The organism is Pararhizobium sp. PWRC1-1 (assembly GCF_049897905.1).
GTDB lineage: Bacteria > Pseudomonadota > Alphaproteobacteria > Rhizobiales > Rhizobiaceae > Pararhizobium.
This window is the reverse complement of record NZ_JAFCXE010000009.1, coordinates 113,933-171,603: the sequence shown is the minus strand read 5'-3', so window position 1 is coordinate 171,603 and position 57,671 is coordinate 113,933. Positions and strand designations below refer to the sequence as shown.

Below are 57,671 nucleotides of genomic sequence, written 5' to 3'. Positions count from 1 at the left end.
GGTTCATGGGCTACCAGCGAGCCGAGACCGAAGGCAACGTTACCCGCTTCGTCATGCCCGGCGGCAACGGCGCCGACACGATTGACCTTGAGGCTCTGCCCCAGACGCCCTATGCAAGACAGGGCGCCGGCTCGGTTCACCACATCGCCTTTGCAGTCGAAAACCGCGCAAAACAACTCGAAGTCCGCAAGTTTTTGATGGATACTGGATACCAGGTTACGCCGGTCATCGACCGTGATTACTTCTGGGCGATCTATTTCCGCACCCCCGGCGGCGTGCTATTCGAGATCGCCACCAACGAGCCAGGTTTCGACCGCGACGAAGACACCGCGCACCTCGGCGAGGTTCTGAAGCTGCCAGCTCGGTACGAACCTTACCGTGATCAGATCGAAGCCGGACTGACGCCGCTTGCAGCCTAAAATTCCAGCCACATCGCTTTCCGACAATTCAGCGTCCGAACCTTCAAGACGAAACGTCGCCCCTGCCCCATGCCTTTACTCAATCCAATGAAAGGGAAACACCAGATGTCCAATAAACTCCAGGTCCTCACCCCGCAGAACAGCCAGATCATCTTCATCGACCAGCAGCCGCAGATGGCCTTTGGTGTCCAGTCGATCGACCGCCAGGTCTTGAAGAACAACGTTGTCGGTCTCGCCAAGGCGGCCAAGATCTTCAATATTCCAACGACAATCACCACAGTCGAGACGGACTCTTTCTCCGGCAACACTTTCCCGGAACTGCTTGCCGTCGTTCCCGGCAATGATATCCTTGAGCGCACTTCGATGAACTCCTGGGACGACCAGAACGTCCGCGACGCGCTTGCTAAGCATGCCGTAGACGGTCGCAAGAAGGTCGTCGTCGCCGGACTTTGGACCGAGGTTTGCAACACCACCTTCGCACTTTCCTGCATGAACGACACCGACTATGAGATCTACATGGTTGCTGATGCTTCCGGTGGCACCTCGGTTGATGCGCACAAATATGCAATGGACCGCATGGTTCAGGCAGGTGTCGTTCCGGTGACCTGGCAGCAGGTTCTGCTCGAATGGCAGCGCGACTGGGCACGCAAGGAGACCTACGACGCGGTTACCTCCCTGGTGAAAGAGCATTCCGGTGCCTACGGCATGGGCATCGACTATGCCGTCACCCACGTCCATGGCGGCTCCGAGCGGGTGAGCCATGGCAAGCGAATCGGACCAAACCCCGCGAAGTAATGCCGGCATCGCTCCGGCAGGACGTTACCTGCCGGAGCGAATTGCTTCCTCCAAGCGAAGGTCCCAGCCATGAAAATCTATCTCTTGTCACTTGGTGCCGGCCTGCTGGTGGGCGTGGTCTACAGCCTGCTCAATGTCCGCTCGCCTGCCCCACCTGTCGTCGCTCTTATCGGTCTACTTGGTATCCTTGTTGGCGAGCAGCTCGTGCCGCTGGCAAAAAGCATTTGGGCTCGTGAGCCTGCTGCCGTTTCCTGGCTTCATCAGGTCAAGCCGCACATGTTCGGTCACCTCCCGAAGGGCGGGTCGAATGTGGTTGAGGCGACCTCCCCCGGCAAAGATCCGACATCGGGGAAAAGCTGATGACGACGCGCCGCACATTCCTGGGCGCAGCATCGAGCCTCGCCTTTTCAAACCTGTTTTCACCGGCCAATGCCGCCGATCCCATCAAGACCGGAGCCGCTTCCATGCACGCAGACATCGTTTTCCACAACGGATTGATCACGACGCTGGATCGCGCAAATCCGAACGCCACCGCGGTCGCCGTCAAGGACGGTCTGTTCCTGGATGTGGGTACAGACAGCGACGTCATGGCGCTTGCCGGGCCGGACACGAAGATCGTTGACCTCAAAGGCACGCGCGTGCTGCCGGGCCTGATCGACAACCACACCCACGTCGTGCGCGGTGGTCTCAATTTCAACATGGAACTCCGCTGGGACGGTGTGCGCTCGCTCGCCGATGCGATGGACATGCTGAAGCGACAGGTCGCCATCACGCCTGCCCCCCAATGGGTGCGTGTCGTCGGCGGATTCACCGAACACCAGTTTGCCGAAAAACGACTTCCGACGATCGACGAGATCAATGCCATCGCGCCCGATACGCCTGTCTTTCTGTTGCACCTGTATGACCGCGCGCTGCTCAACGGTGCTGCTCTTCGCGCTGTCGGCTACACCAAGGACACACCGAACCCGCCAGGCGGCGAGATTACCCGCGACGCCAACGGCAACCCGACCGGGCTGCTGCTCGCCAAGCCGAACGCCGGCATTCTTTATTCGACGCTCTCCAAGGGGCCGAAACTTCCCTTTGAATACCAAGTCAATTCCACCCGCCATTTCATGCGGGAACTGAACCGTCTCGGGATCACGGGGGTCATCGATGCGGGCGGCGGCTTCCAGAACTACCCGGACGACTACGCGGTCATTCAGAAGCTGTCGGACGAAGGACAGCTCACAGTGCGTCTTGCCTACAATCTCTTCACGCAGAAGCCGAAGGAAGAAAAGCAGGACTTTCTCAACTGGACGCAGTCGGTCAAATACAAGCAGGGCAATGATTATTTCCGCCATAACGGTGCTGGCGAAATGCTCGTCTTTTCCGCTGCGGACTTTGAAGACTTCCGTCAACCGCGGCCCGAGATGGCGCCGGAGATGGAAGGCGAGCTTGAAGAGGTGGTTCGTGTGCTTGCCGAAAACCGCTGGCCCTGGCGCATGCATGCCACCTACGATGAAACCATCAGTCGATCCCTCGACGTCTTCGAGAAGGTCAACAAGGACATCCCGCTGGAAGGGTTGAACTGGTTCTTTGACCATGCCGAGACGATTTCGGATCGCTCGATTGACCGGATTGCTGCCCTTGGCGGCGGGATCGCCACACAGCACCGCATGGCCTATCAGGGCGAATATTTTGTCGAGCGTTACGGTCATGGCGTGGCCGAGGCCACGCCACCGATCAAGCGCATGCTTGAAAAGGGTATCAATGTTTCTGCTGGAACGGATGCTACCCGTGTCGCATCGTATAATCCCTGGGTCTCGTTGTCTTGGATGGTGACGGGGAAAACAGTCGGTGGAATGCAGCTCTATCCGCGCGCCAACTGCCTCGACCGCGAGACGGCGCTTCGCATGTGGACGGAGAAAGTCACCTGGTTTTCCAATGAGGAAGGCAAGAAGGGCCGCATCGAAAAGGGCCAGTTTGCCGACCTCGTCGTGCCGGACAAGGACTTCTTCACCTGCTCCGAAGACGAGATCTCGTTTCTGTCCTCGCAACTGACCATGGTCGGCGGCAAGATCGTCTATGGTGCCGGCGACTTCAAGGCGCTCGACGAAAATGACGTGCCTCCGGCCATGCCGGACTGGTCGCCCGTGCGCGCTTTTGGTGGCTATGCGGCATGGGGCGAACCGCAAGGCGCAGGCATGAACTCACTGCGACGTACCGCGATCTGGAGCTGCGGCTGCACCAGTTCTTGCAACGTCCATGGCCATGATCATGCCGGAGCCTGGACATCGAAGCTGCCGATTGCCGATCTGAAGGGCTTCTTCGGGGCGCTCGGTTGCGCCTGCTGGGCCGTGTGAGGAAAAGATGATGATCGTCAATACCCGTCGCCAAAGTGGCCTCGCTCTACTTATCACATCGCCTGTGGTCCGCTTCGTGGCGTTCCTCGCTCTTTGTGCGGCCTATATTCAGGGGCCACTCACCAAGCTGTTCGATTTCCAGGGCGCGGTTGCCGAGATGGAGCATTTCGGCCTCTACCCGGCGGCCTTTTTTGCCGTCGTCGTGATTGTGTTCGAACTCACGGCTTCGGCAATGGTCCTGTCCGGCTTCCTGCGTTGGCTTGGCGCCCTCGCCCTCGCCGTCTTCACGCTTCTTGCGACCTTCGTTGCGCTGCGGTTCTGGGAGATGCCCTCCGGCATGGAGCGTATGATGGCGACCAACGCTTTTTTTGAACATCTTGGTCTTGCCGGCGCCTTCGTCATTGTCGCTATGATCGACTTCACCAAAGGGGGCGGCAAATGAGCGCTGCAAAATCGCCAGGCGGCAGTTTCGCGCCGCTGCGCCAGCCTGTCTTTGCTGTCCTTTGGGCAGCAACCGTCCTGGGCAACACCGGCAGTTTCATGCGCGATGTGGCCAGTTCCTGGCTGATGACCGATCTCTCGGCAGCACCCGCAGCCGTTGCCATGGTTCAGGCAGCCGGCACCCTCCCAATTTTCCTGTTGGCTATCCCCGCGGGCGTACTCTCGGACATCCTCGATCGGCGCAGGTTCCTGATCGCCATCCAGCTCATGCTCGCCAGCGTCAGTATTTCGCTGATGACCCTCTCCTACATGGGTATGCTGTCAGTCAGCGCACTGATTGGATTGACGTTTCTGGGCGGTATTGGAGCTGCCCTGATGGGGCCGACATGGCAGGCGATCGTGCCGGAACTGGTACCGCGTGAAGATGTGAAGGGTGCCGTGGCGCTCAACTCGCTCGGCATCAATATCGCACGCTCCATTGGTCCAGCCGTAGGCGGTCTGCTTCTGGCTGCTTTCGGAGCCGCCGTCACCTACGGCGCCGATGTAGCGAGCTACATCGTTGTCATCGCCGCCCTGGTGTGGTGGCCGCGCGCCAAGAATGCCGATGACGCTTTGTCCGAGAATTTCTTCGGCGCGTTTCGCGCCGGACTGCGCTACACCCGAGCCAGCAAGCCATTGCACGTCGTACTATTGCGGGCGGCAATCTTTTTCGCCTTTGCAAGTGCGGTCTGGGCACTTCTTCCGCTGGTTGCGCGCCAGCTCCTTGGAGGGGATGCCGGTTTCTACGGGCTGCTGCTCGGTTCGGTCGGCGCAGGTGCTATCGGCGGGGCGCTGGTGATGCCGCGTTTGCGTCAGCGCTTCAATTCCGACGGTCTACTCCTGGGTTCGGCTGTCGTAACGGCTTTGGTCATGGCGGCACTCTCACTCGCTCCGCCGCAATGGCTGGCAGTCGTCGTCCTTCTTTTCTTGGGTGCGGCATGGATTACCGCCCTCACCACCCTTAACGGTGCAGCACAGGCCGTCCTGCCAAACTGGGTACGCGGTCGTGGCCTCGCCGTCTATCTGACTGTGTTCAACGGCGCGATGACCGCTGGCAGCCTTGGATGGGGTGCCGTGGGGGAAGCGGTCGGCGTCCCCGGCACGCTTCTGATCGGCGCCGCCGGACTGCTCGTCGCAGGCTTCATCATGCACCGGATCAAGCTTCCGTCCGGCGAGGCCGACCTCGTATCGTCCAACCATTGGCCGGAGCCTCTCGTTGCCGAGCCGGTCGCAAACGACCGCGGTCCCGTGCTCATCCTGATCGACTACCACGTCGAAAAGCCCAACCGCACCAAGTTCCTGCACGCGCTCAAAGACATGTCGTCGGAGCGTCGCCGGGACGGAGCCTATGGCTGGGGCGTGACAGAAGACTCCGCCGATCCGGAAAAGATCACCGAATGGTTCATGGTTGAATCCTGGGCGGAACATTTGCGACAGCATAAACGCGTCTCGAATGCAGATGCCGACTTGCAGAGCAAGGTTCTGGCTTTTCACAGCGGCCCGGAAAAACCGCTCGTTCGGCATCTGCTGACGATCAACAACCCTGGAAGACCGGCGTGAAGCGAGGCAACACCCAACATCCGGAATTGTAATATCCGCAATTAAGTCGAAAGTTTTATTGCAATTGCAGGAGACGATGTGCTGGTTCATTCTCCCCATGAACCAGCACCGGACGACAACAACCGCATCCAACCTGGCAGGAGCCGCCATGACTGAACGTCTTTTTCCGCTCACCCGCCGTGACGCACTTCGTGCCGGCGCTGTCCTTGCCGCCGGCATCGCGCTGCCGAACCGGTCCACCTTCGCTGCAACCGCCACACAGGCACAAACAGGAGACAACACCATGGGCTTTGTTACAACCACGGACGGCACGGAGATTTTTTATAAGGATTGGGGTCCGAAGGATGCGCAGCCAATCGTTTTTCATCATGGATGGCCACTCTCTTCCGACGACTGGGATGCGCAAATGCTATTTTTCCTAGCAAAGGGATATCGCGTCGTCGCCCATGACCGCCGAGGTCACGGACGTTCGGCGCAGGTTTCCGGCGGTCACGACATGGACCATTACGCCGCCGACGCCTCTGCTGTCTTTAAAGCACTCGACCTGAAGAACGCCGTCCATATCGGGCACTCAACGGGTGGCGGTGAAGTTGCCCGCTACGTTGCCAATCATGGCGAACCCGCAGGCCGTGTCGCCAAGGCCGTTCTCGTTTCTGCTGTGCCACCATTGATGCTGAAGACCACGGCTAATCCTGAAGGTCTGCCGATGGAAGTCTTCGACGGCTTCCGTTCCGCACTGGCCGCCAACCGGGCGCAGTTCTTCCGCGACGTGCCAGCTGGCCCGTTCTACGGCTTCAACCGCGAAGGTGCTGTAGTGCATGAAGGTGTCATTCAGAATTGGTGGCGTCAGGGCATGATGGGTGCTGCGAACGCGCACTATGATGGCATCAAGGCCTTTTCGGAAACAGACCAGACTGAAGACCTCAAGGCCATCACTGTGCCTACGCTGGTTCTACATGGTGAAGACGACCAGATCGTGCCGATCGCAGATGCTGCGCACAAAGCCATCAAGCTGTTGAAGAACGGCACGATAAAGACCTATCCCGGCTTTTCGCATGGCATGCTCACAGTCAATGCCGATGTGCTGAATGCCGATCTCCTCGCCTTCATCAAGGCGTGACGTCACAAGCGGAATGGCGCCGATGGCAATTTACCGTCGGCGTCAATTCAATTTCCCTGAACCGCAGCACAGTTTCGGGAGACATGTCTTATCGCTGGCATTAGTGCCGGTTGCGCAAGCGCCACTCATGCGGCGTAATACCTGCCGCTTTGCCGAAGACTTTGGCAAAGGCATCCTCGTCGGGAAAACCGCATGTTTCGGCCACTTTGGCGATGGTTTCACCGGTCTTGCTCAGAAAGGCCATGGCCGTGCTTACCCGGCGCTCCGAAATCCACTCGAGCACCGTCTGCCCCGTCGCCGCCAAGAAGCCTGAACACAGGTCGTCCGCCGCAAACCCGCTTGCACCGGCAATCTGATGGATCGTTATCGGCCTTGAAAGGTTGGCAGTTATGTACGCCTTGACCCGTTTTTCCTGGATGGAAGTGAGCCCGCCGGCGGCCGAAAGGCTCTGGGCGGGAGACCGCCCGTAACGATGCGCAAGATGAGCGTTGAATGCCAGCCCGACATGCGGAAGCAGCATGTCCCTCACCTCGTCCGGCATGTCGAACATGGGCATGAGAGCAGCCCCTATATTGCGGATGACTTGGTCGTCAATTCCGCGGCAGATCTCAAGATTATCGATCCGCGGCTCGCCCGCGTCCTCAGCGAGCTCGGCGAGATGCGCACTTGGGATATGAAAGGCGAGCGCTTCGAAACGTCCCCGAACTGAAATTGCGGAACCGTTTTTCAAATTGATCAGGCAGATCGAGCCTTTGGGATACCTTTTCAAAGGCGCTGGCGGCCGGTCCGGCCAGATGTCGAAATGGTCAACGTCGATGAGATAAAGCATCACCAGAAACGCATCATCAGGGGGAATCAAGACCGGATCGTCGCCGTCATTGTAGGAGCGATCAATATATACGACAGAGAGCAGTGCCTCGCGAAGCGGCCTGATCACAAGTGTTCTTGCTGTTTGGACGCCGAAACCTGCCGCAATTCTGTCGCTAGCCGTCAATGCTTCACTCACATTTGTCTCGATCATCTGACCGGCGAAACCAGGTCTGCAGCTCAGACGTCCGCCATTTGAACGTTTCTATCCTTCATTCCAACGTCTATCTTGTAGAAAAGCATCCCTGGAGAGAAAATACGGCAGGTTGATAAATACCGTGTAGAACCTCTGGGCAGATGCGGTGGCCCTGATTCAGATTAGGCATCTTAGAGAGAGAGATAATACGCCTTGGCTCAAATCCCCGACAATAATATCGGATCTCCCGCTGGAAAAGTGACCGATAGGTTCGGTTGCTCCTTGACGCAATTGTCGGTCAACCAATCGCTGACGACCTCCGACATCGCTATTTTTCGCAAGGCAACGAGCAGTGCCCGGCTCGATCAGGTTAAGACGTTGGCAAGCAACCGAGGCTTTGTCCTCGGGGTCTCCTTGGTCGCAGGCCATAGCCGCCGCATCTTTCACCAGCATCACGTGACGACGCACGACTTCGCTGAGAACGCAATCTACATCCGCGATCTCTCTGAAAACTACAAAGCAGATCTGAACACGCCTTTTGATTTCCTTTTGTTCGAGATTTCGCAAGCATCGCTCATCAAATTCGCCAATGAGGCCGAACTGACCGGGGTGACTTCGCTTTCAGCTGAAACCGCGTCCAAGGACATCGTGCTTGCAAATCTTGCTCGCGCATTGATGCCTGCACTTGAAAGGCCAGAGGAAGCAAGCGCGCTGTTCGTCGAACAGATGACGACGGCGATCGGGACCTATCTGGTTCAGCGTTATGGCGGACGACAAAACTCCGCCCCTGTTCGGATAAGAACCCTCTCGCGTTCACACGAAGACCTGGCAAAAAGCATCCTTCTCGACAGTCTGGAGGGCGACATCTCGATCGCGCAAGTTGCACACGCCTGCAACCTGTCACGTGGCTATTTTATCCGGGCTTTTCGGGAAACGACCGGGATGACACCGTATCAGTGGCTTCTCAGCGAACGGATAAACCGGGCCCGTGAGCTGCTGCGAACGTCCAACGCACCGCTCGCCGACGTTGCCATAGCTTGCGGTTTTGCGGATCAGAGCCATTTTACCCGGGTATTCTCAACTATTGTCGGCACGACACCGGGACACTGGCGGCGGAATTCTTGATCGGTGGGTGGTGTGCGGTGTGGCATCGCGCCGTCGATGCGAGGTCGCCATGTGGAACCTCCAGATGCTTTAGGCATCTCCCTACATGCCCTTCGGCGAGAACTCCGCCATCGCACCCGCATAGGTCTTGGCGAATGGCGTGACGTAGGAGCCGCGCTTGCTGGTGGTTAGGCGCTGGGCGACCAGCGCTTCCGCCTGCTTGACGGCTGCCGAAACACCATCGACGACGGGCACGCCGTATTCCTGTTGCAGCGCATGGGCGAGATCGGCCATGCCGGCGCAGCCGAGAATGATCGCCTCGGCACCATCCTCTGCAAGCGCGAGTTCTATTTGCCGCCGCAACTTGCCCAGCGCCCCGGAGACAAGACCCTCCAGTTCGAGAACGGGAATGTCGGCTGCCCGCACCCGCGCGCGCGCGCCGAAACCGTAATGCCGTGTCAGATTTTCGAGCAGGACGCGCGAGCGTTCAAGTGTCGTCACGACGGTGAAACGCTGCGCCAGGAATCCCGCCGTCATCAGCGCTGATTCGCACAGGCCCAGCACCGGAAATCCGGCGAGCGAACGGGCTGCATCCAGTCCCGTATCATCGAAGCAGGCTATGACGGCCGCATCAATTTCCTCCGCTGCGGCGATTTCGGAGAGCAAGCCTGGCAACGCCAGAGCACCGTCATAATGGCCTTCGATCGATGCCGGCCCCATGCTTGCAGTCGCCGTGATGATTTCGGTACCGCGTCCGGCCACGGCACGGGCCGCTTCTGCCGCCTTGTCCGTCATGGATTGGGTAGTGTTGGGATTGACGAGAAGGATGCGCATGCGGGATCAGACCACTTTCGCCTGGCGGCGGCGCAGAACCAGGATGATCGCGAGCGCCAAAAGGATGATGGAGAAGGAGAACAGCGTCGTGACGGTACCTAGCGCATAGAGGACCGGCGTCGTGACGTTGGTCGTCATGCCGTAGATCTCCAACGGCAGGGTATTGTAAGTGCCCGAGGTCATCAACGTGCGGGCGAATTCGTCGTACGAGAGCGTTAAGCCGAACAGTCCGACACCGATCAAGCTCGGCGCAATCATCGGTAGGACAACATGGGCGAAGGTCTGCCAGGCGTTGGCGCCGAGGTCGCGCGCCGCCTCCTCATAGGCTGGTGAAAACCGGTTGAAGACGGCAAACATGATCAGTACGCCGAACGGCAGTGTCCAGGTGAGATGCGCACCGAAGGCCGAGGAATACCAGGCCGGCTTCAGGCCGAACTGCTGGAAGACGACGCCAATGCCGAGCGAGATGATGATCGACGGTACGACAAGGCTGGCAACCGTCAGATAGAACAGCGCCGTCGATCCCCGGAACTTGCGCCGGAAGGCAAGACCGGCGAGCAACGACACCACCACATTGACGATCATCACCATCAGCCCGAGCGTGAACGAGCGTTTGAACGACGCCCCGAAATCGCCGACGGCCTGCTGTTCGAACAGGTTGAAGAACCAGTGCACCGAAACCCCGTTGAGCGGAAACGTCAGCCCTCCATCCGGACCCTGGAAGGACAGGATGAACACGGCCGATAGCGGGCCATAGAGGAACAGCACGAACAGCGTGAAGAAGGCGGCTAGTACGTAGAATTCGAGGGTGCGTTTCTCGTGGCTCATCTCAAAGCTCCTTGCGGATATCGACGACGCGCAGGATGGCGGCGACCATCGACAGCACAACGATCAAAAGCACGACCGCATTGGCGGCAGCCGCCGGATATTGCAGCAGCGACATCTGGTTCTTCATCATCAGCGCAACCGAGGCGCTCTGGCCGCCGGACATGACTTGCACCGTCGAAAAATCCGCCATGACCAGCGTCACCACGAAAATGGTACCGATGGCGATGCCGGGTTTGGCGAGCGGAATAATGACGTTCCAGAGGATCTGCCAGCCATTGGCACCGGCATCGCGGGCCGCTTCGATCAGCGAGCGGTCGATGCGCATCAAGGTGTTAAAGATCGGCGTCACCATGAACAGCGTGTTCAAATGCACCATGGCCAGTACCACGGCAAAATCGGAGTAGAGCAGCCACTCGACCGGGCTCGGGATGATGCCCATCTCGATCAAGGTGGTATTGACCAGGCCGTTGCGGCCGAGCACCGGAATCCAGGAGATCATCCGGATGATGTTCGATGTCAGGAACGGCACGGTGCAGACAAGGAACAGCACCATCTGCATGGTTGTCGTGCGGATATGGAAGGCGAGGAAATAGGCGACCCAGAAGCCGATCAGCAACGTCAGCCCCCAGACCATTGCCGTATATTTCAGCGTGTTCAGATAGGTCTTCCAGGTGACCCACGAACCCAGCGTGTCGGTATAATTCATGGTCAGGAAATCGGGATAGAGCCCGGCGAAGTCATAGTCCCAGAAACTGACGACAGCTATCATCAGGATCGGCAGCAGGAAGAAGAAACCGAGGATCAACGCTAAGGGCACTGCCTGGAGATAGGAGGCAAACTTGGTCGCGGTCCTGCCGATGCGCGCACTGAGCCCTGGCTTTCCGGCCGCCTCGATCTGCGTGTCGTCTTCCGTGATGACTGCTGTCACGTGTTGGGTCTCCGGGTTAGTCGGAATGAGTACTTGTGATGCGGGCAAAGCGCCTCATCCGCCCTGTCGGGCACCTTCTCCACGCAGGTGGGGAGAAGGACCTTGCCGCAAACAGTTCCCTCTCCCCGCGAGCGGGGAGAGGGCTAGGGTGAGTGAGGGGCAGCCATTCTTACGCAGCGATGAACTCGTTCCAGCGACGCACCATATAGCGGTCCTCGTCCATGACCGAGTTCCAGCAGGCGACCTTGCCCATGCGCTCCTCGAACGAGCCGCCGTCGCGCACCGCGCCGGCCTTTTCCATCACCTTGCCTTCCGGAGACATGATGTCGCCTGTCGCGGCCTTGCCTTCGATCCAGTACCCCCATTCGTCGGCCGACATGAATTCCTTCGCGGTATCCATGGCGGCGGAATAGTAGCCCTGGCGGTTGAGGTAACCGCCGACCCAGCCGGACGTGTACCAGTTGATATACTCATAGGCCGCATCGAGCTGTGCACCTTGAAGATGCGAGGCAAGGCCAAGACCGCCGCCCCATGAGCGATAGCCTTCCTTGAGCGGCTGGTATTTGCAGGCGATGCCCTTCGAGCGGACGGCGGCAACGGCCGGCGACCACATTGACTGGATGACCACCTCGCCAGAAGCCATCAGGTTGACGCTCTCGTCGAACGACTTCCAAAAGGCGCGGAATTGGCCATCCTGCTTGGCCTTGATCAGGAATTCGATCGTCGCGTCGATCTCTTCCTTGGTCATATTACCTTTGTCGGCATATTTGATGTTACCCATGGCTTCCATGATCATCGCGGCATCCATGATGCCGATCGACGGGATGTTGAGGATCGAGGTCTTGCCCTTGAAGGCCGGGTCCATGATATCGGCCCAGGAGGTGATGTCGCGGCCGACGAGGTCCGGCCGGATGCCGAGCGTATCGGCGTTGTAAATGGTCGGAACCATGGTGAAGAACTGGGTCTCGCCCTTGGCGAAGGTCTTGTCGCCGGGTGCTTCGACATAGCCGACCGTGTGCGGCGCGGTGCCCTGTGCAATAACGCTATCAGGCTTCAACTTGCCGGATTTGAACAGCGGCACGATCTTGTCATAATATTTCAGCTTCTTGATATCCATCGGCTGGATGACACCGGCCGGGAAGACCTTCTTGAGGATCCAGTATTCGATGTCGGCGATATCATAGCTATCCGGCTGGGTGACGGCGCGCTGGGCAGCAGCGTCGCTGTCCGTCGCTGTCATCTCAAGCGTGATGCCGAGATCGGCCTTGCACTTTTCGGCAATGGCATTGATGTTCGAGACGCCGGTGCCGAACTGGCGCAACGTGATCGGGTTCTGCGCCCAGATGGTTGGAAAGCCGGTGATCAGGCCGGAACCGACGATAGCGCCGGTTGCGGCCGCACCGGTCTTCAGCAACCCGCGCCTTGAAATGCCCATGGGAGTCGTGGTGTCAGCGGTCATGTCAGTTCTCTCTTTTTTGATTGTGAATATTGACTAAGCGGCAATACGTCCGAGCAGGACGGCATCCTCGAGGCCCCAGCTGAGCGGTACGGCATCGCCGACCGATACGGGTTTCTCGAAATAATCGGCATCGGTGGCGATTACGGTGAAATCGTCGCTGCCTGCACCGATGACCGTGATCTTCACCGAGGCGCCACGGTATTCGACATTGGAGACGACGCCGTTGAAGCCCAGTGTTTTCTCCGACGGTGTGGCCAGCCGGACGCGGTCGGTGCGCACGCCGATATCGATCGGGGCGCCCGGCTCATGGGCTGGACCGGCAACGGTGAATGCCTGGCCCTCTGCGACTTCCAGCGTCACCTTACCCTCGCCGCTGTCGATGACACGGCCGGTCAGAACATTGTGGTCGCCCATGAACCTGGCAACAAAGGCGGTTGCCGGGCGCTCGAACACTTCGCGTGGATGCGCTGCCTGTTCGATGCGGCCGTCATTCATGATGACGATGATATCGGCCAGCGCCATTGCCTCTTCCTGGCTATGGGTCACGTGCACGAAGGTAATGCCGAGGCTTTTCTGCAGCTTCTTCAGTTCGGCCCGCATACGGATCTTCAGAAACGGGTCGAGCGCCGACAGCGGCTCGTCGAGGAGCAGCGCTTCCGGATCTGTGATCAGTGCGCGGGCCAGCGCCACGCGCTGCTGCTGGCCGCCGGAAAGCTGGGTCGGGCGCCGGTTGGCATAGGGCTCCATCTGCATCAGCTTCAGCATGTCGAGCGCCTTGGCGCGGCGTTCTTCCTTGTCGATGCCCTTCATCTTGAGGCTGAAGGCGACATTGTCGATGAGATCGAGATGGGGAAACAGCGCATAGGACTGGAACATCATCGCCGTGCCGCGCTTGGCCGGCGGGAAATCGGTGACGACAACATTCCCCAACCGGATATCGCCCGACGAAATGCTCTCGTGACCGGCAATCATCCGGAGCGTCGAGGTCTTGCCGCAGCCGGACGGGCCAAGGAAGCAGCAATAGCTGCCGGAGGGTATCTTCAGGCTGATGGAATGGACGGCAGTCGTGCTGCCATAAACTTTGGAAACGGATACGATATCGATTTCAGCCGCTTTGGACATCATGTCTCCCCTGTGACGGGAAGAGCAATGCATCAAGCGTGCCAGACTCCTTGGTCGCAAACAACCATCTGAAAAGTCTATGCAATTTCCGTCATGGCAATAATGCTGAAACTTTGAACAGTAAATGAATAGCTCAAACTATAGGCGTTCGTCTGCAATACCCTCAGTCGATCGTATACAATTTCACCAACGCAGTGCCAACAAATTGCGATTAACTTCCCTCACAAAGAAAGATAGAATGGACGCCAAGAACCTGGAACGACGAGATGAAAACTGCAGCAGCGCCCGCCGAAGATCAGATCGATGCGAGCACGCAATCTATCCGCGATGCCATTCGCGATGCGATAGTCGATCGTAGACTTGCGCCCGGCACGAAGCTTTCCGAAGCCGATGTCGGCGCTCTTTTCAACGTCAGCCGCACACTCGTCCGTGGCGCTCTTCAGGCCCTCTCTTATGAAGGCCTCGTCCATGTCGAGAAAAACCGCGGGGCCTTCGTCGCTTACCCCTCGCCCGAAGAAGCGCGCCAGATCTTCGCTACCCGCCGGATGGTAGAGCCGGGTATTTTGCGCGAGGCCGCAAAGCATATGGGCCTTTCGCATTTCCAGCATCTTCGCCAATTGCTGATGGAAGAAGGCCGCCTGATGAACGAGCGCGGCCAGATGGCGCGGCGCGCCGAGATCAAGGCATCCGGCGATTTCCACCTGGCGCTTGCCTCGATGACCGGTAATGCCGTCATGCAGCGTTTCATGGATGAACTCGTCGCCCGCTCGTCCCTGGTCATCGCGCTCTACGGCCAATCGGCCATTTCAAGCTGCGGCCACCAGGAACACCAGGATATCGTCACCGCCATCGAACGCGGCGATCTCGACCGCGCCTGCCATCAGATGGCCCATCATATTGATCATATCGAAGCCGACCTGGACATGCGCGAGAACAAGGGCAGCGACCTGCGGGAAGCGTTCCGAAGATAGAGCAAAGCTCGCGCATAGCCGACACTTAAAGTGTAGGCCTTGGGAACTGGTACGGTATTTACCGGCATAAGGCGCCGCCCCGACTGATGGACATTTAAGGGCGATGTCATGTCCGGATGGCGCCCACAGACGTTGAGCCTCATTGCTCGCGAAACGCCCTGCTGAACTGGTCGGTGAGCGGCTTTGATAGAAATGAAAATGCTGTCCTTTCCTCGGTAGAAATGAAAACCTCCACCGGCATGCCCGGCAAGAGCCTGTTATCGCCGAGCTTCGTTAATTCCCCATTCGCAACTCCAACATCCGCCAGATAGTAGGTATCGCCGGTGGCTGGGTCATTGCTGGTAGCAGCTGACACATAGGTGATCCGCCCGCTGAGTTCTGGAGTGGTACGTTGGTTGAAGGCAGAAAAACGCAGCTTCACTGGCTGGCCTGCAAAGACTTGGTCGATATCGGTTGGAGAAAGCCGGGCCTGTATCTTGAGGATGGCATCCGTTGGCACGAGGGTGACTAGCTTTTCTGCCGGGCTAACAACGCCGCCAATTGTGTGAACGAAAAGCTCATTGACTGTCCCCGATAGAGGGGCGCGAATGTCGGTGCGCTGCAACCGGTCCTCAATTGCGGTCCTCCGCTCATTGAGCTCGGAGAGCTTCTGTTCAACGGTTGTTAATTCACGCTGCGCCTCCGTTCGTGCTGCCTCGTCGATGGAGATGATCTGGAGTTGGATTTCGCTTGTACGCGCCTTAGACCGCGCAATGTTTGCATATATCTCGCCATTCTCGCCAATGATCTTCGCCATTTCGCGGTCGATGATATACTTGCGGGATGTTTCAAGCAGGTTCTTGTCGGTAAGGCGTGTGATCTTCTCGTGCTCGGTCTTCACGAGTGCGAGCTCGTCCTGCTTTGCGTCGCGTTGAGCAGTCAGGCCCTTTATTTCCTCTTCCAATTGGGAAATTCCCCATTGCAGCTGCTGCTTTTGACTTTCGCGGTTCTGGCGATTGCCGAGAAAAAGCCGCGCTTCACCCATGAAGACCGCCGGTAGCGCACTGACAGCGTCATTAAGCTCGGGCGCGAATGTAAGTTCGGACACGTTGTCCCGCTCGGCAATCAGCCGAGTCTTTCGCGCCAACAGTTCGTTAAGCTGGTTTTTGACGATGGACAGCTCCGCGCGCGTTTGGACATCGTCGAGCCGCAACATGATCTGGCCCTTCCTGACGAAATCACCTTCCTTGACCGAGATCTCGCTGACGATGCCGCCATCGCGATGCTGTATGGCCTTTAGATTCTGCTCTACTTTCACCATTCCCGATGCCACGATCGCGCCGGTGAGCTGTACCGTGGCAGCCCATCCGCCAGCGCCTGCAAACAGCAAGATGCCGAGCGCTGCACCGATGATGACCCGGAAGGTCACCGGGAATGCCGCATCCGTATCCTCATCATCGACGCGGGTCTCTTTTCGATCTGATTTGCCCATCCCACTCTCCCCAATCCGTCGTTAAGCGGCCTCGATGACCATTAAGAGATGATGCCCGCTCAGGTTGATCGTCATCTCGTACTTCTGGTCGTTGTCACCGTCGATTTCGATCAGTGTTTGGCCGAGCTCGTCGGTTCCCTCGTGCCGCACCCTGATCGGCAGGGCGTCTTCGTCTATTTCCACACCATAGATCTGCTCGAAATGATCCTCGAGATTATCGACGATCTCCTCGAATATCTGATATCGCGACATTTCAATCCGATCCCCCACCATGAAATCCAAGATCTGATGTATGACATCGCCGCTGGCCGAACCGGCGGGCATGCTGAACTTGAAAGTGTCGTCACCGCCTCCACCTTCGAGGATCGTGGCTGAGACGTTTACAATGAACACGTCTTCCTGGGCGCTGCCGATGACGTGCTCAAAGCTGGAGAGACCATCGCTGCCGATGTCCAAGCCGGTTGCTACGCCGCTCTCGAGATCAATGAAAACGCCGTGTGCTGCCCGGGAGTAGTCCAGGGTATCGAGACCCGATTGACCGTCATAATTGTCGTCGGCGCTATCGGCCGCGGCTATGACGGTGTCGTTTCCAGTGCCGCCAGCAACAAAGTCTTTGCCGCCGTTATCTGCGACGACATCATCGCCGGCTCCGCCCTCAATCCGCTCGGCTTCGTCACTGCCGATAATGTTGTCATTGTCTTGGCCGGCCACGATGACCTCGAAATTCGAGACGGTGTCCTGGCCTATTTCCTGCCCGGATGCACTGCCCGAGATCAGATTGATTTGCATCGACAGCAAGATGGCGGAAAAATCGAGCGTGTCGGCGCCTTCGCCGCCATCGTATCGATCGGAGACTTGATCTGCATCGCCGACGACCGTGTCATCCCCCTCACCGCCTTCAACGATGTCCCGATCGGCACCGCCCACCAAAATGTCGTTACCAACGCCGCCAGTCATTGTATCGTGGCCGGCTTGTCCAAATACGGTATCGTTTCCAATCCCACCGGACAACGCATCGTCACCGGTACCACCGTCCACCACGTCATTGCCTTCATCGCCGGTAGCCACGTCATTTCCATCGCCGCCAAAAAGCAGGTCGTCGTCAGAGCCTCCATTCAATGCGTCGACACCCTCGTCGCCAAACAGGATATCGCGCCCTTCGTCACCAAAAAGCCGATCATTGCCGCTGCCGCCGTGGATCTGATCATGCCCGGCACCGCCAACGACGATATCGTCGCCGATACCCGCAAAGACGATATCGTTGCCCGCACCCGCGACGATATTGTCATTGCCTGAGCCTCCATCAACGGTGTCGGCCCCCGCGCGGGCCTCGATGAGATCATCGCCTGACAGGCCATAGATGATGTCGCCGCAGTTCGTACCCAGAACAATGTCTTCATCCGCCGTTCCCATGATCGGCGGAGCTTTGACGACTGAGAAATGCGCTGTTTGGGCAACAGAAAGCTGACCGTCGCTGATTTGGTAGGTTATCGTGACGGGACCGAGATCGGTCCAGTCGTACAGCCATCCGTCACCTGTCGATGTAATCGTGCCGGATGTGACGGCAATATCGGTGACTGTCAGTGGAGTTCCTTCTGGATCGGATGCACCACGCAGCAGATCCGAAAGACCGATGAGGACTGCCGCGCAGCCCGAAACGTCCATCAGCATGAGCGTGCCGTTTACCCGTGGCGCACCATTGATCGGGCTGACACCGTGGTCGTCGTCGTCCTCATCATCGTCTTCGTCTTCGTCCTCGTCGTTGTCATCGTCATCTTGGTCGTCAGGGTCTTCATCCGGCTCGTCGTCATTGCCATCGGGCGCAACGTACGATGTTGTTGCTAAAGAGCCCGCCCCCCGTGACGCGACATTGTCGTTAGAGGCACTGAAGGACGGCAAGGGAGCCCCCTGCTCGCGCAATTGAAAAGCCGGCTTCGGAGTTTCACCCGTCGGAAACCCGAAAGGTTGAAAATCAACGAGTTCGATTTCCTCGCTCTCGTACCCATTGCTCCGCATTCCGCCGCCTGTCTTCTTCTCGGCAGGCGCTTCCGGCTTTTCCTCCTCCTTGACCAGCGCGGGGATACTTCCGGTGATCAGCTTTGAGGGTGGGAGATTTTCTTCTGGCGGCGTCCCAACGTCAGGACGGTTCTCATCGAGCCCCGGCGCAGAGCTGAAAGCACTTTTGAGATAGAGCGCGAAGCCCGTCAAAAACAGCGCTATGACAGCCGGGGTTCTTGATGAAACTTCCTCGCTCTTCAGGGCGTAACGCTGATGCGGGTCATCTTCCTTGATGGACTTTGTTCCCTTTGCCTCGATCATTCCGACACCTTTGACGTCATGCGCGCTGTTACTGCGGGGCGGCTAACGGCATCCCCGATCGCGGCTGGTTTCAGGATCTCATTCTTGGGCCCAAACGCCACCATCTTGCCGTTTTGTATCACTGCAACCAGGTCGCAGGCGGTCAGTGCGCTTGGACGATGCGCGATGACGATGGCGATGCCATTGCGTTCGCGCACGGCCTGTATCGCTTGGGTCAGTGCGGATTCACCCTCACCGTCCAGATTCGAATTGGGCTCGTCCATGACGACGATGAAGGGATTGCGGTATAGCGCCCGTGCCAGCGCGATGCGTTGTCTCTGGCCCGCGGACAAGGATGCGCCTTGCGGACCAAGCCCTGTGCGGTAACCATCCGGCAAGCGCACGATCATTTCATGAATGCCGGTGGTTTGCGCAGCGTCGACGATTGCGCGCGCGTCGACATGGACATCGAGGCGCGAAATGTTCTCCTCAACGGTTGCATCGAGCAAGGCCACGTCCTGAGGGAGATAGCCGATGTATTGCCCGAGACAGCTGTCTGACCATTGGGTCAAATCTGCATCGTCCAACCGGACGCCGCCGCGAAGGGGTGGCCAGATGCCGGTCAGCGCGCGTGCAAGCGTGGTCTTGCCGCCGCCGCTCGGCCCGATAATGCCGAGTGCCTGCCCGGCGGCGATTTCGAAACTGACGTCGCTTAGAAGAACGCGCCCGGAACCCGGCGCCGCGACGGTCAGCCTTTCGACCTTCAATGTCCTCGAGGGAGCCGGGAGATCCATCGGCGGAGTGCTTCCGGCCAACGCAATGACCGTTTCCTTGAGCCGGCCGAAAGCCGTTCGTGCTGCGACGAAGCTTTTCCAGTTGCCAACGGCAAGATCGACAGGTGCGAGCGCACGGGCTGAAGCGACGGAGGCCGCGATGATGGCGCCGGCAGACATTTCGCCCTGAATCGTCAGCCAGGCGCCGAGACCAAGAACTGCGGATTGCAAGACCATGCGAAGCACGCGGGACACAGCCCCGAAGGTGCCGCTAATATCATTTGTCCGGGTTTGCAGCGCCAGGTGTTCCTGATTGGCCAGATTGAACCGGCTGACGGCACGCTCTGCAAAGCCCATTGCTTTTAGCACCTCGGCATTGCGTGTGTTGGAATCGGCAATGGCGTTTCGTTCTATGCCGGACTTGTGTGTGGCTGCTGCCCACCGGCGCGTCATCAATTCGGTCAGGATTGTGAGAATGGTCAGGACGAAGGCACCGCCAAATGTCAGGGCGCCAAGATAGGGATGCAGCATGTAGACGAAGATCAGGTAAAGCGGCATCCAAGGCAGATCGAAGAAAGCAATCGGGCCTTGGCTGCCGAGAAATCCCCTGACCGTATCGACGTCCCGGCCGCGCTCAAGGGCCTCTGCGGTGGAAAAGCCAAAGCGGGGCATATCGATGGCAACCTGATGCGCAAGCGGAGCGATTTTTGCATCAAGTCTTGCCCCGACCCGCACCAACACCTGCGAACGGATGATGTCGAAAAAGCCCTGAAACAGATAGAGCCCGATTGCGAGGATTGAGAGACCAAGAAGGGTCGGAATACTGCCGCTGGTTAAAGCCCGGTCATAAATCTGCAGCATGTAGAAGGAGCCGGTCAAAGCCAGAATGTTGATCATGCCGGAAGTGATGAAGAGAAAAAGGAAGATCCCTTTGAACCTCTTCGTCAGTTGCTCGGCGTTCTTGCGTTTCGTGCCAGTCAGGGGAGCCTTTGGGCGCATGATACTCACCGATTCTAGTTGATGTGAGCAAGCCGGCGCACCGTGATCGGCGCGCCGGGAGCTGCAGGTTACAAGTTGAAATCAGCATTGGTGAGGTTGTGGTTTCCTTTGATATTCAGGCGGAATTCTGCGGTCCCATCACTGTCGGTACTGCCCGAAACGACCGTGTAGTCGCCATCGGTTCGGCTTTCATGGGTAAAAGCCAGCTGGGCCGCCCCACTGAGTGACGATCCGGCTACCAAGGTGAAGGATTGGTTTCCCGCCACCCCGTTGTTGGCATCGGTGCCGCTTAGGTCGATCTTGTCGCCGGCCTGGAAGCTGGTGATCGTGTCCCCATCGGCATTGGCTTCCGATTGGAAACGGAAGGTATCCCTGCCGGCTCCACCTTCGATGACGTTCACGGAGGCGTTGGCGACGATCGTATCGTCTCCCGATCCGGTCACGACATTTTCGAAGCCCCAGAAGGTATCGTTGCCGGATTGGTTGCTTGAGGCGCTCCCCTGGCTCATGAAGCCATTGCCGATATCGACTGTGAGATTGGCAGTGATGGCCGACATATCCAAAGTATCGCTACCGGTATCACCATAATAGATGTCGTCACCGTCAGCCTTGGCCGCCACAAACATGTCATCTCCGGCACCGCCATAGGCATAGTCGTTGCCGCCACCTGTCTGGATCAGGTCATTGCCGGCATCGGCAAAGACGCGGTCCGATCCGGCATCGCCATACAGCATGTCGTTGCCGTCACCGCCGAGAATGTCGTCATCGCCGTCACCACCGAACACCATGTCGTTGCCGCCGCCGGACGTGATGAAGTCGTTGCCTTCATCACCCCTGATGACGTCCGCTCCGTCGCCGCCGATGACGGTGTCGTTGCCTGAAAGCGCTACAATCGTTTCCGCATTTGCGGTGCCAAGCAGCACGTCTGCGCTAGCTGTGCCGGCGATCGGTGCGCCGGCGCCTGGAGCTGGCGTCGGTGTCTCATCGGTATCGTCGTCCGCCCCGTTGATCTGCGGCCCGCCTCCTTCTTGTTTTTTGAACGTGACGGAGTTCGCGCCGTTGCTGACCGTGAGGTTGCCATTGGCCTCAGTGGTCACGAAGTCGGCCAGCGTACCGCCGAGCTCGATCACGTCCTGCGAACGCAGTTGGCCGATAATCGTGTCGTTGCCACCATTGGACCGGAAGACGATCCGGTGCTCGGAACTGAGCCCGGTTATGTCGACAGTGTCGTTCCCGGCATTGCCATCGATGGTAATCGTGTTGAAGTTCAAGCTGGTGAACGGTGCATTGAAGTTGCCGAACACCTGGATGGTATCACCATTGCTGGCTCCGCCGTCAGGCGTGGTCGGGTTATTGCCGTTGTTCGCGGTCGTATTGAGAGTGTTGACCGTGATCTCTTCGATGTTGTCGAGCTCCGCAATGACCGTGGTGGTCAGTCCGACCGTGCGGGTGATGATGATTTCGGCGTCCGCCCCGGTGACCGGAACCCCCGCAGCAATGGCCGCGGCCTTTGCATAGATGCGGAACGTCTCGGCCTCGCCATTGCCGACCAACTGGAAGGTGTCGGTGCCGAGGTCGCCATCGATCCGGTCAAACCCGTCGGTGGAGTTCATGGTGATCGTATCGTTACCGGTACCCGCATCGATGATGTCATCGCCGGTGCCGCCATTGATCGTGTCTCCGCCGTCGCCGGCATCGATGTTGTCATTGCCGCCCGCGCCGTTGATGGTGGTGCCTGCCGTATTGCCGACGATGATGTCGGCAGCGCCGGTTCCGGTGATGTTCCCGGCGATACGGTTGATGGTGACGGTCGCCGTATCCGTGAGGGTCCCGTCGCTTCCGGTATAAACGAACGTTCCGCCTGCACCGCCCGTGTCGGCGAGCGTCACGACACCTGCCCCAAGCACTGGAGCTGATACGCCGCCCGGTGTTCCAACTGCCGTGATGGTGACGGCCGCTCCCTCCGGATCGATGTCGTTTGCAAGCAAGGCTGCCTGCGAGATGGAGAAGGTCTCGTTTTGTAGGGCGTTGGTGATGACCGTATCGTTGTTGGCGGCTGGAGCGTCGGGCGTTGCGATGACGTTGACGGTCGCCGTTGCGATATTGCTGGTCAATAGGCCGTCGTTGACCGTTACCTGGATGACACGGGCGGTCGTGTTTGGGTTCTCCGACGTGCTGGAGTACCGCACCTGTTGGATCGCCGTCCGGTAGTTGGCAATCGACGATGTGCCAGTCAGGTTCAAGGTGATCTGTCCGGCAACCGAACTATCCACCGACGAGGTAATGCCCGCCGGCAAGCCGGCCGCCGACAGGACGTCACCGGGGTTGGCATTGGTCAGAACAACCCGGGCGGAGGCCAAGGTCGTACCGTCGTCCGTGATCACGGGAGCAACCGCAATCGCAACGCCGGCAGCATTTTCGGTGTAGGTCGTTTGGTAGTTGTTCCCTGCTGTGCCGGGAACCGTTGTCGTGGTTGTAGTTGTCGTTGCGATATTGAGGTTGTTGATAGTGACCCGTTCATTCGCGCCATTAATTGCGGATGAGACAAATCGGATGGCAGAATTCGGCCCCGCTCCCGTCAGGTTGAGGTTGAAAGAACTCGACCCCGCCCCCGAGAGAACGTTCCCGGAAGCGCCGGTAATCGTCTGCAAAACGGTAAAACTCCCGGCTGCAAAGGATCCCGTCTGTGAATATTGCACCTGAACCGTCTCGCCGGTGTCAATATTCTCAAACCCGTTCAAGCGGTCATAGTCAAATGACAAGGTTGCGGTCGTTAGGCCGCTGAGATTGACAGTGCGGGCAATGGACGCACCGTCCGAGCCGACGCCGCCAATGAACCGCAGTTCATTGGAGTCACCAGCGTCGATCTGGATCTGACCGGTCGTAACGCCGCCGCTGTCGTTGCTTTCCACCCATGGCGTCGCTGCCCAGTTGACCGTGCCATTGCTGTTGCTTAGCGAAGCCGTATCGAATGTATCGCGATAGGCCTGCCCAACAGTCGTGGTCGTCGTGGTAGTGGCGTCGCCATGCAGATCCAGCGTCGGCGCCTGTAGCGAAATGTCCTGGTCGGTGAAATCCAGGAGTTCGACATTGCGGATCGTATCCGTACCGTCGGTAGCCAACCCGCCGACATGGGCTACCGTGACCGTACCGTCGACATTGAAGGCGATGTCGTATTCTGCACGGGCACCCGAAAAGACCGCCGTGTCGATATCGGCAATCCCGTCGCTGTCGGGCTGGTCGTTGCTGTTGCGGATGGTGCGAACGATCGCCAGTTGGCCCGGATTGATGGTGCCGTTGAACATGGAGGCGGCGAGCGTCGTCATGCTGTTGTGCAGCACAGGCGTGCCGGTATGCTCCGGATCGTTGGCGGCATAGACGCCGATCTGCACGTCGAGCCATTTGTCGCCGTCGATGATGTCGTCGCCTGCGTTACCGATGATGCGGTCGCTGCCGTCGCCACCCAGGATGATGTCTCCGCCGCCAAACGAGGTGACGCCGGCGCCAAGCAGAGCCTGCAGGCCATTGATAAGCGCAATGCCTTGAGCGTCGAGCACGCTGCCGAGGTAGCCAGTCGTCCCACCCTGGGCAAGTGGAGCTCGATCCGCCGCTACGTCTTCCGTGCCGGCCAGAACGTCATTGAACCTCGTCCCGGAGAGACCTTCCATGGATGCGTACTCATCCAGTGCAGCATTCTGCGGTAACGTCGGAGCCTCGTCGAAGATGATTGGGATCGACAGGTCGGCATTCACCCCAAGCGTATTGTCCTTGTAGGTCGCCCAGTCGAAGCCGGACATGCCCGCCATCTTTCCACGGCCGGAACTGCCGACCATGATGTCGTCGCCGCCTTCGCCGATGAACTCGTCAAAGCCACCGTCACCCAGGAAGACGTCGTGCCCATCAATACCGTCATGCGCAAAGACTTCGTCGAAGTTGTCGCCAGGCGCACCGTCGAATGTGCCTGTCTCGATCCAGTCATCGCCCTCGTTGCCGAGGATACGTTCGGCGTTCTTATTGCCATAGATGAAGTCGTTTCCGGTTCCGGCGAAGACCTCCGATCCCATGTCGGTGCCAAGGAAGATGAAGTCCTGACCGTCATTGCCCATGACCAGGTCGAGCCCCGGTCCGGCATGGACGACGTCATTGCCCGCGCCAGCCTTGATGTTGTCGTCGCCGCCGGAGTCGACAATAATGTCATCGCCCGCGCCGGCATTGATGATGTCGTTGCCGAAGCCCCCTTCCAGCCGGTCGTTGCCGCCATCGCCATAGAGCGTGTCGTCACCGATGCCGGCGATCAGGATATCGTTCCCTTCGGTGCCGCCGAGGACGACATGGTCTCCGCCAGTGTATTTGAGGTAGTTGGTATCCGGTCCCGCTGTCGCCGGGTTGTTGCGCACGACCAGAGGCGTCAGAATACCACCACCAATCGGATCGTTGCCGAGGTTGTCGGCACTTTCGTTTGCAGCCGTCGCAGGATTGTCTTCCAATATGCCGTCTGCTCCGGCTGTCTCGCCGAGTTCGGGATTATACTGCTTGGTCCTATCGATCTCGAGAATGAGACCGGGCGTCGAGAAGACGTCGGACGGAAGATGTCCCGCATCTGTATTGCGCATGATCATGGCGGCGAATGAGTTGTTCTCCATTTCGCCAAACAGGTGCAGGCCGTCGAGACGCTGCAGATAGTAGAACCGGTCGCCGCTCTGCAATTTCTCCATCTGGATTTCGAAGACGAAGTTGAACGTCGAGCCGAGCATGCCGCCGAACGGCATAATCTGTTCGGCAAGACCACCGATCCAAAGATCGATATCGTTGAGGCCGCCAAGCGCACCGCCGGCATAGGCTCCGGTGGCATTGAGGAAGTCGGCGGAATCTGCCTGCACTGCGAGGTTGCCATATGACTGATCGAAGATCAGGGTCATGGCGGCGTCACGCTTGCCTTCAATCGTCGTCTGGCCTGTGATCAGCGAATGCGTGCCGTAGGCGGCGATGAAGTTGATGATCGAGGCTTCATGCTTGAGATGTCCGGCGAAGTCGACCCAGCTCTCGTAAGGCTTGAGCAGGCTATCCTGATTTGTGGCCGCGTAGAACTGAGCGCGTGCTTCGTTCAAGGTCGGCACCCCGGTGTCGCGACCGCGTGCAAGGTTGATGGTCGCCAGATCGAGTGGCAGCCCAAGCAGGTTGTTGCGCAGAGCACTGGTGACGAACTCATCGATCTCGTTGCCGACCTGTCGTGTCATGCCGCGGATAATGGCGCCGGCCGCGATATCAGCGTCAACGACATCGGCTGTGCCATTGTTCTTGAACTGGATCGGATTGAGGAAACCCTCGATCAGACCGATATGGTCTTCGTTGAAGTTTTCATCGAAGCGGTCGATGGATTCCGTCAGCATCGAGTGGCCGAAGCGGTAGACCACATGGGCGAACTCAGCCACGATCGAAGGGTCGATGGTGACATCGAAGCCATCGGGCACCAGGAACACGTTGATGTTTGGCTGGATCTTGCGTGCGAACTCTTCAAACACAAGATGCTGGTACTGCATTTCGGTGCCGAACTTGGCAGCCTGGAAAAGGCGTTCGCCGTCCCAGATGAGCCCGGCTGCGTTTGCAGGGACCGCCGCGACGTCGACGCTCAGCCACTCGTTGAGGAATGCCACGGCTTCTGCCTGCGAGGCGCCGTTGGTGAGCATGGCATTGGCATCGGCCAAGACCACGTCCTTGGTGTGCTGGACCAGCCGATTGTGTTCGGAATGGAACACGTGGTGGACGGCTGTCAGGCCGATGTTCTCATTTGCGCGGCCGTCGCCGGCGATGAAGTGAGCATCGAGCAGTTCGTTGTCATATTGACCGTCGGTTGACGATTGGTCCGGATTGCCGAGGCCGATCTCGATGTCGCCGTCGGCGAGACCCGCTGGAACGGCGTTGTGGGCAATGTCTGCCAGGAAGGCATGGCCGGTACGGACTGCCAGATGCACGACATCTGGAAGCGTGTCCGCGTCGGAGCCGTCCGCTACGAGATTAAAGAGGCTGAGCGGCGTGGCTGGCGTGCCGGATGCAAGCGTCTGCGGAGGACCTGCCATGACGACCTGCGGGAAGCCCGTGGTCGGATGGGGAATGAAGTTGCCATAGGCATCGGTTGCCAGCAAAGGCAGGTTACCGACATGAAAATCGGTCAAGTCGATGCCGAGGATGTTTCTTGCCTGCGCCTTGACGTCGGCCCAGGTCGCCATCCCACCATTGACGCCCTCAATCAATTGCCCGGTTGCGACGGGAACGCCGTCCCCGTTCAGAACATATTGGCGAAGGAAGACCTGATGAGATGGGTGCGAGGTGTAGGTCTGGTTCTGATCGACGAACGACGTGGTGTTGTTCACCGGACGGTCCGTATCATCAGCAGTTCCTATCACGCCATCGTTTCCCGGTCCTACCAAGGTCGCGCGTGTCAGGACCATGAAGTTCGTGCTGCCACCGGGCACATAGAGCGGATCATCTGGCATGAGCGGGATGAAAACCGTACCATTGCCGCCCTTGGCGACCAAATCGAGGCCGTGGTCGAAGAATTGGCCGAAAAGCGTAAACCAGGAATTGAATGACGCGGAGAGACCTTCGTCCGGCGCCAGGTTGGTAATCTTGACGTTGGCGCCCTCCAGTTCGATACCGTTGGCTTCGAGAAGGGTCATCAGGTCATCGTCTACCGCGGCAAGCTCCAGCCGTGCCGCGTTGAGGTCCGTGAGGGCATCGGCCGCCGCCTGCTGCAGTGCTGCGTTGTTGGGGCTGGCCGAGGCCGCCGCTGCGGCTTCTGCATATTCGCGTTCTGCCGTCGCGACCACCCTGAACTGCGGGATCAACGGTGCATAGGCCGCAGAAATCGACGCCGTAACGGCCATCTGTTGTTCCGGGGGGACGATGCCTGCTCGTTGAAGGCCCGTCAGGATGGCAGACGGGTTGCCAAGGGTCTGGTCGACAAGCAAGTTCGAGATGGTGCGGACATAGGGGTCGAAAACATCGCCGGGTCCGGCTGTTCCGGGGCCGTCATTGTCGACGCCAGGCTGGTAAGTAACCGGAACCATCGGTGCCGGGCCGGGGCCATCGGGGTCCACCATGATCGTGCGGAAATCCGTGCCCAAAGGCTCGGGGAATTCATTGTCGGCCGCTCCCCATTCCGGATGGAGCGGGTTGTTGTAGGTACCGTCAACCGTTCGCAGTCCCCAAGAGATATTGTAGCTTGGAATAGAGCCCGCCGGACCGAACAGCGACTTGCCCTGGGTGCCACCCGACTGCTCAAAGAGCGCGTGATCCTCGGCGATTTTGATCTGCTTCAAAATAAAATCAAGGTCAGAACGAATATAGGCGACCATCTCTTCTCTCCTTTGATTGCAGCGGACACGATTTAACGTTACCGACCTGAAATACTTATTGAATATTTAGTTGTTCTGCTTGCTACCACGGATCGGCCAACCGACGCCGTCGACACCAACGTTCGCTTAATCTAATTTGCTAATAATCAATTGTTCTCATGCTTGTTGAACAGTTGCCTTGGTCGGGGATTTCTTGCGACTTTGTACTAGAGGAGATTATGACCTTGGCCCCTGAAGACGATGTGACCAACGTCCCTGTTGCCGGGCGCAACAAGACCACAATTTTTCATTTAAACCATTTTTGGCAACACCTTAGCTTGCGGTCTCAATTCCTGATCGTAGCTTCGCTGATCCTTGGACTTTCAATGGCCATCCTGGGCGAATGGGTGAACCTGCAAATTGCCGCCAGTCAGCTCCAAAGCCGCGCCGACTCGGGGGCTTTGTACATGGAGGGGTTTCTCGCGCGTCATGTTCAATCCGGCGACCTTGGTCCCACCGTTACGTCCGAAGGAATAGAGGAGCTGGACGAACTGCTCATCAATCCGGATCTGGCACGGCGCATTGAAAGCTTGCGAATTTGGCGGCGCGACGGCCTGATCCTCTACAGCACTGACAAGGCTCTTATCGGACAGACGTTTCCAACGCCCAATGTCGAGGCAGCTTTCTTGGGCAAAGTCATTGCTCACCTCGAGACTGGACACGATGACGAAGGAAATTTGTCTCAGGTGGAGGATAGGCCTCTCATCGAAATCTACGCACCCATCTATCGGGAGGGCACTCGAGACAGCTTGGCTGTTGGAGAGGTTTACGAAGATGCGCGCGAGTTCATTGAACGGCGAGACGATGTTCAACGGCGAACCTGGTACATTGTTGCAGCGACAACGATTGCCATTTTGGCAGCGCTTTACGCGATCGTCCGCCGCGCCGACAGCATTATTGGCGCCCAGCGAAACAGATTGAAGAGTCAGCTAGCAGACGCACAGGCTCTAGCACAGCAGAACAGGGACCTGCGGGAACTCGCCAACAAGGCCCGTCTCGAAGCAAGTAAGTCGAACGAGAGCCTTCTCAATCGTATTGGCTCGGATCTGCATGATGGACCCATGCAGCTTCTGGCATTACTGATTCTGCGGTTGGGACAGGGTGCGGCGGCGAACAAAACAGAAGATGTGCCCGAAAATCTAACTCCCTCCAGTATCGCCAAAGAGTGTCTCAGCCAACTGCGAGATCTTTCAACAGGACTTATCATGCCCCAGATCGAAGAGCTTTCGCTGGAGGACGCACTTAGGCTCGCCGTCGACCGCCACCAGTTCACGACAGGATCCTGGGTCGGCGCCAGCTACACAAACCTTCCTGTCACGGTAGCAAGCTCGCTTAAAATTTGTCTCTACCGCATTGTCCAGGAAGGATTGAACAACGCTTTTCGTCATGGAAACGGTATCGATCAACACATCGATGCGACTTCGGATGAAAGGACTATCACTATCACCGTCAGTGACGGAGGGCCGGGTTTACCGCTTAATCGTACCGGTAAGGACCGACTGCCTCTCGGTTTGCTTGGCATCCATAACAGAGTAGAATCTTTCCGTGGTACGCTCAATGTCAGGCGGCGCGACAGTCGCGGGACAGAGCTGGTGGTCATTCTCCCGCTTAACGGCAATAGCGACTAAATTCAGATGTGGGAGGACTTTCATGCGCCACACAACTAAACCGTGTATAGCATAGACTATATTCATGCGACAATATTGTTATATCAATTTAATTTATCAAATTCGTTATACACGTATCGCTGCATACCTAATGAGTATAACTTGCTTACCAACCACATGGACATACAAATTCTTCAAGCGTATAGTTGTGTTCCGGAGGGTGGGGATCAACCATGAAATCAATTTCGCTGGCTCTGGCCGACGATCATCCATTAATGCTTTCAGGTCTTTTACAATTATTTAAAACTGAAGAAGAATTTGAAGTAGTAGGAACCGGATCCAGCGCGGATGAAGCACTTGAGATCGGCCTTCGATCGGCACCCGATGTTTTCATCGTCGATATCATGATGCCGGGGAACATATTCGACACAATTCTGAAGCTGGTGAGATACGGTGGAAAGACAAAAGTCCTAGCCTTTAGCGCGATGTCGCGATCAGACATAGCAATGAAAGCGCTGGATGCCGGGGCTAGCGGTTATATTCTGAAAGGAAGCAGTCCGCGGGAGCTTATTGAAGGCGTCAAGGCCGTGCACCGCGGCGAGACGTTTATCACCCATGGTCTGGCCTGCAAATTGATTGAAGAACAACGGCTGGCTTCATTACGCGTTGCGGCCGGGCCACCGGTTAAATTGAGCATTCGCGAAGCCCAAATCATCGCAATGCTGACACGGGGCTGCACCAACCGCCAGATTGCGTGCGAGCTGAAGATCGGTGAAAAGACTGTCAAAAACTACATGACTATCCTCATGCAGAAGCTGAATGTTCGCAATCGCCTTGAGGTTTTGATTGCCGCACAGAAGCTTGGCCATGACCAGGCGTCTGCTCCCCGCCATTGAGGGTACTCAATCCGTGCCCACGGGGTGTTGGCAAGCCATCGCATCCGGCGAAGGCCGTAGCTTCGTTTTCCGTGTGCCGAAGATCTTCCCGATCCGGCGGGGGACCGGTTGGTTAAAGGTCTCAAGGCGCAGCAGTGTTTCGGGCTCGTCCCGTCCCCATATGCAGGTGGTGGCATGCATGGCGTTCGACCATTGGCGCGCACCGCGCAGCCGAAAGGATTGCCCCGGCAGGCGCCGTCAGCAAACACGTCTACAGCAAGTTGAACCACATAGGCTGCAGTAAAGCTGTTGATAACTCACAACTCAGCAATAGGCCGGCAGGAAACGGCATAAATGAACGGGGTCAGATTCGCCTAATTTTTAATCTAATCATGAAATGCCGGTATTTTGGGCGACTTTCTATTGCGCAAATTGCTGCGCTGCGTCATAAATGCACCATGGCATATTTGGACCTCACCATTCTTGTCCTCGATGAGAACGCGATCCGCGCTTCCATCATCGAGGAAGGGTTGCGCGAGGCGGGGCATGCGAAGGTGACCGTCGTCCACGAGGTCAACGGCATTGCCCGCATCATCGAGACGCTGCAGCCGGATGTGATCGTCATCGATCTCGAAAATCCCAATCGCGACATGATGGAGCACCTGTTCCAGCTGACCCGCACGGTGGGTCGCCCGATCGCCATGTTTGTCGATCGCTCCGACACCGCATCGATCGAGGCGGCGGTGGAGGCGGGCGTCTCCGCCTATATCGTCGATGGCCTGAAGAAAGAGCGCGTCAAACCGATCCTCGATATGGCCGTCAGCCGCTTCAACGCCTTCAGCCGCCTGCAGCGGGAACTCGCGGACGCCAAGTCGGCGCTGGAGGAACGCAAGGTCATCGAGCGGGCAAAGGGCATCCTGATGAAGATGCGCGGCCTTTCCGAGGAGCAAGCCTTCGCGCTGCTGCGCCAGACGGCCATGAACGAAAAGAAAAAGATGTCCGATATCGCCCAGAGCCTCGTCACTGCGGCGGGATTGCTGATGTGATGGCCGGGATCGACATCTTCCGGTGGGAGGCATTGGAGTGAACATGATCACCAAGGTGACGGATTTAAGCGGTGACAGCGATCTTGCCGCGCCGGCGGGTTTGATCGGAGAAGGCCCGCGTACCCTGCGGGCTGGCTTCATCCCGCTTGTCGACGCGTCCGTCCTGATCGCCGCGTCAGAATTCGGCTTTGCGCAGAAGGAAGGCCTGACCCTCGATCTGGTCAAGGACGTCTCCTGGGCCAATGTCCGCGACCGGCTCGCTTTCCGTCAATTCGATATTGCCCATATGCTGTCGCCCATGCCGGTCGCATCGATGCTGGGGCTCGGCTCTAATCCATCGCCGACGATCACCCCGTTTTCACTCGGGCGCGGGGGCAATGCAATCACCCTGTCGACGCGACTTTTCGCCCGCATGTGCGCAGCGGCAGCCCTGCCTGAGATGGCAAGCGCTCTGGAAAACGCGCAAGCTTTGGCGAAGGTCATTGACGGCCTGAAGGCCCTCGGTCAGCCGCTGCCGACATTTGGCGTCACCTACCCCTTCTCCTCACACAATTACGAATTCCGCTACTGGCTGGCAGCTGGCGGCATCGATCCAGACCGCGACGTCAAGCTCGTCGTCGTGCCGCCGCCAATGACATCCGATGCTTTGGCCGCCGGCGCTATTGACGGTTTTTGCGTTGGCGCACCATGGAATATGGTCGCCTCCGAGCGCGGCGTCGGCCGCATTGTCGCCACCAAGCAGGATATCTGGCCATCCGCACCGGAAAAGGTCATAGGCATGCGGCCGGAATGGGCGGAAACGCATCCCGAAACCGTCTCACGACTGATCGTAGCACTCGATGCGGCAGCACGCTGGTGCGACCGGTCGGACAATCACGACGCCCTGTCGGAAACGCTGGCCGACAGCCGCTATATCGCGGCGCCGGTGGATATCATCCGCCGCGTGCTGGCAGGTGAATTCAATCTTGACGACCAGGGCAATCGTCGCATCATCGACGGCTATTTCAAATTCCATGCCGGCTTTGCCAACTACCCCCGGCCGAGCCAAGCCCTGTGGATCTACAGCCAGATGATCCGGTGGCGCCAGGCCGATCTTTCCTCCGCTGGCATGACGGCCGCAGCAGCAGCCTATCGGCCCGACATCTACCGCTTGGCGCTGGGAGCGAGCGCAGCGCCGCTGCTGGATGATGATATCCGCACCGAAGGAGCCCTGGACGGCGACCGTTTCCTGGACGGGCAGGTTTTCGACCCGGCCCGGATCGCCGATTATCTCGCCGGTTTTCCGGTCAAAGGCGGCGCGCTCAGCGACGAAATCTGACCTTGGCCTTTTTGCGCTGCACAAAATTTCCCCCGTTGACTATGCCACCCCAAAGCAATCGCTGATTCTTTTTGCAATTAATTCTGCTGGCGAAAAAATATGCACTTAGCGCATCACGGCAAAACTCATTCAATTTCAACGACCTAATGTCTATTTTCTAAACTGGCACGGGTTTTGCTTGACATATATTGCTCCGGTCAATGGCGATCGCAGTGAGCCGAAGCCAAATAGGCCTTCGCAAAAGACATCGACGTCGCAAGGGTTTTGCAGTCCGGGATTCCTCCTTCCCGAAGACGCAAATCTCCGAGCGGCGTTTTTTATTGCCCAAATTCCGACCGACCACTCTTAAGGGAACCTGTTCATGAAGACGATTTTGAGCAACGGCATCACCCGTCGCAGCCTTCTCAAGACGACCGCTACCGCGGCAATGTTCGCCGCAGTCAAGACGGCCTTTCCGTCCGGCGCCTTTGCCGCCACAGCCGGCCCGGAAGTCACCGGCGTCAAGCTAGGCTACATCGCATTGACGGATTCGGCGGCACTCATCATCGCCAAGGAAAAGGGTCTTTTCGAAAAACACGGGCTTCCGGATGTCGAAGTCACCAAGCAGGCCTCCTGGGGTGCGACCCGCGACAATCTGGTGCTTGGCGGCGCAGCCAACGGCATCGACGGTGCGCATATCCTCTCGCCGATGCCCTATCTGATGCATACCGGCAAGGTGACGCAGAACAATGTCCCCGTGCCGATGGCGATCCTTGCCCGCCTTAACTGTGACGGCCAGGCGATCTCAGTGGCCAAGGAATACGCAGGCACGGGCGTCCAGCTGGACGCCTCCAAGCTCAAGGCAGCCTTTGAAAAAAAGAAAGCCGACGGCGGCGATGTAAAGGTCGCGATGACTTTCCCCGGCGGCACGCATGACCTTTGGCTCCGCTACTGGCTCGCTGCCGGCGGCATCGACCCCGACAAGGACGTCTCCACCATCGTCGTGCCGCCGCCCCAGATGGTGGCCAACATGAAGGTCGGCAACATGGATGCCTTTTGTGTCGGCGAGCCGTGGAATGAGCAGCTCGTCAACCAGGGTGTCGGCTTCACTGCGGCCTCGACTGGCGAACTGTGGAAGGGTCACCCGGAAAAGGCACTCGGGCTTCGCGCCGACTGGGTCGAGAAGAACCCGAACGCCGCCAAGGCATTGATGATGGCCGTTATGGAAGCCCAGATGTGGTGCGAAAGCACGGACAACAAGGACGAGATGGCGGCGATCGTCGGCAAGCGCCAGTGGTTCAACGTGCCGGTGAAAGACATTATCGGCCGGCTGAAGGGCGACATCAATTACGGCAACGGTCGGGTGGTCCACGGCACCGACCTCTCCATGAAGTTCTGGGCGAACGGCGCCTCCTATCCGTTCAAGAGCCATGACGTCTGGTTCATGGCCGAGAACGTCCGCTGGGGCAAGCTGGCACCCGATACCGACATCAAGGCGCTGGTTAACGAGGTAAACCGCGAGGACATCTGGCGGGCCGCCGCGGCCGATCTGGGCGTCGCTGCAGCCGACATTCCGGCCACGACCTCGCGCGGCAAGGAAACCTTCTTCGACGGCAAGGTCTTCGATCCGGAAAACCCCTCCGCCTATCTGGATAGCCTGTCGATCAGGGCGGCGTCCTGATCCGCAACCATCTTCGGCGCAGGGTTGCCTGCGCCGGTCTTCCTCTTCTTTTCAGGAGTCATTCCATGCCCGCACTGGCCCGCACGGAAAAAATCGTGACCGCAGCAACGCCCAGGAAGAGCGCAAGCGTGCTCGCCTTTTCACGCAAGCCGTCCTCACGCATAAAACCCCGGCAGATAGCCGCGGCAATCGCGCGCAACGTCTTGCCGCCGCTGGTGGTGATGATCATCATCCTGGCCATCTGGCAGATCCTCTGTTCGGAGGTGGGCGCGACGCTGCCGCCACCGTCGCAAGTCTGGCGGGAAAGCTATGACCTGATCGCCTATCCCTTCTTCAATTACGGATCGCAGGATATCGGCCTTGGCTGGCGGGTGCTCATTTCCCTGCAGCGCGTCGCCTATGGCTTCGGACTTGCGGCCTTCACCGGTGTCCTCATCGGCGCCCTGATAGGTCAGTCGATCTGGGCGATGCGCGGCCTCGACCCCATCTTCCAGATCCTGCGCACCGTTCCGCCGCTCGCCTGGCTGCCGCTGTCGCTGGCCGCGTTCCAGGACTCGAACCCATCGGCAATCTTCGTGATCTTCATCACATCGATCTGGCCGGTGATCATCAACACCGCGGTCGGCGTGCGCAACATCCCCCAGGACTACCGCAACGTCGCCAAGGTGCTCTGCCTCAACCAGTTCGAGTTCTTCTTCAAGATCATGCTGCCGTCGGCTGCACCCTACATCTTCACCGGCCTTCGCATCGGCATCGGTCTGTCATGGCTGGCCATCGTCGCGGCTGAAATGCTGACCGGCGGCGTCGGCATCGGCTTCTTCATCTGGGACGCGTGGAACTCCTCGCGCCTTCCCGACATCATCGTCGCGCTCGCCTATATCGGCGTCGTCGGCTTCATCCTCGACAAGCTGGTCTCAGCCGTCGGCACCATCGTTACCCGCGGCGCATCCGCCAACTGAGGATACTGTCATGAGCGCCTATCTCAAACTCGATCATATCGACAAGCACTTCGACCGGGGCGGTCAGCGCGCCGAGGTGCTGAAGGGGATCAACCTGACGATCACCAAGGGCGAGTTCGTCTCGATCATCGGCCATTCCGGCTGCGGGAAATCGACCCTGCTCAACCTGATCGCGGGCCTGACACCGGTCTCGTGCGGCGCGGTGCTGCTGGAAAACCGGGAAGTCAACGCGCCCGGCCCGGAGCGCGCCGTCGTCTTCCAGAACCACAGTCTGCTGCCCTGGCTGACGGTCTATGAAAACGTCAACCTTGCCGTCTCCAAGGTTTTCGGCAGGACCAAGAGCAAGACCGAGCGCCATGACTGGGTTATGGCCAATCTCGATCTCGTCCAGATGGGCCATGCCAAGGACAAGCGGCCGTCGGAAATCTCCGGCGGCATGAAGCAGCGTGTTGGCATCGCCCGCGCGCTCGCCATGGAGCCGAAAATCCTTTTGCTCGACGAACCTTTCGGTGCGCTGGATGCGCTGACACGGGCGCATCTGCAGGATGCGGTGATGGAAATCCACCTTCGTCTCGGCAACACCATGCTGATGATCACCCACGACGTCGACGAGGCCGTGCTGCTGTCCGACCGGATAGTGATGATGACCAACGGTCCCGCCGCTCACATCGGCGAAGTGCTCGACGTGCTGATTACCCGGCCGCGCAACCGTATCGATCTCGCCTCTGACAGGACTTACCTGAAATGCCGCGAGGCCGTGCTGAAGTTCCTCTACGAACGGCACTGCTTCGTCGAAGCCGCGGAGTAACCGATATGACCCAGAAACTCGTCGTCATTGGCAATGGCATGGCGCCCGGGCGCATGCTGGAGCACCTGCTTGAAAAAGCACCCGGCCGATACACTGTCACGATCTTCAACGCCGAGCCCCGCGTCAACTACGACCGCATCATGCTTTCGCCGGTGCTGTCGGGCGAAAAGACCTATGAGCAGATCGTCATCCACGGCGACGGCTGGTACATCGAAAATGGCATCACCCTCTACAAGGGCCACAAGATCATCTCGATCGATCGCTTAGCAAATACCGTCACGTCAGATCACGGGGTTACGGAAAGCTACGACAAGCTCGTCATCGCCACTGGCTCCATGCCCTTCATCATTCCGGTTCCCGGCAAAGACCTGCCGGGCGTCATCACCTATCGTGACATTGACGACGTGCAGGCCATGCTGCTGGCCGCCCAGTCGCGGGAGAAAGCCATCGTCATCGGCGGCGGCCTTCTCGGCCTCGAAGCCGCGGCAGGACTCAATGCGCGTGGCATGGATGTCACAGTGCTGCACGTCACGCCGACGCTGATGGACCGCCAGCTCGATCCGGCTGCCGGCTACCTGCTGCAGCGCGCCTTCGAGGAACGCGGCATCAAGGTCATCACCAAGGCCAACACCAAGCAGATCGTCGGCACTAGCAAGGTCGAGGGCATCGAGCTGGACGATGGCACGCTCATCCCGGCAAGCCTCGTGGTCATGGCCGTTGGTATCCGTCCGAATTCTGCGATTGCCAAAGACGCGGGCCTCGCAGTCAACCGCGGCATTGTCGTCGATGCCGGTATGCAGACCTCGGACGGCGACATTCTGGCACTCGGCGAATGCGCCGAAGTCGGCGGCATTGTCTACGGTCTCGTCGCCCCCCTTTACGAGATGGCGCGCATCGCCGCTGCGCATCTGGCTGGCGACCGCACGCCTGCTTTCGTTCATTCCGACACACCGACCAAGCTCAAGGTCACCGGCATCGAACTCTATTCGCTCGGTGATTTCGCCGAGGGCAACGACCGTGAGGAGATCGTCCTGCGCGACGCTTCGGCGGGTGTCTACAAGCGGCTGGTGCTGAAGGACAACCGCATCATCGGCACGGTACTCTACGGTGAGACCGCCGACGGCGCGTGGTTCAACGACCTGAAGAAGAAAGCCACCGATATCTCGGAAATGCGCGAAACGCTCATTTTCGGCCAGGCCTACCAGGGAGGGTCCCCGCTGGACCCTACGGCGGCCGTTGCAGCCTTGCCGGATGATGCGGAAATCTGCGGCTGCAACGGCGTCTGCAAGGGCAAGATTACAGGTACGATAACCGGCAAGGGGCTGACCTCGCTGGACGAGGTGCGCGCCCACACCAAGGCATCCGCCTCCTGTGGCTCCTGCACTGGCCTTGTCGAACAGCTGATGACCATCACGCTCGGCGATTCCTACAATCCGAAGACCGTGCAGCCGATGTGCGGTTGTACCGATCTCGGTCATGACGACGTGCGCCGCCTGATCAAGGCCAAAAGCCTGAAGACCATTCCGGCGGCCATGCAGGAGCTTGAGTGGAAGACTTCGTGCGGCTGCGCCAAATGTCGCCCTGCCCTCAACTACTACCTCGTCTGCGACTGGCCGGACGAATATGCCGATGACTACCAGTCGCGCTTCATCAACGAACGGGTTCACGCCAACATCCAGAAGGACGGCACCTATTCGGTCGTGCCGCGCATGTGGGGCGGCGTTACCAATGCCGGGGAATTGCGGGCGATAGCCGATGTGGTCGATAAGTTCGAGATTCCGATGGTCAAAGTGACGGGTGGCCAGCGCATCGACCTGCTCGGTATCGAGAAGGAAGACCTCCCTGCCGTCTGGGCCGATCTCGGCAAGGCCGGCTTCATCTCCGGCCAGGCCTACGCCAAAGGTCTGCGTACGGTCAAAACCTGCGTCGGTTCCGACTGGTGCCGTTTCGGCACGCAGGATTCAACCGGGCTCGGCATCCGCATCGAGAAGTTCATGTGGGGCTCCTGGACACCGGCCAAGCTGAAGCTGGCCGTCTCCGGCTGTCCGCGAAACTGCGCCGAGGCAACCTGCAAGGATATCGGCGTCATCTGCGTCGATTCAGGTTTCGAAATCCATTTCGCCGGCGCCGCCGGTCTTGACATCAAGGGCACAGAAATTCTGGGGCTGGTTAAAACCGAGGACGAGGCGCTGCACTACATCGTCGCGCTCACCCAGATGTATCGCGAGCAGGGCCGCTATCTTGAGCGCATCTACAAATGGGCCAAGCGCATCGGCCTTGACGAAATTCGCCACCAGATCATGGGCGATGCGGACAAACGCCAAGGCTATTTCGACCGCTTCGTGTTTTCGCAAGCGTTCGCCCAGGTCGACCCCTGGTCGGAGCGCGTCTCCGGCAAGGACAAGCATGAGTTCCGGCCGATGGCGACGTTCGGCTTTCCCGTGGCTGCGGAGTGATTGACATGGACAAAAATTGGATTGCGATCGGGGATATCTCCGCCATCCCTCTGCGCGGAGCGCGCTGCATCAATACGCGGCAAGGCAAGATCGCCGTCTTTCGCACGGCCGAAAACGAGGTTTTCGCCATCGAAGATCACTGCCCCCACAAGGGCGGGCCGCTCAGCCAGGGCATTGTGCACGGAACCGCTGTCACCTGCCCGCTGCACAACTGGGTGATTTCCCTCAAAACCGGCAAGGCGCTCGGCGCCGACCAGGGAGCCGTGCGCATCATCCCCGTGCGCAACGACGAGGGTGCTCTCTCCATCGCGCTCGAAAACCTGATGGTGGCGGCGGAATGACGGAGGCCGTGGCAATACCGCTCTCTGTCTCTTCGGAACATCTCCCCTTCAAGGGGGGAGATTGGATAGCGCATGCCGCCGCCCCGTGTGGCAAGTTGGTGGGCATTCTTGCGCAACTTGCCACACGAGGAGACGAATGCCTCAGCAAGCTCCCGATCTCCCCCCTTGAAGGGGAGATTTCAGCACGGCTGACAAAGGGGGGTGACAGCCTTGGTCATTGGGATACCGGGGGACACGCTGATGTCTGCTGAAACGAAAACCACCTGCCCCTACTGCGGTGTCGGCTGCGGCGTCATCGCAAAAACCGACGACAACGGCACGGTCAGCGTCAAGGGTGATCCGGATCATCCGTCCAATTTCGGGCGACTGTGTTCCAAGGGCTCGGCTCTGGCGGAAACCATCGATCTCGACGGACGTGTTCTTTACCCGCAGATCGACGGGCAACGCACGAGTTGGGACAAGGCGCTCAATCTTGTCGCCTCCCGTTTTTCTGAAACCATCGCCGAACATGGCCCGGATTCGGTGGCTTTTTACGTCTCGGGACAGTTGCTGACGGAGGATTACTACGTCGCCAACAAGCTGATGAAGGGTTTTGTCGGTTCGGCCAATATCGACACCAATTCACGCCTTTGCATGTCATCCTCGGTCGCCGGTCATCGCCGCGCTTTCGGTTCCGATACCGTTCCGGGTATTTACGAGGACATCGAGCTTGCCGATCTGGTCATCCTGACCGGCTCCAACTTGGCCTGGTGCCATCCTGTCATCCACCAGCGGCTCGCCGCCGCCAAGGCAGCCCGCCCTTCCCTGAAAGTCGTCGTCATCGACCCGCGCCGGACGATGACGGCCGATATGGCCGACCTGCATCTGGCCATCCGTCCGGATGGCGACGTCGCTCTGTTCATGGGCCTGTTGGCTCATCTTGCCGGCACGTCTGCCATCGACCAGAACTATATAGGCATGCACACCAACGGTTTTGCAGAAGCCTTCGCCGCCGCGTCGGCCCTCGACAGCGCCGATCTGATGGAACTGACCGGCCTGCCCTCCATGCAGTTGCGCCAGTTCTTCCGACTTTTTGAAGATACCGACAAGGTCGTTACCTGCTATAGTCAGGGTGTCAACCAGTCCGCCTCCGGCACCGACAAGGTCAACGCCATCCTCAACTGTCATCTGGCGACGGGCCGCATCGGCCGTCCGGGCATGGGTCCTTTCTCGCTGACCGGCCAGCCGAATGCCATGGGTGGACGCGAGGTCGGCGGTCTTGCCAATATGCTCGCCGCCCACATGGGGATCGAGAATGCCGAGGACTGCGACCGCGTCCAGCGTTTCTGGCGATCCCCTGGTGTTGCCCGCAAGCCTGGACTGAAAGCCGTCGACATGTTCCGCGCTGTTGCCGACGGCCGCATCAAGGCACTCTGGATCATGGCCACCAACCCGGTCGTCTCGATGCCCGACGCAGATGCTGTCGCGGCCGCGATCGCCGCCTGCCCCTTCGTCGTCGTGTCCGACGTCCTTCTGCAAACCGACACGACGAAATACGCCCATGTACTTCTGCCATCCCGGGGGTGGGGCGAGAAGGACGGCACGGTGACCAATTCCGAGCGCCGCATCTCCCGCCAGCGCGCTTTCCTCACTCCACCCGGCGAAGCGAAGGCCGACTGGTGGCAGATGGCCGAAGTCGGGCGCCGCATGGGCTTTGCAGACGAATTCTCGTTTCCATCCGCAGCAGAGGTCTTTGCCGAGCACGCCGCCCTGTCCGCCTTCGAAAACAACGGCAGCCGCGGTTTCGATATCGGTGCGCACAAGCAGATCGAAGAAGCGACCTACGATGCGCTGGACCCTTTTCAATGGCCCCAGCCGGAAGGTGCAGAACCACGCGTAACGCGGTTCTTCAGCGACGGCGGGTTCTTCCATTCCGACCGCAAGGCGCGTTTCGTTCCCGTCAGCGCTCCCGTCTCGGACCGGACGAGGACCAAATTCCCGCTGACGCTCAACACCGGCCGCATTCGCGACCAGTGGCACACGATGACACGGACCGGCAAAAGCGCTCGCCTCTCTGCCCATATCGCCGAGCCCTTTGCCGAAATCCATCCGCGTGACGCCATGGAAATCGGTATCGCCACCGCCGGCCTCGTCGAGATCGAAAGCCCCTATGGCAAGGCCGTCGCTCGTGCCCTCGTCACCGACCGCCAGGCGCGTGGTAGCCTGTTCGTGCCGATGCACTGGAACGATCAGTTCGCCGCAAAAGCCCGTATCGACGCCGTCGTCGCGCCGATCACCGACCCCCTTTCCGGCCAGCCGGCATCGAAGAACGTTGCCGTCGCTGCCCGGCCGCTGAAGGTTGCAAGCTATGGCTTTGCGGTCTCGGCCGCCAAGCCGCAGGGGCTCAATACCATTTACTGGGCCCTGGCAAAGGCCGACGGCGGCTGGCGTCTGGAACTGGCGTTCGATCCCGCGCCCGAAGACTGGACGGAATGGTGCCGAACCCATCTCAGCATACCCGACCATATCGAGCCGCTCGGCTACGCCGATGCCCAGACCGGTGACATACGCCTAGCCTTCTTCGACGGTGACAGATTGCTTGCCGCGTTCTTCCTCGCCCGCCGCCCTGTCGCGGTCGCGCGCAACTGGGCGATCGAGCAATTGACTGTCCAGCATACCGAAATGGCCAAACGGTTCGCCGTCGTCGCCGGACGCCCGAGCGCCGGACGCATGGATCCGGGCGCCACCGTCTGCTCCTGCCTCAGCGTCGGCATCAATCAGATCGTCGCTGCGGTGCGCGGCGGTTGCCACAGCGTCGAGGCTGTCGGCAAGGAAGTGAAAGCGGGAACCAATTGCGGCTCCTGCCGCGCCGAGATCAGGGGGATCATCGATGGATGTCTTGCAGCTGCAGCCGAGTGACTGGAACGCCCGCCCTGCCCGCATGGCTCCGCTTGCTAAACTCCCGGTCTTTTGGGCGCTCGAAGGAAAACGCGCGATCATCGCAGGCGGGTCCGACGCCGCAGCCTGGAAGGCGGAACTTCTCGCCGCTTGCGGAGCCGAGATCCAGGTCTACGCGGAAGAATTGAGCGAGACGTTTGCCAACCTCATCAATCACGATGACCGGTTCTTTCATCACCGGAAGCAATGGTCGCCTGCATCGTTCGAAGGCGCGGCTATCGCCGTTGCCGATTGCGAAGATGACGAGGCGGCCGCCACGTTCTACGAGGCAGCCTGCGGAGCAGGCGTGCCAGTCAACGTCATAGACAACCCGAAATACTGCCAGTTCCAGTTCGGCTCGATCGTCAACCGCTCGCCTGTGATCGTCGCAATTTCGACCGATGGCGCGGCCCCCATCCTAGCCCAGGCGATCCGCCGCCGTATTGAGACGCTTTTGCCGCCATCGCTAAAATCCTGGGCGGCACTGGCGCATGCCGTCCGTGAAAAAGTCAATGCCCGGTTAAGCCCCGGCGCGCCACGTCGCGCCTTCTGGGAAGGTTTCGTCAATCGCGCTTTCGGCCCGGCACCCGGGAACGATACCGAGGGCAATCTTCTCTCGGAGGCCGGCCGTTTCGAGGCCATGGCGAAGGCTTCCACCGGCCGTGTAACCCTCGTGGGAGCAGGCCCCGGTGATGCGGAACTCCTGACGCTGAAAGCGGTGCGCGCGCTGCAGGGGGCCGACGTCATCCTGTTCGACGATCTGGTTTCCGACGAGGTGCTGGAACTCGCCCGCCGCGAGGCCAAGCGGTTGCTGGTCGGAAAACGCGGCGGCCGGACAAGCTGCAAGCAGGAAGACATCAATGCCATGATGATTTCGCTCGCCAAGGCCGGAAAGCATGTCGTTCGTCTCAAGTCCGGCGACCCGATGATCTTCGGCCGTGCCGGAGAGGAAATCGCCCACCTGGCGAAGGAAGGCATTCCCGTGGACGTCGTACCTGGAATCACCGCCGCCTGTGCCATGGCTGCCCGGCTAGGCGTTTCATTGACGCATCAGGACCATGCACAAGCCGTCCGGTTGGTCACCGGTCACGCCCGTTCCGGCGATCTGCCCACGAACCTGGATTGGCAAGTTCTCGCCGAACAGCAAACCACGACGATTTTCTATATGGGCGGCCGCACCGCCAACCAGATCCGCGAGCGGCTTCTGGCGGCGGGAATGGATAGGAAGACCCCGGTAGTCGTGATGAGTGCGATCACACGTATCAATGAGACGCGTTGGCTGGGCGCGATTGACGACCTGCCGAAAGCCATGGAGGTCGTTGGGCCTGACGACCCAGTCCTGATAGGTATCGGCACCGTCTTTGCCCAGGCGACGTTATCCCAAAGGACCGAGAGCGGGATTTCACAACTGCAAAGCGTCGCGATAGCCCTTCCGGACGAAAGGTGGGGGGTGCAATGATGCTGGATCTCATACACGTGGTCTTACTCAGTCTTGCTATCGGCCTGAGCTGGGTGGGATGTGCAAAAATATTCTCGAGCGAGACCAACCATGGCGATCTGTTGTCGCCCCGGCTCACGATTGCGGCAGCAGTGAATTTGTCGGCAATTGGCTTATCCTTTGCGCAAAGCGATATGGGTCTTGCGATAAGCACGGTGGTACTTGGTCTGGTGTTAGCAGCTTCGACCGCCAAAACTCTGAATCCGATACTTGGCCTCCCGGTCTCAGTCGCAAGCCTATCACTTTATCTGCATCTGAACCCCCTGTAGCCGGTCCGAATTGTAGGATGCTCGGTGGCCCGGCCGGCGGGATAACGCTGAAAATTCCACCCTGCACGTCCATTGCCGGTGGCGTTGCCGCGTTGATCCTTTGCCAATTTTGGAATCGCAGGGGAAAATGGCAATCACCTCTGGGGCACGATCAGTAACCGGAGACCGCCTGTCTCAGCCCATGCGCTCGGACGCATAGGACCCCGGGCTTGCCGGAAACACCACAGTGCGGTTGCCGTTGATGAAGGTGCGGTGGTGGATATGGGCGTGCACGGCGCGCGCCAGCACCTGGCTTTCCACGTCGCGGCCGATCGAGACATAATCCTCGGCCGACTGGGCATGGGTGATGCGGGCAATGTCCTGCTCGATGATCGGGCCTTCGTCGAGATCGGCAGTAACATAATGCGCCGTTGCACCGATCAGCTTGACGCCGCGCTCATAGGCCTGCTTGTACGGGTTGGCACCCTTGAAGGATGGCAGGAACGAGTGGTGGATGTTGATGATCTTGCCCGACATTTTCTGGCACATCTGATCCGACAGGATCTGCATGTAGCGGGCAAGCACGATCAGTTCGGTGCCGGTCTGCTCCACCACGTCCATGATTCGGGCCTCCGCCTGCGGCTTGTTGGCCTTGGTGACCGGGATATGGTGGAACGGGATGTCGTGATTGACGACGACCTTCTGGTATTCGAAATGGTTGGAAACGACGCCGACGATCTCGATCGGTAGCGCGCCGATCTTCCAGCGGTAGAGCAGGTCGTTGAGGCAATGACCAAAGCGCGACACCATCAAGAGCACCTTCATTCGGTGCTCGCTATCGAGGATATCGGCTTCCATGCCAAAGCGGGTCTTTACCGCCTCAAACCCGGCCTTCAGCGTGTCGAGTGTCGCACCTTCCTGGCTGATGAAGGTCAGGCGCATGAAGAACAGGCCGGTTTCCATGTCGTCAAACTGCGAGCTGTCGGTGATGTAACAGCCCTCGTCGGCCAGATAGCCGGTAATCGCCGCGACGATGCCACGGGTGGATTTGCACGATACGGTCAGAACGTAGCTCTTCATCGGTAGTTTGGCTTTCTTGGCGCACCTCTCAGCGAGGTTAGCGTGTTGGAACTTAGAATTTTCGTCATTGCCCGGAATTCAGGCCATGGATTTCAGGAATTCTGCCAGTTCGGTGGGATCGATGCCGACCAGATGGGCCTTTGCAGGATAGGCGCCAGATTTGACGTCGGCGACGAACTCGGAAAAGGCTGCGGTCCGTTCCTGCTGCAGGCGATCATATTCAGCGGCGAAATTGCGATAGATCTTCGCATGGCGCGGAACATGGCCCTTGTTGGCGCCGAGCACATCGTCGGCAAAGAGATATTGCGCATCGCACCCTGTGCCGGCGCCCATGGAGAGCATCAGCATCGACGTCCGCTCACTGATCGCCGCCGCGACCTCCCCCGGCACGACCTCGATCTCGGCGCAAAAGGCTCCGGCTTCCTCGAGCGCCTTTGTCTGGCGCCAGATTTCCAATGCGCTGACCGAGGTCTTTCCAACAGCACGGAAACCGCCGGTCCATGTCGCCTTTGAAGGGATCAGGCCGACATGGCCGCAGACGGGAATGCCCTCGTCACGCATACGGCGGACAGTTTGCAGGCTTGCCGCGCAATAGACGGCATCGCCGCCTGCGCGCAGCGCCTTGAACGCTGCCCTGATGTAATCGTCTGCCGTGATCAGATCGCCATACTCAAGGCCTGGGAAAGCGAATACCGAAGGTGCTGCTTCGCGAAACACAGAGCCGAGCAGTTGAGGGGGCACGGAGACGAGATCGACACCCGCCCTCTCCGCAGCTTCAGCCTCATCCAGTGTTTCAACACGCAGCATGCTCAACTGGCGTTTGCCCTTCATCGACAAAAGGTCGGCCACGGTAGGACGGCGGTTCTTCATCGGTCTCTCTCCCATTGGTGCGGCCGGCGTGACATTGGTCGCCGCATTGTGTGGTTTTGTTGTCTTTTGAAGGAAACCCCGGTGCGTGGCAGTGGCGTTTCAAGACTATTTTGGTGAGCCTATTTTCAGGCAGCCAGCAAGGACTTCAGCTTTGTTCCGGGGGTTGAAAGCGCCACCGGATCCGGACGAACACCAGCCGCGATCATCATTTCGGCAAGACGAATATCGCGGGCAACAGCATTGCCGGTACCTATGCCGCTTGCGGCAAGCAGGCGGCCATCGGCGGCCAGATGAAACAGAATGAAGGCGCCGTCTGCCATATCCCGGCGCACCGTCTGCGGAGCGCCATCCGCCATCCCGGCGATCTGCAGGGTGAGGTCGTACTGATCAGACCAGAACCACGGCACCGCCGATATCGCCTCTTCGCCACCCATCAGGTTGCCTGCGGCAAGATTGCCTTGGTCATGTGCGTTGCGCCACGCTTCCAGCCGCAGACGCCGGCCGTCGTAATGGGCCAAGGGAAAAGAGCAGCAGTCTCCGGCCGCATAGATATCCGGGGCGGATGTTCTCAAGTACCGATCAACCGCAATGCCGTTGTCGATCGCAAGCCCGGCATCACGGGCAAGCTCAACATTCGGAATGGCACCAATGCCCACCACGATCATATCAGCATTGATGGTTCGCCCGTCCTCCAGAAGAATGCTGGCGCTATCACGTCCTTCCGTCAAACCTTGAATCTTGGTGCCGCAGAGAATTTCAACGCCTTCCGCCCGATGCCGTTCGGCAATGACGGTTGCCACGGGTTCCGGTACGCCGCGCGTCAAAATACGGGGAAGCCCCTCGACCAGCGTCACCTGTGCACCGAGCTTGCGCGCGGTTGCGGCGAGCTCCAGGCCGATGAACCCGCCCCCAATGACGGCAAGATGCTTGCCCGGCTGCAGCGCCGCGCGAATGCTGACTGCGTCCTGATGGGTTCGCAATGTCTTGATCCGGTCGCTCGCCCCGGCGAGACCGGGAAAGGGCCGCGGCCTCGCGCCGGTTGCAAGCAACAGCCGGTCGTAGGCCAGCTTGTCGCCATTGGAAAGCCGGACTGATTTTCCGGCCGAGTCGAGGCTTTCGACGCTGATGCCGGTCAGCACCTGGATGCCCGCGTCCGTATAGCGGGTAGCCTCTGACACAAATTTTGGCTCGTGGCCGTGCAGCAAAGCGTCCTTCGATAAAGGCGGCCGTTCATAAGGCAGGTGCTCTTCTGCGCCCACCAGCGTGATCTGGCCGTCGAAACTCTTTTCGCGGAGGGCGAAAGCGGCGCGCGCGCCACATTCTCCCGCGCCGATGATGACGATATGTGACATGGGAAGCTCTTCTCACGAAAAGGAAATAAGGACGGTACCTGCCTCAACCTTGACCGGATAGGTCTTCAGGTTGACGCAGACGGGAGCACCCTTGGCTTCGCCGGTCTTGTAGTTGAATCGGCCGTTGTGCTTTGGACATTCGATGATGTCGTCCATCACCAATCCGTCCGCCAGATGGATCTTTTCATGCGTACAAAGACCATCCGTCGCAAAGAACTTGTCGTCGGGGCTACGATAGATCGCAAACGTCCTGCCCTCGTGATCGAAACGCATGACGTCCTCTTCGTCGATCTCATCCGTCGCGCAGACTTCCACCCAATTGCTCATCGTCTCCTCCGTTTCAATTTTGTATCCGTACCGGCCTATTCGGCGGCGATCTGGTCTGCATGAAACTCTTCGCGGTAAGGCTTGGCTGTTGCCGGCAATTCGCGCTTGAGAAAATAATCCTCGTTCTTGAGCTGGCGTAGAAAGGCCGGTATCATCTCACGATACCCTTCAAGCATCGACCTGTTCGGCGCCGGCAAGTCGTGCTTGATCATTTCATGCAGCTGCGGGAGCGCGTGGTAGGGGACCATCGGGAACATGTGATGTTCGACGTGGTAATTCATGTTCCAATATACGAACCGGCTGAAGGGGTTCATGTAGACACTTCGGCTGTTCAGCCGGTGATCAATCACGTTATCGGCAAGTCCGCCATGCTGTAGAAGGCCAGTCATGACGTGGTGCCAAGCGCCGTAAAGACGTGGCAAGCCGATCAGCATCAAGGGCAGGATCGACCCCATGCAAATGGCGAGTGCAATGGTCGCGGCGTAGATCGCCAACCATATCCGCGCGACGATAACCACACGCGGTTGCTCCTGCTCGGGAATAAACGTCTTCTCTGCATCGCTGATAACGCCGAACGCGTTGCGGACCATGTCCATCATGCCGTAGCCGGCATCCAGAATGCCGAAGAAGTTGAGCACAAGGCGAAACAGATCCGGCGGGCGCATGACGGCGATTTCCGGATCACGCCCGACGATGACGGTATCCGTGTGGTGCCGTGTATGGCTCCAGCGCCACGTAACAGGGTTGCGCATGATCATGAAGCAGGCGATCTGGTAGACAGCATCGTTCAACCAGCGCGTTTTGAACGCTGTGCCATGACCGCATTCATGCCAGCGCGAATCTGAAGCCGAGCCGTACATCACGCCGTAGATCAGGAAGAACGGCACGCACCACCAGGAGCCCCAGAAATAGATGCCGAGCGCGCCGGTGACGATCATGCTGCCGAGCCAGAGGGCCGTATCGCGGATGGCGGGACCGTCCTCGCGCTTCATCAGCTCCTTCATCTGCTTGCGGGGAATGTCGGTATGATACCATTCAGCGGCAGCCAGCCCGCTTTCGACAGCAGCCCGGCTATCGCGCCCAAGCAGACTGTAATCGCGTTTTGTAACAACCCTGTCCATCTGATCCTCCCTGACCCCATTCCGGCACAGGATGCCGTTGTGCTGTTCTGTGATCATGAGGATAGGTTGACTTTGTCCGGGGCTCAATGCAGCCTTGATATATTCTATCAAAAGACATCAACCATGCAATGATGGAATGCAAGAATACCTCAGGAGTGGGCATGACCGGACGACCAACCATTACCGATCTCGCCAGGGCAGCCAATGTCAGCGTGGCGACGGTGGACCGTGTCCTGAATGGCCGTCACCGTGTACGCGAAGAGACCGCGCGCCGGGTTTATGAGGCGGCCAAATCGATCGGCTACCATGCCGTTGGCCTGCTACGTCAGCGGGTGTTTGAGGATCTGCCGCAATACCGGCTGGGCTTTATTCTGCAGAAGCCGAACCAGTTCTTCTATCAAACCTTGGCGAAGGAAATTGAAAACGCAGCCCTCACCGCCCCGGGTATCCGCGTGACGCCGCAGATTGATTTTGCCGCAAGCTCGACGCCAACTGCCATCACGGAAAAGCTGAAAAGCATGGGCGCGCGAAATCAGGCAATCGCGCTTGTGGGGCCGGATTATCCAGCCGTAACGACGGCCGTCGAGGAACTGAAGGAACGCGGCATTCCCGTCTTCTCGCTTCTGTCTGATTTCGCCACGGGTGTACGCGAGGGGTATGTCGGGCTCAACAACCGGAAAGCAGGGCGTACTGCAGCTTGGATGATCTCCAAGGCGGCGCGAAAACCGGGAAAGGTGGCCGTTTTCGTCGGCAGCCATCGTTTCCACGGGCACGAACTGCGCGAAATCGGCTTTCGGTCTTATTTTCGCGAAAACGCTCCTGAGTTCGAAGTTCTGGACACGCTGGTCAATCTGGAAACAGCCGAGATCACCCATGAGGCGACGCTGAACCTGCTGCAGCGCCATCCCGATCTCGTTGGATTCTACGTCTGTGGCGGGGGTATGGAGGGCGCGATTTCAGCCGTCGCCGAAGAAAACCTGGCGGGAAAGCTTCTTGTTGTGGTCAACGAACTGACGCCTGAATCGCGTGCTGCCCTCGCCGACGATATCGTGACCATGGCGATATCGACACCCGTTGCCGATCTGACGCGCGAGCTCGTCGCCCTGATGGTGGGTGCAATCGACCGTGGCGTTGCCGGCGTGCCAGGCCAGACTTTCCTTCCATTTGATATATTCACGCCTGAAAACATCTAGTGTGCTTTGCCAGAATGATAGAATAACGTCATTTCGATGATGAATTCTTTCAGCAATGCAAGAGAAGTCGACGCCTTCCTCTTTGACTAGACCCGCATAAGCTGATGCTCTCCTCCCGAAAGACCGTGTGTCCGGTGCATGAATTCCGCGTGCTGGGCATCTTTCCTTTCGAATTCATTTGCAGGAGGAACATCCGTGACGACCCTTTCATTTGCCCTCAACCACATGACCGCCCCAGCATTGCCGCTGGACGAATTCTTTGCACTCGCCACATCGCTCGGCATTTCCGCCGTTGAAATCCGCAACGACCTGGCCGGCAACGCCATCATTGACGGAACACCTGCTGCGGCAGTCAAGGCGCTCGCCGAGAAGCACGGACAAACGATCATCTCGATCAATGCCCTACAACGGTTCAACGAGTGGACCGATGAGCGTGCGAGCGAGGCGCAGGACCTCATCACCTATGCCCTGGACTGTGGCGCCCACGCGCTGGTTCTCGTTCCCGTCAATGATGGCAGTGGCCAAAAGGATGGCGAGCGGCAAGCCAATCTTCAACAGGCGCTGACTGCGTTAAAGCCGATGCTTGAGAAGGCCGGGATAACAGGCCTCGTCGAACCGCTCGGTTTCGAAATCTGCTCCTTGCGTTCCAAAACCGAAGCCGTCGAAGGCATTCGGGCAATCGGCGGCAAAGGAACGTTCAAGGTCGTGCACGATACGTTCCATCATCATCTCGCAGGAGAAGAAAAAATCCATCCGGAAATGACGGGTCTGGTCCACATATCCGGCGTTGCCGATCCGGGTGTTGCGGTGAACGACATGCGCGATCCGCATCGTATCCTCGTCGACGCCGCCGACCGTCTGGACAATACCGGTCAGGTCCGGAAGCTCCGGGAAGGCGGCTATGACGGGCTTTTTTCTTTCGAGCCGTTCTCCCCGGCCGTGCATCAATCTGCCAATGTCAAGGCCGCCGTCAGCCAGAGCATGGGCTACCTCTCGGCCACGGCATGATTTCAGGCACGTTCTATCTCGTGCGTTGGCTCGATTATCGGTTGAAACGCCCTTGACGATGAATGGATAAAATGGAATACATATTCCGTATTGACATCACTGCGGTTTGTTTATTCTGTTTTGATGCAAGACCCGCCTGGGAGAGGCGGGTTACGGGAATTGGGCACCACCGGGAACGGGGTGCCTCCGGCTTGTGGAGGGTGGTCGCCGGTCACCGTTTTGTGGAGGAACTACATCATGAAGAAAATGATTATGAGCGCGGCCCTGGCTGTGATGATGTCGACAGCGGCACATGCCGAAACCGTCGGCGTTTCGATGGCACTGTTCGACGATAACTTCCTGACCGTTCTGCGCAACGGCATGCAGGATTATGCCAAGACGCTCGACGGCGTCACGCTGCAGGTTGAAGACGCGCAGAACGACGTTGCCAAGCAGCAGAGCCAGATCCAGAACTTCATTGCCGCCGGCGTCGATGCCATTGTCGTCAACCCGGTCGATACCGATGCGACCGCCGCGATGTCGAAGATTGCCGCCGATGCGGGCATTCCGCTGGTTTACGTCAACCGCGAACCGATCAACATCGACGCGCTCCCGGAAAAGCAGGCATTCGTTGCATCCAACGAAGTTGAGTCCGGCACGCTCGAAACCCAGGAAGTTTGCAAGCTGCTGGGCGGCAAGGGTAAGGCCGTCGTCATGATGGGCGAGCTTTCCAACCAGGCGGCGCGCATGCGCACCAAAGACATCCACGACGTTTTGGCAACTGACGCCTGCAAGGGCATCACCATCGTTGAAGAGCAGACCGCAAACTGGTCGCGTACCCAGGGCGCCGACCTGATGACCAACTGGCTTTCGGCTGGTCTCGAATTCGATGCCGTCATCGCCAACAACGACGAAATGGCGATTGGCGCCATTCAGGCGCTCAAAGCTGCCGGCCGTCCGATGGACAAGGTCGTTATCGGCGGCGTCGATGCGACACAGGACGCGCTTGCCGCCATGGCAGCGGGTGATCTCGATGTGACGGTGTTCCAGAACGCCGCCGGTCAAGGCAAGGGTGCGCTTGACGCCGCCCTGAAGTTCGCGCGCGGCGAAACGGTCGAAAAGAAAGTCTATATTCCTTTCGAACTTGTCACCCCGGCCAACCTCAAGGACTATCAGGCGAAGAACTGAGCCTGAACACCGGGGCGCGCTTATCCGCGCCCCGGATTGCCCGGTTTCGTTGATCACGGGTGCATTGCGCCTGCAACGAAGACTATGAGGAGACCTTGCTGCCTCAAGGCGCAGGTCCCGGCCAGAAAGGCGACAGGGAGGCATCACCACAATGGTCAGTCCGACAACAATGGCGGCGGTACGTGCCAGTGGCGCCGTACCCAAAGCCGAATATCTTCTCGCCGTCGAAGGCGTTCGCAAGGAGTTTCCAGGCGTCGTCGCGCTCGATGATGTGTCCTTCCGCCTGAAGCGCGGCACGGTGCACGCGCTGATGGGCGAAAACGGCGCCGGCAAATCGACGTTGATGAAGATCCTTGCCGGCATCTACACGCCCGACAAAGGCGAGGTGAAATTCAAGGGTGTCGATATCCGGCTGAAATCGCCGCTGGATGCGCTCGAAAACGGTATCGCCATGATCCATCAGGAACTCAACCTGATGCCGTTCATGACGGTCGCAGAAAACATCTGGATCCGCCGCGAACCCCTCACCCGGTTCGGCTTTGTCGATCATGGCGAAATGAACCGGAAAACGGCGGACCTTTTCAAGCGCCTGAACATTGCGCTTGATCCGCAAGCCGAGGTGCGTGACCTATCGATCGCCAATCGCCAGATGGTCGAGATTGCCAAGGCGGTATCCTACGAATCCGACGTCCTGATCATGGACGAGCCGACATCGGCGCTGACCGAGCGTGAAGTCGCCCACCTCTTCACCATCATCCGCGACCTGCGCAGCCAGGGTATCGGCATCGTCTACATTACCCACAAGATGAACGAGCTGTTTGAGATCGCCGACGAGTTCTCGGTGTTCCGAGACGGAAAATATATCGGTACACATGCCTCCACGGACGTGACCCGCGACGACATCATCAAGATGATGGTCGGCCGCGAAATCACTCAGATGTTCCCGAAGGAAGACGTTCCGATCGGCGATGTCGTACTCTCGGTGAAGGACCTCTGTCTGAAAGATGTCTTCCACGATGTATCGTTCGATGTGCGCGCCGGCGAAATCCTCGGCGTTGCGGGCCTTGTCGGCTCTGGTCGCTCGAATGTGGCGGAAACGCTGTTCGGCGTGACGCCGGCAAGCTCCGGAACGATTGAGATCAACGGCAAGGCGTTGAAGATCGGTTCACCGACGCAAGCCATCCGCAACCGCATGGCTTTCCTCACGGAAGATCGCAAGGACACCGGCTGCCTGCTGATCCTTGATGTCCTGGAAAACATGCAGATTGCGGTGCTGCAGGACAAGTTCGTCAAGATGGGCTTTGTCGATCAGAAGGCCGTCTCAGCCAAATGCGAGGAAATGGCCCGCAAGCTACGGGTAAAAACCCCGAATCTGCAGGAGCGCATTGAGAACCTTTCGGGCGGCAACCAGCAGAAGGCGCTGATCGGCCGCTGGCTTTTGACCAATCCGCGCATCCTCATACTCGACGAGCCGACACGCGGCATAGACGTCGGCGCCAAGGCGGAAATCCACCGGCTGGTAACCGAACTCGCCAGGGACGGCGTCGCCGTCATCATGATTTCGTCGGAAATGCCCGAAGTTCTCGGCATGAGCGACCGCGTCATGGTGATGCACGAAGGCCGGGTCACGGGTTTCCTCGACCGGGCCGAAGCGACCCAGGTCAAAGTCATGGAACTTGCAGCGCAGTGATGGCGCGCTTTTAGAAATACCATCAGGGAGGACACAGCAAATGAGCACCAAGATCGAGGCTTCGGCCGCAACGGCATCGCCGCCAGCCAGCAAGCGGCGCATCCCGCCGGAATTCAACATCTTCCTGGTGCTGATCGGCATCGCGCTGGTGTATGAAGTACTTGGCTGGATCTTCATCGGCCAAAGCTTCCTGATGAACCCCCAACGCCTGACGATCATGATCCTGCAGGTGGCGGTCATCGGCATTATTGCAGTCGGCGTCACGCAGGTCATCATCACCGGCGGTATCGATCTGTCCTCCGGCTCTGTTGTCGGCGTGACAGCGATGATTGCCGCCAGCGTGGCACAGGCCTCGACCTGGCCGCGCGCGCTCTACCCTGCATTGACCGATCTTCCGGCCATCGTCCCTATCACCCTTGGGCTCTGTGTCGGCTTGCTGGCCGGCCTCATCAATGGCTGGCTGATCGCAAAGACGAAGATACCGCCTTTCATCGCTACTTTGGGTATGATGGTGTCGGCACGTGGCCTGTCGAAATGGTACACCAAGGGACAGCCCGTTTCCGGTCTGACCGACCAGTTCAACTTTATCGGCACCGGCATCTGGCCAGTCATCGTCTTCCTCGTCGTCGCTCTCATCTTCCATATCGCCCTGCGATATACCCGCTACGGCAAGTTCACCTATGCGATCGGCGCCAATGTCCAGGCTGCCCGCGTCTCCGGCATCAATGTCGAAGCGCATCTGATCAAGGTTTACGCAATCGCTGGCATGCTGGCAGGTCTCGCCGGCGTGGTGACCGCTGCCCGCGCACAGACGGCACAGGCCGGCATGGGTGTGATGTACGAACTTGATGCGATTGCGGCAACCGTCATCGGCGGCACGTCGCTTGCCGGCGGCGTCGGGCGGATCACTGGCACGGTCATCGGCACCGTGATCCTCGGCGTCATGACCTCCGGCTTCACCTTCCTGCGGGTCGATGCCTATTACCAGGAAATCGTCAAAGGCATGATTATTGTCGCCGCGGTCGTGGTCGATGTCTACAGGCAGAAAAAGCGCAAGACGGTCTGACGGACACAATACAGGTGACGAGGGTAATCGATATGAAACCATTGGGCGTCGGCTTGATCGGTACGGGATACATGGGCAAGTGCCATGCACTGGCCTGGAACGCGGTAAAAACGGTCTTCGGCGACGTCGCCCGCCCAAGGCTGGTGCATCTGGCGGAAGCCAATGCGGAGCTTGCCACCGTGCGCGCCGACGAGTTCGGCTTTGAAAAGGCAACGGCTGACTGGCGCCGGCTCATCGACAATCCGGACGTCGATGTCGTCTCGGTCACCACGCCCAACCAATTCCACGCCGAGATGGCCATTGCAGCCCTCGAAGCCGGAAAACACGTCTGGTGCGAAAAGCCGATGTCGCCTGCATTTCCCGACGCTCAACGCATGCTAAAGGCGGTCGAGGCTTCCGGCAGGGTTGCCATCATGGGCTACAACTATATTCAGAACCCGGTCCTGCGCCACATGAAGACGCTGATCGATGAAGGTGCGATCGGCGCCGTCAACCACGTCCGTGTCGAGATGGACGAGGATTTCATGGCCGATCCCGAGGCGGCCTTCTACTGGAAGAGCGAACGTTCGGCGGGCTATGGCGCACTGGATGATTTCGCGGTGCATCCCCTGTCACTGCTCTGGTATCTTTTCGGCCATGTCCGTTCGGTCATTGCCGACATGACGAAACCCTATGCCGACCGTCCCTTGAAGGATGGTGGCCGCCGGGCAGTGGAAAACCATGATGGCGTCAATATCCTCATGCGGCTCGACAACGGTATCTCCGCTGTGCTCATGGCAAACCGCGCTGCCTGGGGCCGAAAAGGCCGCATCGCGCTGCAGATCTATGGATCCAAGGGCTCGATCCTTTACGATCAGGAACGCATGAACGAGTTCGAACTCTATCAGGCCGACGGCAATACCACCGAACAAGGCTTTCGGCGCGTCCTGACAGCACCCTCTCATGCACCATACGGTCACTTCATCCCGGCGCCCGGTCATGGCCTCGGCTTCAATGACCTGAAAATCATCGAGTGCCACGAACTGATCCGCGCCATCGAGGGCGAGCCATTTTCGGCGATCGATTTCAGGCAGGGCTTGCGCATCGAGCAGTCCGTCCATGCCATGGCGCGATCGTTTGATGAAAGAGCCTGGATCGAGGTCGACGAGGGTGCAAATCACCTCTGAAGAAGAGCCCTGCGGTCAAGTACCACATAGGCTTCGCACCAACTCTGCTCCTACGCAGACTGGAAAGCCTTGGGCACCCAGGCAGGCTTTGCCATGCCGTAGCCGCTTTTTTTTCAAAAACCCATGTAGGTAAATGATCATTCTGCGCTGAAGATTTGATCCTGCGTTCGAACATACGGTTTCGGGAACGCGAAGGCGCCTGCATTGGGGAGGCGCCGTTTGGCCGGGCAGAGGCTGGAGAAACTCCACATCCGTGGGAGATTACATTGGGTATGCTTGCCTATGTTTTCATGACATGCTGAATGCCAAGCGCCTACCGCAATTGGCCAATGTTCCGCCCGATTTTCCCAATTGTTGAGTGGCTGCCTATTGCATCCCTTCCTGCAAATCCGCTTCATCGGCAAGAATGGCGGCGGCTTCATTGAGCAAAACATCTTTTGCATTCTTGCGGGCATTTTCGATTGCAATATCAGCGCTCAGGCTGCGCTCGTTTGCTTGCAGCCCGTCATCTTCACCAAGGTCCATCCCATCGTTTATCTGCGCGCGTGCCTTGAGACGAGTTGCCTGAGCAGCCAATTCATTTCGACGTTCGGTTAGATTGAGAGAGATGACGCCTTTCTCGCGCTGCGCTTTCAGTTCGGCGATGTCTTCCACAAAGCGTTGGAAATCCCCATCGTTTCGCACCCGAGCATCATGACGCTTTTGCAGTTGCGGCAGCAAAGCCGCCAAATCACCGGTAGGCGCATATTTCGCTGGCTTGATCTGTTTCCACGGCAAAGCGTTGTCATAACTCGCTTCACCAAAGCTCTTCGTATCGGAAAGGCCCGGCAAGCTGATATCAGGCGTGACGCCGTGCAGCTGCGTCGTTCCGCCGTTAACACGGAAAAACTGGGCAATCGTCAATTTCAGCTGGCCGAATTTCGGTTTGCTGTTGTTGGCCGCCTTGTCAAGATCAACCACGGTTTGCACGGTGCCTTTGCCGAAACTGGGTTCGCCGATGATCACACCACGGCCGTAGTCTTGTATCGCTGCTGCAAAAATTTCGGAAGCCGACGCAGAACCGCGATTGATCAAAACACCAACCGGACCAGTCCAGGCGGGCACTGGACGATCATTGCTTTCGACCTCTACCCTGCCGTTGGCACCGCGTTGCTGAACCACGGGACCTTTTCCGAGGAACAGACCTGTCAATTCAATCGCCTCGGTCAACGAACCGCCGCCGTTGTTGCGTAAATCAATTACAACACCATCGACGTCGTCTTGCTTCAGTTCGCCGAGAAGCTTGCCAACATCACGGCTGGCACTTCGATAATCCGGGTCGCCTTTTCGCCGCGCTTCGAAATCTTCATAAAACGCCGGCAACGTAATCACGCCGATTTTGCGCGTCGCCCCGCCATCCTTTATGGAAAGGGTGGTTTTCTTGGCAGCCTGCTTTTCGAGGCTTATCTTATCGCGCGTCAGCCTGATGATGCGGTGGCTGCCATCTGGCCCGACATCCGCTGGCAAAATGTCCAAACGTACGACAGAACCTTTTTTCCCCCGTATCATTTGCACGATTTCATCGAGGCGCATGCCCACCACTTCCTTTACCGGGCCGTCCTCGCCTTGACCGACACCGGTGATGCGGTCACCGACCGTAAGCTTGCCCGACAATTGCGCCGGGCCACCTGGCACGAGTTCACGGATCGTCGTGTAGTCATCCCGCTCCTGCAAGACCGCACCGATACCAACCAGCGAAAGCTTCATGGAAATATCGAACTCAGCTGAAGCCCTTGCGCCGAAATAGTCTGTGTGCGGATCAACCGACGTCGTATAGGCACCCATGAAGGACTGGAAAACATCGTCGCTCTTGTACTTGAAAGCGCGCTCGAAGGAGTTTTGATAGCGTTTGTCGAGCGTATCGCGAATGATCGCGTCCGTTTTGCCCGCCAGCTTCAGCCGCAGCCAGTCGCCTTTGACACGTTTTCGCCAGAGATCATCGCTTTCGGCTTCAGATTGC

At 58.7% G+C, this 57,671-nt stretch carries 43 protein-coding genes (2 of these 43 running past the window's edge); 27 read left to right on the top strand and 16 right to left on the bottom strand.

Annotated elements, in window-relative coordinates:
• The 7 genes from ACP7E0_RS15910 to ACP7E0_RS15880 all read left to right on the top strand — a co-directional run.
• Window positions 1–419 carry the 3' end of a ring-cleaving dioxygenase gene (locus ACP7E0_RS15910; protein ID WP_426126008.1) on the top strand. The gene continues 514 nt to the left of window position 1, outside the view, so 419 of the gene's 933 nt are visible here — the last part of the coding sequence; its start codon lies off the left edge, out of view; the stop codon is at window positions 417–419.
• Window positions 420–524: 105 nt separating this feature from the next.
• Window positions 525–1,214 carry a hydrolase gene (locus tag ACP7E0_RS15905; RefSeq protein WP_426126007.1) on the top strand — a complete coding sequence of 230 codons (690 nt, stop codon included), beginning with the start codon at window positions 525–527 and terminating at the stop codon, window positions 1,212–1,214.
• Window positions 1,215–1,283: 69 nt separating this feature from the next.
• Window positions 1,284–1,574, top strand: a complete 291-nt coding sequence (locus tag ACP7E0_RS15900) for a XapX domain-containing protein (protein WP_426126006.1) — start codon at window positions 1,284–1,286, stop codon at window positions 1,572–1,574.
• Window positions 1,574–3,556 (top strand): amidohydrolase, encoded by a 1,983-nt coding sequence (locus ACP7E0_RS15895; RefSeq protein ID WP_426126005.1) that lies wholly within the window; start codon window positions 1,574–1,576, stop codon window positions 3,554–3,556. The genes ACP7E0_RS15900 and ACP7E0_RS15895 overlap by 1 nt, the downstream gene beginning before the upstream one ends.
• Before the next feature lie 7 nt (window positions 3,557–3,563).
• Window positions 3,564–3,998 (top strand): DoxX family protein, encoded by a 435-nt coding sequence (locus tag ACP7E0_RS15890; protein WP_426126004.1) that lies wholly within the window; start codon window positions 3,564–3,566, stop codon window positions 3,996–3,998.
• A complete protein-coding gene (locus ACP7E0_RS15885; protein WP_426126003.1) occupies window positions 3,995–5,596 on the top strand; it encodes an MFS transporter in 1,602 nt (533 codons plus the stop codon). The genes ACP7E0_RS15890 and ACP7E0_RS15885 overlap by 4 nt, the downstream gene beginning before the upstream one ends.
• Window positions 5,597–5,879: 283 nt before the next feature.
• Window positions 5,880–6,716, top strand: a complete 837-nt coding sequence (locus ACP7E0_RS15880) for an alpha/beta fold hydrolase (protein WP_426126084.1) — start codon at window positions 5,880–5,882, stop codon at window positions 6,714–6,716.
• Window positions 6,717–6,816: 100 nt separating this feature from the next.
• Here ACP7E0_RS15880 and ACP7E0_RS15875 read toward each other — a convergent pair whose 3' ends face one another.
• On the bottom strand, window positions 6,817–7,653 hold the full coding sequence (locus ACP7E0_RS15875; protein WP_426126002.1) for a helix-turn-helix transcriptional regulator: 837 nt from the start codon (window positions 7,651–7,653) through the stop codon (window positions 6,817–6,819).
• A 357-nt stretch (window positions 7,654–8,010) separates the two neighbouring features.
• Between ACP7E0_RS15875 and ACP7E0_RS15870 the strand changes: the two genes are divergently transcribed.
• Window positions 8,011–8,844, top strand: coding sequence for a helix-turn-helix domain-containing protein (locus ACP7E0_RS15870; protein ID WP_426126083.1), 834 nt, complete (start codon window positions 8,011–8,013; stop codon window positions 8,842–8,844).
• 81 nt (window positions 8,845–8,925) lie between these two features.
• Here ACP7E0_RS15870 and ACP7E0_RS15865 read toward each other — a convergent pair whose 3' ends face one another.
• From ACP7E0_RS15865 to ACP7E0_RS15845, 5 genes are all read right to left on the bottom strand, one after another.
• Window positions 8,926–9,657, bottom strand: a complete 732-nt coding sequence (locus ACP7E0_RS15865; protein WP_426126001.1) for an aspartate/glutamate racemase family protein — start codon at window positions 9,655–9,657, stop codon at window positions 8,926–8,928.
• 6 nt (window positions 9,658–9,663) lie between these two features.
• Window positions 9,664–10,485: an ABC transporter permease gene (locus ACP7E0_RS15860; protein WP_426126000.1), complete on the bottom strand. Its 822-nt coding sequence runs from the start codon at window positions 10,483–10,485 to the stop codon at window positions 9,664–9,666.
• A 1-nt stretch (window position 10,486) separates the two neighbouring features.
• Window positions 10,487–11,413 carry an ABC transporter permease gene (locus tag ACP7E0_RS15855; RefSeq protein ID WP_426125999.1) on the bottom strand — a complete coding sequence of 309 codons (927 nt, stop codon included), beginning with the start codon at window positions 11,411–11,413 and terminating at the stop codon, window positions 10,487–10,489.
• Between the two features lie 169 nt (window positions 11,414–11,582).
• Window positions 11,583–12,872: an ABC transporter substrate-binding protein gene (locus ACP7E0_RS15850; RefSeq protein ID WP_426125998.1), complete on the bottom strand. Its 1,290-nt coding sequence runs from the start codon at window positions 12,870–12,872 to the stop codon at window positions 11,583–11,585.
• 33 nt (window positions 12,873–12,905) lie between these two features.
• A complete protein-coding gene (locus ACP7E0_RS15845) occupies window positions 12,906–13,994 on the bottom strand; it encodes an ABC transporter ATP-binding protein (RefSeq protein ID WP_426126082.1) in 1,089 nt (362 codons plus the stop codon).
• Between the two features lie 266 nt (window positions 13,995–14,260).
• Between ACP7E0_RS15845 and ACP7E0_RS15840 the strand changes: the two genes are divergently transcribed.
• Window positions 14,261–14,965, top strand: coding sequence for a GntR family transcriptional regulator (locus tag ACP7E0_RS15840; protein WP_426125997.1), 705 nt, complete (start codon window positions 14,261–14,263; stop codon window positions 14,963–14,965).
• A gap of 139 nt (window positions 14,966–15,104) precedes the next feature.
• Here ACP7E0_RS15840 and ACP7E0_RS15835 read toward each other — a convergent pair whose 3' ends face one another.
• From ACP7E0_RS15835 to ACP7E0_RS15820, 4 genes are all read right to left on the bottom strand, one after another.
• Window positions 15,105–16,436: an HlyD family type I secretion periplasmic adaptor subunit gene (locus ACP7E0_RS15835; RefSeq protein ID WP_426125996.1), complete on the bottom strand. Its 1,332-nt coding sequence runs from the start codon at window positions 16,434–16,436 to the stop codon at window positions 15,105–15,107.
• 21 nt (window positions 16,437–16,457) lie between these two features.
• Window positions 16,458–18,755, bottom strand: coding sequence for a cadherin-like domain-containing protein (locus ACP7E0_RS15830; protein ID WP_426125995.1), 2,298 nt, complete (start codon window positions 18,753–18,755; stop codon window positions 16,458–16,460).
• On the bottom strand, window positions 18,752–20,506 hold the full coding sequence (locus ACP7E0_RS15825) for a type I secretion system permease/ATPase (RefSeq protein WP_426125994.1): 1,755 nt from the start codon (window positions 20,504–20,506) through the stop codon (window positions 18,752–18,754). Before ACP7E0_RS15825 ends, ACP7E0_RS15830 begins: the two co-directional genes overlap by 4 nt.
• Before the next feature lie 68 nt (window positions 20,507–20,574).
• Window positions 20,575–27,861: a peroxidase family protein gene (locus tag ACP7E0_RS15820; protein WP_426125992.1), complete on the bottom strand. Its 7,287-nt coding sequence runs from the start codon at window positions 27,859–27,861 to the stop codon at window positions 20,575–20,577.
• Between the two features lie 224 nt (window positions 27,862–28,085).
• On the opposite strand from ACP7E0_RS15820, the gene ACP7E0_RS15815 reads away from it, so the two are divergent.
• From ACP7E0_RS15815 to ACP7E0_RS15760, 12 genes are all read left to right on the top strand, one after another.
• A complete protein-coding gene (locus ACP7E0_RS15815; protein WP_426125991.1) occupies window positions 28,086–29,528 on the top strand; it encodes a sensor histidine kinase in 1,443 nt (480 codons plus the stop codon).
• 212 nt (window positions 29,529–29,740) lie between these two features.
• Window positions 29,741–30,403, top strand: coding sequence for a response regulator (locus ACP7E0_RS15810; protein WP_426125990.1), 663 nt, complete (start codon window positions 29,741–29,743; stop codon window positions 30,401–30,403).
• Between the two features lie 437 nt (window positions 30,404–30,840).
• Window positions 30,841–31,428: an ANTAR domain-containing response regulator gene (locus tag ACP7E0_RS15805; RefSeq protein WP_426125989.1), complete on the top strand. Its 588-nt coding sequence runs from the start codon at window positions 30,841–30,843 to the stop codon at window positions 31,426–31,428.
• Window positions 31,429–31,471: 43 nt separating this feature from the next.
• The gene (locus tag ACP7E0_RS15800; protein ID WP_426126081.1) at window positions 31,472–32,746 is read left to right on the top strand and encodes a CmpA/NrtA family ABC transporter substrate-binding protein; all 1,275 of its coding nucleotides are present in this window, start codon (window positions 31,472–31,474) and stop codon (window positions 32,744–32,746) included.
• A 361-nt stretch (window positions 32,747–33,107) separates the two neighbouring features.
• Complete coding sequence (locus tag ACP7E0_RS15795; protein ID WP_426125988.1) at window positions 33,108–34,406, top strand: CmpA/NrtA family ABC transporter substrate-binding protein; 1,299 nt, start codon at window positions 33,108–33,110, stop codon at window positions 34,404–34,406.
• Window positions 34,407–34,471: 65 nt separating this feature from the next.
• On the top strand, window positions 34,472–35,365 hold the full coding sequence (gene ntrB / locus ACP7E0_RS15790; RefSeq protein ID WP_426125987.1) for a nitrate ABC transporter permease: 894 nt from the start codon (window positions 34,472–34,474) through the stop codon (window positions 35,363–35,365).
• 10 nt (window positions 35,366–35,375) lie between these two features.
• Complete coding sequence (locus tag ACP7E0_RS15785; protein ID WP_426125986.1) at window positions 35,376–36,173, top strand: ABC transporter ATP-binding protein; 798 nt, start codon at window positions 35,376–35,378, stop codon at window positions 36,171–36,173.
• Window positions 36,174–36,178: 5 nt separating this feature from the next.
• Window positions 36,179–38,629, top strand: coding sequence for a nitrite reductase large subunit NirB (nirB, locus tag ACP7E0_RS15780; RefSeq protein WP_426125985.1), 2,451 nt, complete (start codon window positions 36,179–36,181; stop codon window positions 38,627–38,629).
• 5 nt (window positions 38,630–38,634) lie between these two features.
• Entirely contained in the window at window positions 38,635–38,970 is a 336-nt protein-coding gene (gene nirD, locus ACP7E0_RS15775) for a nitrite reductase small subunit NirD (protein WP_426125984.1), read from the top strand.
• A gap of 240 nt (window positions 38,971–39,210) precedes the next feature.
• Window positions 39,211–41,868, top strand: a complete 2,658-nt coding sequence (locus tag ACP7E0_RS15770) for a molybdopterin-dependent oxidoreductase (RefSeq protein ID WP_426125983.1) — start codon at window positions 39,211–39,213, stop codon at window positions 41,866–41,868.
• Entirely contained in the window at window positions 41,840–43,345 is a 1,506-nt protein-coding gene (gene cysG / locus ACP7E0_RS15765) for a siroheme synthase CysG (protein WP_426125982.1), read from the top strand. The genes ACP7E0_RS15770 and cysG overlap by 29 nt, the downstream gene beginning before the upstream one ends.
• A complete protein-coding gene (locus ACP7E0_RS15760; protein WP_426125981.1) occupies window positions 43,342–43,653 on the top strand; it encodes a hypothetical protein in 312 nt (103 codons plus the stop codon). Before cysG ends, ACP7E0_RS15760 begins: the two co-directional genes overlap by 4 nt.
• Window positions 43,654–43,827: 174 nt before the next feature.
• Here ACP7E0_RS15760 and purU read toward each other — a convergent pair whose 3' ends face one another.
• The 5 genes from purU to ACP7E0_RS15735 form a co-directional block, all read right to left on the bottom strand.
• Window positions 43,828–44,712 (bottom strand): formyltetrahydrofolate deformylase, encoded by an 885-nt coding sequence (gene purU, locus ACP7E0_RS15755; RefSeq protein ID WP_426125980.1) that lies wholly within the window; start codon window positions 44,710–44,712, stop codon window positions 43,828–43,830.
• Window positions 44,713–44,790: 78 nt separating this feature from the next.
• Complete coding sequence (locus tag ACP7E0_RS15750; RefSeq protein WP_426125979.1) at window positions 44,791–45,582, bottom strand: 3-methyl-2-oxobutanoate hydroxymethyltransferase; 792 nt, start codon at window positions 45,580–45,582, stop codon at window positions 44,791–44,793.
• 125 nt (window positions 45,583–45,707) lie between these two features.
• Window positions 45,708–46,934, bottom strand: coding sequence for an NAD(P)/FAD-dependent oxidoreductase (locus tag ACP7E0_RS15745; protein ID WP_426125978.1), 1,227 nt, complete (start codon window positions 46,932–46,934; stop codon window positions 45,708–45,710).
• Between the two features lie 12 nt (window positions 46,935–46,946).
• Complete coding sequence (locus ACP7E0_RS15740; RefSeq protein ID WP_426125977.1) at window positions 46,947–47,261, bottom strand: MocE family 2Fe-2S type ferredoxin; 315 nt, start codon at window positions 47,259–47,261, stop codon at window positions 46,947–46,949.
• Between the two features lie 35 nt (window positions 47,262–47,296).
• Complete coding sequence (locus tag ACP7E0_RS15735) at window positions 47,297–48,382, bottom strand: fatty acid desaturase family protein (RefSeq protein ID WP_426125976.1); 1,086 nt, start codon at window positions 48,380–48,382, stop codon at window positions 47,297–47,299.
• Between the two features lie 161 nt (window positions 48,383–48,543).
• Between ACP7E0_RS15735 and ACP7E0_RS15730 the strand changes: the two genes are divergently transcribed.
• The 6 genes from ACP7E0_RS15730 to ACP7E0_RS15705 all read left to right on the top strand — a co-directional run bounded on the left by ACP7E0_RS15730 (window position 48,544) and on the right by ACP7E0_RS15705 (window position 55,672).
• On the top strand, window positions 48,544–49,575 hold the full coding sequence (locus tag ACP7E0_RS15730) for a LacI family DNA-binding transcriptional regulator (protein WP_426125975.1): 1,032 nt from the start codon (window positions 48,544–48,546) through the stop codon (window positions 49,573–49,575).
• Between the two features lie 195 nt (window positions 49,576–49,770).
• Window positions 49,771–50,583, top strand: coding sequence for a TIM barrel protein (locus ACP7E0_RS15725; RefSeq protein ID WP_426125974.1), 813 nt, complete (start codon window positions 49,771–49,773; stop codon window positions 50,581–50,583).
• A 237-nt stretch (window positions 50,584–50,820) separates the two neighbouring features.
• On the top strand, window positions 50,821–51,750 hold the full coding sequence (locus ACP7E0_RS15720; RefSeq protein ID WP_426125973.1) for a sugar ABC transporter substrate-binding protein: 930 nt from the start codon (window positions 50,821–50,823) through the stop codon (window positions 51,748–51,750).
• Window positions 51,751–51,901: 151 nt separating this feature from the next.
• Window positions 51,902–53,440 (top strand): sugar ABC transporter ATP-binding protein, encoded by a 1,539-nt coding sequence (locus ACP7E0_RS15715; protein ID WP_426125972.1) that lies wholly within the window; start codon window positions 51,902–51,904, stop codon window positions 53,438–53,440.
• Between the two features lie 40 nt (window positions 53,441–53,480).
• Entirely contained in the window at window positions 53,481–54,506 is a 1,026-nt protein-coding gene (locus ACP7E0_RS15710; protein WP_426125971.1) for an ABC transporter permease, read from the top strand.
• A 32-nt stretch (window positions 54,507–54,538) separates the two neighbouring features.
• Window positions 54,539–55,672, top strand: coding sequence for a Gfo/Idh/MocA family protein (locus tag ACP7E0_RS15705; RefSeq protein ID WP_426125970.1), 1,134 nt, complete (start codon window positions 54,539–54,541; stop codon window positions 55,670–55,672).
• 366 nt (window positions 55,673–56,038) lie between these two features.
• Here the strand turns inward: ACP7E0_RS15705 and ACP7E0_RS15700 are convergent, their stop codons facing one another.
• Window positions 56,039–57,671, bottom strand: the 3' portion of a protein-coding gene (locus tag ACP7E0_RS15700; RefSeq protein WP_426125969.1) for a carboxy terminal-processing peptidase. Its footprint extends 449 nt past the window's final position; only the last 1,633 of its 2,082 coding nucleotides appear in the window; the start codon falls outside the window, past its right edge; its stop codon occupies window positions 56,039–56,041.

Coding starts and splice junctions, on each gene's coding strand:
- ACP7E0_RS15905 (WP_426126007.1), top strand. CDS start 525: ATGTCCAATAAACTCCAGGTCCTCACCCCGCAGAACAGCCAGATCATC.
- ACP7E0_RS15900 (WP_426126006.1), top strand. CDS start 1,284: ATGAAAATCTATCTCTTGTCACTTGGTGCCGGCCTGCTGGTGGGCGTG.
- ACP7E0_RS15895 (WP_426126005.1), top strand. CDS start 1,574: ATGACGACGCGCCGCACATTCCTGGGCGCAGCATCGAGCCTCGCCTTT.
- ACP7E0_RS15890 (WP_426126004.1), top strand. CDS start 3,564: ATGATGATCGTCAATACCCGTCGCCAAAGTGGCCTCGCTCTACTTATC.
- ACP7E0_RS15885 (WP_426126003.1), top strand. CDS start 3,995: ATGAGCGCTGCAAAATCGCCAGGCGGCAGTTTCGCGCCGCTGCGCCAG.
- ACP7E0_RS15880 (WP_426126084.1), top strand. CDS start 5,880: ATGGGCTTTGTTACAACCACGGACGGCACGGAGATTTTTTATAAGGAT.
- ACP7E0_RS15865 (WP_426126001.1), bottom strand. CDS start 9,657: ATGCGCATCCTTCTCGTCAATCCCAACACTACCCAATCCATGACGGAC.
- ACP7E0_RS15860 (WP_426126000.1), bottom strand. CDS start 10,485: ATGAGCCACGAGAAACGCACCCTCGAATTCTACGTACTAGCCGCCTTC.
- ACP7E0_RS15850 (WP_426125998.1), bottom strand. CDS start 12,872: ATGACCGCTGACACCACGACTCCCATGGGCATTTCAAGGCGCGGGTTG.
- ACP7E0_RS15845 (WP_426126082.1), bottom strand. CDS start 13,994: ATGTCCAAAGCGGCTGAAATCGATATCGTATCCGTTTCCAAAGTTTAT.
- ACP7E0_RS15840 (WP_426125997.1), top strand. CDS start 14,261: ATGAAAACTGCAGCAGCGCCCGCCGAAGATCAGATCGATGCGAGCACG.
- ACP7E0_RS15835 (WP_426125996.1), bottom strand. CDS start 16,436: ATGGGCAAATCAGATCGAAAAGAGACCCGCGTCGATGATGAGGATACG.
- ACP7E0_RS15830 (WP_426125995.1), bottom strand. CDS start 18,755: ATGATCGAGGCAAAGGGAACAAAGTCCATCAAGGAAGATGACCCGCAT.
- ACP7E0_RS15825 (WP_426125994.1), bottom strand. CDS start 20,506: ATGCGCCCAAAGGCTCCCCTGACTGGCACGAAACGCAAGAACGCCGAG.
- ACP7E0_RS15820 (WP_426125992.1), bottom strand. CDS start 27,861: ATGGTCGCCTATATTCGTTCTGACCTTGATTTTATTTTGAAGCAGATC.
- ACP7E0_RS15810 (WP_426125990.1), top strand. CDS start 29,741: ATGAAATCAATTTCGCTGGCTCTGGCCGACGATCATCCATTAATGCTT.
- ACP7E0_RS15805 (WP_426125989.1), top strand. CDS start 30,841: ATGGCATATTTGGACCTCACCATTCTTGTCCTCGATGAGAACGCGATC.
- ACP7E0_RS15800 (WP_426126081.1), top strand. CDS start 31,472: ATGATCACCAAGGTGACGGATTTAAGCGGTGACAGCGATCTTGCCGCG.
- ACP7E0_RS15795 (WP_426125988.1), top strand. CDS start 33,108: ATGAAGACGATTTTGAGCAACGGCATCACCCGTCGCAGCCTTCTCAAG.
- ntrB (WP_426125987.1), top strand. CDS start 34,472: ATGCCCGCACTGGCCCGCACGGAAAAAATCGTGACCGCAGCAACGCCC.
- ACP7E0_RS15785 (WP_426125986.1), top strand. CDS start 35,376: ATGAGCGCCTATCTCAAACTCGATCATATCGACAAGCACTTCGACCGG.
- nirB (WP_426125985.1), top strand. CDS start 36,179: ATGACCCAGAAACTCGTCGTCATTGGCAATGGCATGGCGCCCGGGCGC.
- nirD (WP_426125984.1), top strand. CDS start 38,635: ATGGACAAAAATTGGATTGCGATCGGGGATATCTCCGCCATCCCTCTG.
- ACP7E0_RS15770 (WP_426125983.1), top strand. CDS start 39,211: ATGTCTGCTGAAACGAAAACCACCTGCCCCTACTGCGGTGTCGGCTGC.
- cysG (WP_426125982.1), top strand. CDS start 41,840: ATGGATGTCTTGCAGCTGCAGCCGAGTGACTGGAACGCCCGCCCTGCC.
- ACP7E0_RS15760 (WP_426125981.1), top strand. CDS start 43,342: ATGATGCTGGATCTCATACACGTGGTCTTACTCAGTCTTGCTATCGGC.
- purU (WP_426125980.1), bottom strand. CDS start 44,712: ATGAAGAGCTACGTTCTGACCGTATCGTGCAAATCCACCCGTGGCATC.
- ACP7E0_RS15750 (WP_426125979.1), bottom strand. CDS start 45,582: ATGAAGAACCGCCGTCCTACCGTGGCCGACCTTTTGTCGATGAAGGGC.
- ACP7E0_RS15745 (WP_426125978.1), bottom strand. CDS start 46,934: ATGTCACATATCGTCATCATCGGCGCGGGAGAATGTGGCGCGCGCGCC.
- ACP7E0_RS15740 (WP_426125977.1), bottom strand. CDS start 47,261: ATGAGCAATTGGGTGGAAGTCTGCGCGACGGATGAGATCGACGAAGAG.
- ACP7E0_RS15735 (WP_426125976.1), bottom strand. CDS start 48,382: ATGGACAGGGTTGTTACAAAACGCGATTACAGTCTGCTTGGGCGCGAT.
- ACP7E0_RS15730 (WP_426125975.1), top strand. CDS start 48,544: ATGACCGGACGACCAACCATTACCGATCTCGCCAGGGCAGCCAATGTC.
- ACP7E0_RS15720 (WP_426125973.1), top strand. CDS start 50,821: ATGAAGAAAATGATTATGAGCGCGGCCCTGGCTGTGATGATGTCGACA.
- ACP7E0_RS15715 (WP_426125972.1), top strand. CDS start 51,902: ATGGTCAGTCCGACAACAATGGCGGCGGTACGTGCCAGTGGCGCCGTA.
- ACP7E0_RS15710 (WP_426125971.1), top strand. CDS start 53,481: ATGAGCACCAAGATCGAGGCTTCGGCCGCAACGGCATCGCCGCCAGCC.
- ACP7E0_RS15705 (WP_426125970.1), top strand. CDS start 54,539: ATGAAACCATTGGGCGTCGGCTTGATCGGTACGGGATACATGGGCAAG.